Genomic DNA, 52,991 nt, shown 5'->3' on the forward strand with positions numbered 1-52,991 from the left:
AAGATTCGCACCACTTCTTTCGCTTCACCTTAACTCGTTGATTCTCAAGGAGTTTTCGGTGCATTCCGCGTTGGAAGTGGTGCGCATTATAAGGACATCTGAAAGGCCGTCAACTGTTAATTTCAAAAAACTGAAATTAAATGCTCCACACCGGTGCAGCCCCAGCAAAACCACTCCTTCTATATAGAGAAGGCCAGCACCTATAGAACACGCGCCTCACGCAGGACACTGATCTCTTCCAGGCTTTTGCCCAATACCGAGCGCAGCACCGCTTCAGTATGCTCACCCAACAGAGGAGGCGCTCGCCGATATTCCACTGGCGTCTCGGATAAGCGAATCGGGCTGGCCACCATGGGCACCTGACCTGCCAGCGCATGCGGCAAGTCGAACGCGAGGCCACGGGCTAGCACCTGAGGGTCGGCAAACACCTGTGCCAGATCGTTGATCGGCCCACAAGGCACACCCACCGCTTCCAGTTCCGCCACCCACTGAGCAGTGGTCTTGAATACGGTGGCCTGGCGGATCAGCGGAATCAGTTCGGCGCGGTTGGCCACCCGCAGCTTGTTGGTCAGGAAGCGCGGATCGTCCGCCCACTGCGGCTGCCCCGCCACTTCCGCGAACTTCCTGAACTGACCGTCGTTGCCCACGGTGAGAATGAAGTCGCCATCGGCAGTAGGAAAGTCCTGGTACGGCACGATATTGGGATGGGCATTACCCAGGCGCCGCGGCGCGACACCCGTGGTGAGGTAGTTCATCGCCTGATTGGCCAGGCACGCCACCTGCACGTCCAGCAGTGCCATATCGATGTGCTGACCGCTGCCGGTCTGCTCGCGACTCGCCAACGCAGCCAGAATGGCCGTACTGGAGTACAGCCCAGTGAGGATATCGGTAAGCGCCACGCCCACCTTCACCGGCCCGGCTCCCTCCTCGGCTTCGGAACGGCCGGTCAGGCTCATCAGTCCGCCAAGGCCCTGGATCATGAAGTCGTAGCCGGCACGCTTGGCATAGGGCCCGCTTTGACCGAACCCGGTAATGGAGCAATAGATGAGCCGTGGATTGACGGCCTTCAGTGACGAGTAGTCCAGCCCGTAGGCCGCCAGGCCACCCACCTTGAAGTTCTCGATCAACACATCGGAGCGAGCAGCCAGCTCTCGCACCAGCGCCTGACCCTCGGACTGAGTGAAGTCGATGGTCACCGATTGCTTGTTGCGGTTGGCCGCCAGGTAATAGGCCGCCTCGCTGGTGTTCTCACCTTCGGCATCCTTGAGGAAGGGCGGTCCCCAGGCGCGGGTATCGTCGCCAGCCCCCGGCCGTTCGACCTTGATGACCTCCGCGCCGAGGTCTGCAAGGATCTGCCCGGCCCAAGGACCGGCTAATACCCGGGAAAGATCCAGCACGCGAATGTGCGACAACGCGCCCATGGCCAGCCCCCCTTCTATTAATAGAACGCCTGGATGCCGGTCTGCGCACGGCCGAGGATCAGCGCATGCACGTCATGGGTGCCTTCATAGGTATTCACCACTTCCAGGTTGACCAGGTGCCGAGCCACGCCGAATTCGTCACTGATGCCGTTGCCCCCGAGCATGTCACGGGCCATACGTGCGATATCCAGGGCCTTGCCGCAAGAGTTGCGCTTCATGATCGAGGTGATTTCCACTGCCGCCGTGCCTTCATCCTTCATCCGCCCCAGGCGCAGGCAGCCTTGCAGGGCCAGGGTGATCTCGGTCTGCATGTCGGCGAGCTTCTTCTGGATCAGCTGGTTGGCGGCCAGCGGACGGCCGAACTGCTGACGATCGAGGGTGTATTGCCGGGCAGTGTGCCAGCAGAACTCGGCAGCCCCCAGGGCGCCCCAGGAAATGCCGTAGCGTGCGGAGTTCAGGCAGGTGAACGGCCCCTTCAGGCCACGCACCTCAGGAAAGCGGTTTTCCTCGGGCACGAACACGTTGTCCATGACGATCTCGCCGGTGATCGACGCACGCAGCCCGACCTTGCCGTGGATGGCCGGCGCGCTCAGCCCCTGCCAGCCCTTCTCGAGAATGAAACCACGAATCTCGTCGGCGTCATCCTTGGCCCAGACCACGAACACGTCGGCGATGGGACTGTTGGTGATCCACATCTTCGCGCCGCTGAGGCGATAGCCGCCATCGACCTTGCGGGCACGGGTGATCATGGATCCCGGATCGGAGCCATGGTTGGGCTCGGTCAGGCCAAAGCAGCCAATCCACTCGCCCGACGCCAGCTTGGGCAGGTACTTCTGCTTCTGCGCTTCGGAACCGAACTCGTTGATCGGCACCATCACCAACGACGACTGCACGCTCATCATCGAGCGGTAGCCGGAGTCGATACGCTCCACCTCTCGGGCAATCAGCCCATAGCAAACGTAGTTCAGGCCGCTGCCGCCATAAGCCTCGGGGATGGTCGCGCCCAGCAGGCCCACCTCACCCATTTCGCGAAAAATCGCCGGGTCGGTCTGCTCATGCCGAAAGGCTTCCAACACACGGGGTGCCAGCTTGTCCTGGGCGAACTGTTCGGCACTGTCGCGAACCATGCGCTCCTCTTCGGTCAACTGCTGGTCCAGCAACAGGGGGTCGATCCAGTTGAAGCTTGCCTTGCCACTCATGGTTGATGCCTCGTGCAAATGAGCCAATCTGATGCAGCAAGCCTAGACCCGCCCGCACGGCAGGACAAACGAGGATTTCGCAAGGGGTTGTGCTAGTTTCTCACTCCGAAAGACGATTAAAGCCAATAAAACCTGGAATGAGTGAGGATTCGGTACATGCGCCGCAAGATTCCCAGCACCGCTGCGCTGGTCAGCTTCGAATCGGCCGCCCGCCATGAGAGCTTCACCAAGGCTGCCAGCGAACTGTCCCTGACCCAGAGCGCGATCTGCCGGCAAATCGGCAGCCTTGAAGCATTCCTCGGCATCGAGCTGTTCAAGCGCTCGCGGCGCGGCGTGAAACTCACCGAAGCCGGCATCTCCTACAGCCGACGCATCGCCTCGCAACTGGACGCCGTGGAGCGCGACACCCTGTCGGTCATGGGCCAGCAAGGCACCAGTGTGATAGAGCTGGCCGTGGTGCCGACCTTCGGCACCCAATGGCTGCTGCCGCGCCTCAAGGACTTCCAGACCCGCCACCCGGAAATCACCGTCAACCTCACCAACCGCACCCGGCCGTTCCTGTTCGCCGATACCGACTTCGACGCCGCGATCTACTTCGGCGACGCCGACTGGCCGGGCACCCTGGCGTATCGACTGATGGGGGAAAACCCCATGCCGGTGTGCAACCCGACACTGCTGGAGGGCCAGCTCACCCTCAGCGCCGAGCGCATCGCCCAGTTGCCGCTGCTGCAGCAAACCACCCGCCCGCATGCCTGGCGGCAATGGTTCAGCGAGCGCCAGCTGCATGTGCCGCGCGACATGACCGGCCCGCGCTACGAACTGTTCTCGATGCTCGCCCAGGCAGCCATGCACGAGATGGGCATCGCCCTGATCCCGCCCTTCCTCATCCAGCGTGAACTCGAAGAACAGCGCCTGATGATCGCCAGCCCTCACGCGCTGACCAGTGCGAAGGCCTACCACCTGATGATTCCCGAACGAAAGACTTCGACTGTGACCCTGCAAGCCTTCCGCAACTGGCTGATCGAGCAGGCGCATGGCTACACCCTGCCCGAAGAACAACCCGCAGCCGGTGTCGCAAATAGGTAGTTACGACATCGAATACCTACATATGTAAGCAATTGTCGTAAATCTGAAACCTGCAAAAAGCTGTCATAAATAGCTTAAAAGCCCCGTATTTCAAGGCCTGTAGTCCGTTTCAGTCAGACTTTCATGCGCACCCCGGGCCACCACCCCACTCTTACCTGAAAACGCCCTGAATCAAGCTGTAAGCGCCACGGGACAAGGCCCTTCGCTTTCTGCTGCGACAATGGGTCACAGGATGACTTGTAGTCATACCAAAGTCTCGTTACCTATTCTTCGAGGCCACGCACCCAGGCCTCACACCCACACCGCTCGTGCCTGGGCGCACCGACAACAAGAACAAACAGGCAGGAGACTTGCCGTGCACATAGGTGTCCCCCTCGAAACACAGGCGGGTGAAACCCGGGTCGCCGCCACGCCGGAAACCGTCAGGAAGCTGGTCAGCCAGGGCCATGCAATCACGGTGCAAAGCTCGGCCGGCCTTCATGCCGGTGTGCCGGACAGCGCTTTCCTGGCCGCCGGAGCAGCCATCGGCAGTGTCGACGACGTGTTCAGCGCCCAATTGGTGCTCAAGGTCACAGCCCCCAGCGACGACGAGCTGGCACGCATGAAGCCCGGCACGCTACTGATCGGCATGCTCAACCCGTTCAACGACACGATCATTGCCAGCATGGCCCGCCAGGGCATCACCGCTTTCGCCCTGGAGGCCGCACCACGAACCTCGAGAGCCCAGAGCCTCGACGTCCTGTCGTCACAGGCCAACATCGCCGGCTACAAGGCCGTGTTGCTGGCCGCGCACTACTACCCACGCTTCATGCCGATGCTGATGACCGCCGCCGGCACCGTGAAAGCGGCCCGCGTACTGATTCTCGGCGCGGGCGTGGCGGGTCTGCAGGCCATCGCCACGGCCAAGCGCCTGGGTGCGGTGGTCGAGGCCTCGGACGTGCGCCCGGCCGTACGCGAACAGATCGAGTCCCTGGGGGCGAAATTCATCGATGTCCCGTACGAAACCGACGAAGAACGTGAATGCGCCGAAGGCGTCGGTGGCTACGCCCGCCCCATGCCAGCCAGTTGGATGCAGCGCCAGGCGGCCGCAGTGCACGAGCGGGCCCGGCAATCGGACATCGTCATCACCACGGCACTGATCCCTGGGCGCAGGGCGCCGGTGCTGCTCAGCGCCGCCACCGTGGCACAGATGAAGCCCGGCTCGGTGGTCATCGACCTGGCCGCCGCCCAAGGTGGCAACTGCCCACTGACAGTGGCGGACCAAGTGGTGGTAGAGCACGGCGTGACGCTGGTCGGGCATACCAACCTGCCGGCCCTGGTGGCGGCCGACGCCTCGGCGCTCTATGCCCGCAACCTGCTGGATTTCCTGAAGCTGCTGTTCGACAAGGACGGCGTGCTGAACCTCAACCTCGAAGACGACATCGTCGCCGCGTGCCTGATGTGCCGCGATGGCGAGATCATCCGCAAGAACAGCTGAGAACAAAGACAATGCAAGAGCTGATCTCCCCAGGCATCTATAACCTGATCATCTTCGTGCTGGCCATCTATGTCGGCTACCACGTGGTCTGGAACGTCACCCCTGCGCTGCACACACCGCTGATGGCAGTCACCAATGCCATCTCGGCCATCGTCATCGTCGGCGCCATGCTGGCGGCCGCCTTGACCGTCACACCGCTGGGCAAGGTCATGGGTACCCTGGCCGTGGCGCTGGCCGCCGTGAACGTGTTCGGCGGCTTCCTGGTCACCCGGCGCATGCTGGAAATGTTCAAGAAGAAGAGCAAGGCCAAGGACGAGGTGCAGAAATGAGCATGAACCTCGTTACCCTGCTCTATCTGATCTCGGCGGTGTGCTTCATCCAGGCCCTCAAGGGGCTTTCGCACCCGACCACTTCGCGGCGCGGCAACCTGTTCGGCATGGCCGGCATGGCATTGGCCGTACTCACCACCATCGGCCTGGTGTACAAGCTGGCCGCGCTGTCCACGGTGGAGGGCACCAGTGCCGGAGTTGGCTACATTCTGCTCGGTCTGCTCGTCGGTGGCGCGGCTGGCTCGATCATGGCCAAGCGCGTGGAAATGACCAAGATGCCCGAGCTGGTGGCCTTCATGCACAGCATGATCGGCCTGGCTGCCGTGTTCATCGCCATCGCCGCCGTGGTGGAGCCGCAATCGCTGGGGATCGTGCTGAACATCGGCGACGCCATTCCAACGGGCAATCGCCTGGAGCTGTTCCTGGGCGCGGCAATCGGTGCCATCACCTTTTCGGGGTCGGTCATCGCTTTCGGCAAACTGTCCGGCAAATACAGGTTTCGCCTGTTCCAAGGCGCCCCGGTACAGTTCGCCGGCCAGCACAAGCTCAACCTGATCCTCGGCCTGGCGACCCTGGTCTGCGGCCTGACCTACATGTTCAGCGGCAGCCTCGGCGCCTTTGCCCTCATGCTGGTCTTGGCCTTCGTGATTGGCGTGCTGCTGATCATCCCCATCGGCGGGGCCGACATGCCGGTGGTGGTCTCGATGCTCAACAGTTATTCGGGCTGGGCGGCCGCCGGGATCGGCTTTTCGTTGAACAACTCGATGCTGATCATTGCCGGTTCGCTGGTCGGCTCCAGCGGCGCGATCCTCTCGTACATCATGTGCAAGGCCATGAACCGCTCATTCTTCAATGTCATCGGCGGCGGCTTCGGCACCGCTGCAGACAGCGGGCCGAGTGGAAACAGCCAGCCACAACGGGCCGTGAAGTCCGGCTCGGCCGACGACGCGACCTTCCTGCTCGGTAATGCCGATACGGTGATCATCGTGCCTGGCTATGGCCTGGCGGTCGCCCGCGCCCAGCACGCCCTCAAGGAACTGACCGAGAAGCTGGTCCATCACGGGGTGACCGTGAAATACGCCATCCACCCGGTGGCCGGGCGCATGCCCGGGCACATGAACGTACTGCTTGCCGAGGCAGAAGTCCCGTACGACCAGGTGTTCGAGATGGACGACATCAACTCCGAGTTCGGCCAGGCCGACGTCGTGCTCGTGCTGGGCGCCAACGACGTGGTCAACCCCGCCGCGCGGAACGACCCCAAATCGCCAATCGCCGGCATGCCGATCCTCGAGGCGTACAAGGCGCGAACCGTGATCGTCAACAAGCGCTCCATGGCCAGCGGCTATGCCGGCCTGGATAACGAGCTGTTCTATCTCGACAAGACCATGATGGTGTTCGGCGACGCCAAGAAGGTCATCGAAGACATGGTCAAGGCCGTGGAAAACCTCTGACGCGGCTCTTTGCATCGCCCCGGCACACGGGGCTTTGTTACAGGCACGGTAACGGTGTTTTGCCCTGAAAGCCGCCAATTAGAGCCTTCGAATACGACCTTGGTCGGGCGACGGCGCGCGCGCCAGCCACTAGACTTGGCGCTCGCTTACAGCCCGAGACAATAAAACATGTACCGTGATCGTATCCGCATGCCTGGCCTGATGAGCAAGGTGATGAGCGCGGCAGATGCCGCTGGCCTGATTGAAGACGGCATGACCGTCGGCATGAGCGGTTTCACCCGCGCCGGCGAAGCCAAGGCGGTGCCCCACGCGCTGGCCGAGCGCGCGCGCGTGTCGCCGCTTAAGATCAGCCTGATGACTGGCGCCAGCCTGGGCAACGATCTGGACAAGCAACTCACGGAAGCCGGTGTGCTGTCGCGGCGTATGCCCTTCCAGGTCGACAGCACCCTGCGCAAGGCGATCAACGCCGGCGAAGTGATGTTCATCGACCAGCACCTCTCCGACACGGTCGAACAACTGCGCAACCGGCAGATCAAGGCCGTCGACCTGGCCGTCATCGAATGCGTGGCGATTACCGAAGAGGGCCACCTGGTACTGAGCACCTCGGTGGGCAACTCGGCAAGTTTCGCCATTCTCGCCAAGCAGGTGATCGTCGAGATCAACCTGTCGCAGCCGCTGGAACTGGAAGGCCTGCATGATGTTTATATCCCCAGCTACCGCCCGACCCGCCTGCCGATTCCGGTACTGGAAGCCGACTCGCGCATCGGCAGCCACGCGGTGAAGATTGACCCGGCAAAGATCGTCGGCATCGTCATCAGCGACCAGCCCGACTCACCGTCCACCGTGTTGCCGCCGGACGTCGAGACCCAGGCCATCGCCAATCACCTGGTGGAGTTCTTCAAGAACGAGGTGCGCCAGGGACGCCTCACCGACCGCCTGATGCCGCTGCAGGCCGGCATCGGCACCATCGCCAACGCCGTGATGCACGGCCTGCTGGCGTCACCCTTCGAAAACCTGACCATGTACTCCGAAGTGCTGCAGGACTCGACCTTCGACCTGTTCGATGCAGGCAAGCTGGATTTCGCCTCTGGCAGCTCCATGACCCTGTCGGCGCCCAAGCATGCCCAGGTATTCGCCGACTTCAACCGCTACAAGTCGAAGTTGGTGCTGCGCCCGCAGGAAATCTCCAATCACCCCGAAGTCATCCGCCGCCTGGGCATCATCGGCATCAACACCGCTCTGGAATTCGATCTGTACGGCAACGTCAATTCCACCCACGTGTGCGGTACGCGAATGATGAACGGCATCGGCGGCTCGGGCGATTTCTCGCGCAATGCCCACCTGGCCATCTTCGTCACCAAGTCGATTGCCAAGGGCGGTGCCATTTCCAGCGTGGTGCCCATGGTCAGTCACGTCGACCATACCGAGCATGATGTGGACATCCTGGTCACCGAACAGGGCCTGGCCGACCTGCGTGGCCTGGCACCTCGCGAGCGGGCCCGGGTAATCATCGACAACTGCGTGCACCCGGCGTATCGCAAGGCCCTGAATGACTATTTCAGCCGAGCCAGCGCACTGGGTGGGCACACCCCTCACCTGCTGCGTGATGCACTGAGTTGGCACCTCAACCTTGAAGAAACCGGACGCATGCTGGCGGTATGAGGTTCACAGGTTCAGGAGGTTGAGGTTTGCAACGGTACAGTCCAGACCTCAACCGTTTGAACTGACAAAAACTGTAATGCTGTACTGGTCCAAAACCGACGTTTTCCAGCCGATTCTCGTCGCACCCCAGCAAAAACGCACCAAACAGGTGCGAACCAGTACAGTTGCCCCATTTAGGAACAAAACAGCCCCTATAAACAGTTAACTGAACTCTCACAATACAGCTGAACTGTGTCTGTAGAAGATGACACGACGAGAGGAAGATAGGCACCAGTCAAGCCACTCTCTAATCCCGCCACAAGCGGAAGGAAGTCACACCATGGAACGTACAATCAGTTCCGATCTTTTTGTAGAAAGCACCGTTTCCAATGCCCAGGCCAGCCTGCCTCTGCGCGCCCTCGCTACCCTGATGCTGTGGCAGCGTCGTCTGGCCAGCCGCCGTCAACTGGCTCGCCTGGATGCCCGCCTGCTGGCGGACGCCGGTATCAGCGAATCGCAGCGTTACGAAGAGCTGAGCAAGCCATTCTGGCGTTGATACGGCGCGCACCGGCACATTGATCCCAAGGTCATCCCGCCGGTCCACCGAATTCCCACGAAGCCCGTCGCAGGCAACTGCTGACGGGCTTCGTCGTTTTCGGCGTCGGCAAATGACGAACATAACAGTTAAACAAAAACACCAAACATACCATAACAGTTCATACCTCTGGCCGAGCGCCGCGATAGCCGCCCTCTGGCGTCTGGGTTACGCTCGACGCTATCTTGGCGACCTTCCCTGCACCTGTGCCTGTAACGGAGACTTGTATGTCCACCCTGCGCATTCTCACCGCGACTCTGCTACTGAGCGCTTCCTGCGGCGCCTTCGCCAGCAGCTTCCTGGTTACCACCGACGCCATCGTGGGCGCCGTGGGTGCGTCCACTGACGCCACCTCCGACGTCACCTCGTCGCTGCGTGACAACAAACTGGTCCGTGAAGCCCGTGACGAAGCAGCGACCTTCGTAGGCAGCGCCGGTGAAATCCGCGGTGCCCGGCTGGAAGCGGCCCTGGCGCACATCCGTCAGCAGCAGCCCGCCCTGCAGGCCAGCGATGCCCAGCTGGCCGAGGCTATCCTGGCTCTTTGAGATCCGTACCGGGCGGCACTACGGGGTAGCTCTGTTTCGGGCATTAGGCTAGCCTTGCGCTTCGTTCCACGATTGCCCCGAAGATCATGCGTCTATCCAAACTGTTGTTCCTGCCTTCCCTGGCCAGCCTGATCTGGATGTCCCCCGCCCTGGCCTTCGATCCGACGACCCAGGGCGTGGTGGTCAGCGGTTACGTGACCAGCCAGATCACCAGTGCGCCATTCGACAACAAGCTGATCCAGGCCGCCCAGGACGATGCCGCCGCGTTCGTCGCCAGCGATGGTCAACTGCGCGGCGCACGCCTTGAATCGGCGTTGCACCAGCTGCGCAAGAGCCAGGCGAAACTTCATGCCAGCGACCTTGAACTGGCCGAGGCAATTCTCGTCCAATAGTCACTTTTTTGCTTCTGCTCCTGGAGACGTTACATGCGTACCCCGTTGATTGCCGCGACACTCGGCATGCTGCTGATGGCCGATCTGGCCCAGGCCCAGACCCTGGTGGCGACCAGCAACATCATCGTTCGTGCTTTCGGCCGTTCCATCGACTTCACCTCCGACACCACCACCTCCATCCGCGACTCCAAGGTCGTCATGGAAGCCAGGGACGATGCGGCCAGCTACGTGGCCAGCGGTGGTGACATCCACGGCGCCCGCCTGGATGCCGCCTTCGACACCCTGCGTGACCGGCTGCCCGAGGCGCGCAACGCCAGCGACCGGACCCTGGCCGAAGCCATCCTCGCATTGTGAGGCGCCTGGGTGGCTGGCTGCTGGTCGCTGCGCTGACCCTGGTCGCGCTGCCTGCATTCGCCGATCTGCGCCTGGTCCTGAAGGACTCCGGCCTGAACCCGGCCCAGCGCCAGGCCACCCAGACACTGCTGGATGAAGCCATGCAGGCCTTGCCGCCGCGCTTCATCCACAACCTTGACCGTGAAGTGCACATCAGTTGGTCCACCGACATGCCGGCCAACGCCTACGGGCAAGCCGTCGGCCCTTACCAGCTGTACCTCAATACCCGCCTGCTGGCCTCCCTGACCGACGGCTCCGCAGCCACCGAGCAGACCGGCCGCCCGCACGGCACGGTGCGCCGCGAGCTGCTGGCCACCGTGCTGCACGAACTGACCCACGTCTACGACCGCGCGCGCCTGTGGCCCGCGGACCAGCGCGCACTGATCGTGCGCTGCGCGCGCCAGCACGCCACCCTTGGCAAAGTCGGCCTGGCCGATGAGTGCCGGGGCCAGACCGAGCGGCGCTTTACCCTGAGCGACGATCCGCGCCTGCTCGACCTGGCCGGCTGGCAGCAGTACGTCGGGCGACGCGGTGAGCGCGAACAACACAACGGCCAGATGGTGCGCAGCCCAGACACCTACGAGCTGACCAGCCCGCTGGAGTTCGTCGCCGTCAACATGGAGTACTTCCTGCTCGACCCGGCCTATGCCTGCCGGCGCCCTGCGCTATACGCCTGGTACAAGCAGCAGTTCGGCTGGGCGCCGCCGAATCAACAGGCCTGCCCTTCCTTTTATCCGTACCTGAACGCCGGCAACGACTTTGCCCGCGAGCCACTGGGCAAGCTCGACCCAGAGCGGGTCTACGAGGTGGACTACCTGCTGGCCGAAGCCAACCAGAACCTGATGAGCCGCTGGGGGCACAGCATGCTGCGCCTGGTGATCTGCAAACCGGGGCGGCCACGCGGTCCGGATTGCCGGCTGGATCTCGATCAACATCTGGTGCTGTCTTACCGGGCGTTCGTCGGTGACGTGCAGCTGTCGAGCTGGGACGGCCTGACCGGCGCCTACCCGTCGCGGCTGTTCGTGCTGCCACTGGGCCAGGTCATCGACGAATACACCAAGACCGAACTGCGCAGCCTGGCCTCGGTGCCGCTGAAGCTCGACCGCCAGGAGATCGACGACCTGGTGCGGCACGCCGCCGAGATGCACTGGAGCTACGACGGCGACTACTACTTCCTGTCCAACAACTGCGCGGTGGAAACCCTCAAGCTGCTACGCAGCGGCACCTACAACCCGCAACTCAACGGCCTGGACAGCATCCTGCCCAACGGCCTGCTGGAAGTGCTCAAGGGGCGCGGGCTGGCCGACACCAGCGTGCTCGACGACCGCAAGCGCGCGCTGCGCCTGGGCTACCGGTTCGACTCCTACCGTGACCGCTATCAGGCGATGTTCGGGGTGCTGAAGAAGCAGCTGCCGATCCCCCAGAACACCGTGGAAGACTGGCTTCAGCAACCGGCGCAGCAGCGCCGCCAGTGGTTCGCCCAGGCCGACCTGCGCACCAGTGCCGCTCTCCTGCTGCTGGAGCAGGCCAGCCTGCGTCGTGAGTTGCTGCTGGCCCAGGACGAGGTCAAGCAGCGCTACCTGAGCGCCCGTGAGCAAAAGGACGGCCGCGTATCAAAAGCCACCGGTACGCTGCAGGCGATCCTCGCCAACAGTGGCTTCCTCAGCCGCCCGGCCGAGTTGCTGGGCAGCGACGGCTATGGCCTGCCACAGGCCGATGAATGGAAACGCCTGGAAGCGCAAAGCAGTGAACGGCAGAAACGCCTCAAGCGCCTGACCGGCGACCTGGACGGCGAAGTACGCGCCCTGCTTGAACCCGAGCGGGCTGCCGAGATCACAGCTGTGGAAGACAACCTCAAGCAGGTCAGCACCCACCTGCGCGCCTTGCACAAGGCTGCGGGAGGGCTGGAACTGCCATAGCCAATGCCTGGCCTCAGCCCTTCTTCCTGGGCTTGAGGTAACGGGTCAGGCCCTGGAACCAGATGACCAGCGCAGGGTTGCCCTTGATCTGGATGTCCTTGTTCTGGATGCCCTGCATGAAGGCCAGCTGCTTGTTGGTCGCCTGCAAGGTGGCGAATCCGTAGGCCGCGTCCTTGAAGGCGATGGCGAAGGCCGGCGCCTCTACCATCCCGGCGACACTGCGCACACGCTGTTCATGCACGATGTAATGCCGGGCGATCTTGCCATCGGCGGTCTGCAGCTGGAACGTCAGCGCCTTGTCGGCCAATTGCTGCTGGAACTCGGGATTGTTGCGGCTGGCGCGCACCATCAGCAGGCCCAGCGCCCAGAGAAGAAAACGAAATTTCATGCACGCCGCCTCGGCAGGGATCCAGTGGACAGGAGGGCGGGGAGTGTAGCCGTTCGGTGCATGATTTTCCCGCACGTCAGCGTGCCGAAGAGCACCCCGGTCGACCCATGCCCAGACCGACCGGGGCGCTACCCGATCAGCGAATGCCGTTGATCGTGCCCTTGTTGCCCATGACCTTCACGTCGACCGTCTTGAAGATGAAGTAGTCCTGCACTTTCACCTCATAGCGTGGCGCAACGATCAGGTCGGCACCGGAGGCCTTGACCGCCTTGTAGGCCGCCGCCGCCTTGGTGGTGGACACCGGATCCGGCAGGCCCAACGCCAGGCCGCCAGCGGCAGAACCGCCATAGGCCACCCCGTCGGCGTACTGATTGTCCGCGCCCAGGGTCAGGAAGTTGAACAGCACGTTGGTCGAGGACTCGCCGGAGATCGGCCCGCCCACGCTGACATCGGCTTTCAGGTCGGCCTGCACGTTACCGGACAGTGGCGCCGACGGCTGGCTGACGTTGTAGCTGACGCAGCCGCTGGTGGTGGCGATCAGGGCCGCGAGGGCGGCGGGCATCCATGGTTTTTTCATTGGTCGTCCCAGAAAAAGGCAGTTGTTGTGAAGTACAGCGGCGCGCACTTTACGGGGACAAGTTCGATAAAAAAGTCAGGAAAATCTGCGAAAGAGACCGGGGCCTTACTCTTATGCGTAGGAGTTTTCCTAAGCCGTCGTAAACCCTGCACAACGAAAAAGCCCCCTGCAAAGGGGGCTTGGGGTACGCGCCGTGCTGGCCGGGCCCAAGGGCCTGCGGGGTCAGTTCACGGAGTCTTTCAGTGCCTTGCCTGGCTTGAAGGATACGGTGTTGCTCGCCTTGATCTTCACCGGCTCACCGGTCTGCGGGTTCTTGCCGGTACGGGCGCCGCGGTGACGTTGCAGGAACGTGCCGAAGCCGACTAGGGTCACGCTGTCCTTGCGGTGCAGGGCGCCGGTAATTTCTTCGAGAATGGCGTTGAGAACGCGGGTGGACTGGTCTTTGGTGAGGTCCGCTTTTTCGGCGATGGCTGCTGCTAGATCTGGTTTGCGCATGTACTAAGCCTCTTGTACGGTTTTTTGTTTTTATGTCCCGCAGCGCTCTGTGTCGAGCGTCAGCAGGTACCGTCGCGGCTCCACGCGACGGCAGTCGAACAGCAGAATGGCATGCCAAAAACGCCCGCGCCAGTGGGAGCAAGATGAATCTGCGAAGAAAAACCGGCGCCTGTCGACAAAACGACCGTTTTATTCCGAAACCGACGTGCGGCGGGTCTATTCCGTGCCTGACAGCGGTGTTTTCATAACCTGAGGGTATGTCCTGAGACGCAACCGGGCCTGCGGGCGGCATGTTAAGCTCGGCGCCTCGAAAACTGCCGCCAATGGCTTACCGTGACCCAGCACACCCCTTCAGCTGCCGACGCCTCGTGGCTCGCCCGCGAGCAGCTCGATACCCTGCCCACCGCCCAGGTACTCGACTGGCTGTTCAACCACGACTCCCTGACCCGCCGCCTGACCCGCCTGTCGCATGACCGTTTCAGTGTCGTGCCCTCGGCCGAAGGCTGGCAGCCCCTGCGTGATGACGAGTGCAGCGCGCTGGACCTGCCGCCGGGCAGCGAAGGCTGGGTGCGCGAGGTGTATCTGCTGGGGCAGGACGAACCCTGGGTCTTCGCGCGCAGCGTGGCCGGTCGTGAGGCCCTGCGCGACAGCGGCCTGCACATGGATGCACTGGGCACCCGCTCACTGGGCGAGCTGCTGTTCAGCAACCCGGCGTTCGACCGCGGTGCCCTGCGCGTGCGCCGCTATCCGACCCAGTGGCTGCCGGTCCAGGCGCGTACCGAAGGGCTCTGGGCACGGCGCTCGCGGTTCAGCCGTGGCACGCTGGGCATTCTGGTGGCCGAGGTTTTCCTGCCTGCTTTCTGGGTCGCCCTGAACGCTGCTGATCTGAACAACGAGGAACCGAGCTGATGTACCTGTCGCTGCTCAAATCCCTGAACCGCCTCAACCCGCGTGCCTGGGACTTCATCCAGCTGACCCGGATCGACAAGCCGATCGGTGTCTACCTGCTGCTGTGGCCGACGCTCTGGGCGCTGTGGGTCGCCGGCAACGGCCATCCATCGCTGGCCAACGTGCTGATCTTCGTCGTCGGCGTGTTCCTCATGCGCGCCGCCGGCTGCGTGATCAACGACTTCGCCGACCGCAAGGTCGACGGCCACGTCAAACGCACCCAGCAGCGCCCGCTGGCCAGCGGCAAGGTCAGCAGCCGCGAGGCGCTGGTGCTGTTTGCCGTCCTGGTGGCGCTCAGCTTCCTGCTGGTGCTGCTGACCAACGCCACCACCATCTGGCTGTCGTTCGGTGGCCTGGCCCTGGCCGCCTGCTACCCGTTCATGAAGCGCTACACCTATTACCCACAGGTGGTGCTGGGAGCGGCGTTCTCCTGGGGCATGCCGATGGCCTTCACCGCCGAGACCGGCACGCTGCCTGCGGCTGCCTGGCTTCTCTATATTGCCAACCTGCTGTGGACAGTGGCCTACGACACCTACTACGCCATGGTCGACCGCGACGACGACCTGCGTATCGGCGTGAAGTCCACCGCCGTGCTGTTCGGCGATGCCGACCGCACCATCATCCTGACCCTGCAGGCCCTGGCCCTCGGCTGCCTGCTGCTGGCCGGCAGCCAGTTCAATCTGGGCCTGCCCTTTCACCTGGGGCTGCTGGCGGCGGCCGCCTGTTTCGCCTGGCAGTGGCACAGCACCCGGGAGCGTGACCGCGACGCCTGCTTCAAGGCATTCCTGCACAACCACTGGGCGGGGATGGCGATTTTCCTCGGTATCGTTGCCGACTATCTGCTGCGCTGAATCCAGGCCGGCCGGGCAAGCACCAGCCCGGCGCGATGGACAGATGTCACACGACTGCAATAATTCCGTTATCTAATGCGCCCCAAGACAGTTAAATGACAAGAGGTTCAAGCATGGTTGGCAGGAGCATTCTGATCGTTGACGACGAAGCGCCCATCCGCGAGATGATCGCCGTTGCATTGGAAATGGCCGGCTATGAATGCCTCGAAGCCGAGAACTCGCAGCAGGCGCACGCGATCATCATCGACCGCAAGCCCGACCTGATCCTGCTCGACTGGATGCTGCCCGGCACCTCGGGTATCGAACTGGCGCGCCGCCTCAAGCGCGACGAGCTGACCGGCAACATCCCGATCATCATGCTCACCGCCAAGGGCGAAGAGGACAACAAGATCCAGGGCCTGGAAGTCGGTGCCGACGACTACATCACCAAGCCCTTCTCGCCACGTGAGCTGGTCGCCCGTCTCAAGGCCGTGCTGCGCCGCACCGGCCCCACGGAGGGCGAGGCGCCCATCGAAGTCGGTGGGCTGCTGCTTGACCCGATCAGCCACCGTGTCACCATCGACGGCAAGCCGGCAGAAATGGGTCCTACCGAGTACCGCCTGCTGCAATTCTTCATGACCCATCAGGAACGCGCCTACACCCGTGGCCAGCTGCTGGACCAGGTGTGGGGCGGCAACGTGTATGTCGAAGAGCGCACCGTGGACGTGCACATCCGCCGCCTGCGCAAGGCCTTGGGCGATGCCTATGAAAACCTGGTACAGACTGTACGCGGCACCGGCTACCGCTTCTCCACCAAGAGCTGAAGCCCCACGCCCAGAATTTGCCGTACAGACAAGGATGTACCTTTAATTGAACCCGAACTGGCACGGCACCCTGATCCGCCACCTGTTGCTGCTGGTCACCGCCTGCATGCTGGTGGGGCTGGTCAGCGGCGAGTACGGCTGGAGCCTGTCGATCGGGCTGGGCCTGTACCTGGCCTGGACGCTCAAGCAACTGTTGCGCCTGCATGCCTGGCTGAGCAGCCACAAGGCCGATGAGCCGCCGCCCGACGGTTACGGCCTGTGGGGCGACGTGTTCGACAGCATCTACCACCTGCAACGCCGCGACCAGCGCGTGCGCGGCCGCCTGCAGGCGGTCATCGACCGCGTCCAGGAGTCCACCGCCGCGCTGCGCGACGCGGTGATCATGCTCGATGCCGACGGCAACCTGGAATGGTGGAACCGCGCTGCGGAAACCCTGCTGGGCCTGAAGACTCCCCAGGACGGCGGCCAGCCGGTCACCAACCTGGTGCGCCATCCGCGCTTCAAGGAATACTTCGCCCAAGGCAACTTCGCCGAGCCGCTGGAAATTCCCTCGCCCAGCAACGACCGCATCCGCATCCAGATGCTGATTACCCGCTACGGCAACAACGAGCACCTGATGCTGGTGCGCGACGTGACCCGCATCCACCAGCTGGAACAGATGCGCAAGGATTTCGTGGCCAACGTGTCCCACGAACTGCGCACGCCCCTGACGGTGATCTTCGGCTATCTGGAAACGCTGCTGGACAACAGCGAGGACGTCAATCCGCGCTGGGTGCGGGCGCTGCAGCAGATGCACCAACAGGGCAGTCGCATGCAGACCCTGCTCAACGACCTGCTGCTGCTGGCCAAGCTGGAAGCCACCGACTACCCCTCCGACAGCCAGCCGGTGCCGGTCGGCGCGCTGCTCCAGACCATCGCCAACGACGCCCAGGCGCTGTCGGCCGACAAGGCGCACAACATCCTGCTCAGCATCGACAGCGACATGGGCCTCAAAGGCAGCGAGACCGAGCTGCGCAGCGCTTTCTCCAACCTGATCTTCAACGCCGTGAAGTACACCCCGGCCGGTGGCGAGATCCGCATCCGCTGGTGGACCGACACGCGCGGCGCACACCTGAGCGTGCAGGACTCGGGCATCGGCATCGAGGCCAAGCACCTGCCGCGCCTGACCGAGCGCTTCTATCGCGTCGACACCAGCCGCGCCTCCAACACCGGCGGCACCGGCCTGGGCCTGGCGATCGTCAAGCACGTGCTGCTGCGCCACCGTGGCACCCTGGAAATCAACAGCGTGCTGGGCAAGGGCAGTGTATTCGTCTGCCATTTCTCTGCCGTGCAAATGGCCGACCCGGACGACGACTTCGACGAACTCTGACCCATGACGGCCTGTCCCTATGCAAGCTGGCGCGCAATCGTTACATTGCGTTTCTCATGGCCTTGCATTCGCTGTGGTCAATGGCCAACCCTCTTCAGATAAAACGGAAACCGTAATTCCCCATCATGGACCCTTCCCCTGGTATCGACCTGGCTTCACTGTTCGCCGATTTCGGCATGATTCTCTTCGCTTTCCTGCTGGTGCTGCTCAATGGCTTCTTCGTTGCCGCCGAGTTCGCCATGGTCAAGCTGCGCTCGACCCGGGTCGAGGCGATCGCCGACCAGCATGGCTGGCGGGGGCGCATCCTGCGCACCGTACACGGGCAACTGGACGCCTACCTCTCGGCCTGCCAGCTGGGCATTACCCTGGCTTCGCTGGGCCTGGGCTGGGTCGGTGAGCCCGCCTTCGCTCACCTGCTCGAACCGCTGCTGGGCGCCGCAGGCGTCGACAGCCCGGAAATCATCAAGGGCGTGTCGTTCTTCACCGCGTTCTTCATCATTTCCTACCTGCACATCGTGGTCGGCGAGCTGGCGCCCAAGTCCTGGGCGATCCGCAAGCCTGAGCTGCTGTCGCTGTGGACCGCCGTGCCGCTGTACCTGTTCTACTGGCTGATGTACCCGGCCATCTACCTGCTCAACGCCAGCGCCAACACCATCCTGCGCATCGCCGGGCAAGGCGAGCCGGGCCCGCACCACGAGCACAGCTACAGCCGCGACGAACTGAAACTGATCCTGCACTCCAGCCGCGGCCAGGACCCCAGCGACCAGGGCATGCGCGTGCTGGCCTCGGCGGTGGAAATGGGAGAGCTGGAAGTGGTCGACTGGGCCAACTCCCGGGAAGACATGGTCTCACTGGACTTCCATGCACCGCTCAAGGAAATCCTGGCGCAGTTCCGCCGTCACAAGTTCAGCCGCTACCCGGTGTACGACGCCGAACGTGGCGAGTTCGTCGGCCTGCTGCACATCAAGGACCTGCTGCTGGAACTGGCCGAACTCGACCACATTCCCGAGCTGTTCAACCTCGCCGACCTGATCCGCCCGCTGGAGCGCGTGTCCCGGCACATGCCGCTGGCGCGTCTGCTGGAGCAGTTCCGTCAGGGCAGCGCGCACTTCGCCCTGGTCGAAGAGGCCGACGGCAAGGTCATCGGCTACCTGACCATGGAAGACGTGCTGGAAGTGCTGGTCGGTGACATTCAGGACGAGCACCGCAAGGTCGAACGCGGCATTCTCGCCTACCAGCCCGGCAAGCTGCTGGTGCGTGGCGACACGCCACTGTTCAAGATCGAACGCCTGCTGGGCATCGACCTCGACCATATCGAAGCCGAGACCCTCGCCGGGCTGATCTATGAATCGCTCAAGCGGGTTCCCGAAGAAGAGGAACAGATGGAGTTCGAAGGCCTGCGTATCATCATCAAGAAAATGAAAGGCCCGAAGATCGTCCTGGCCAAGGTCCTCAAGCTGGACTAAACCCAGGTTCACCTGCAGGAGCGGCTCAAGCCGCTCCTGCAGGTTGAACAACCCGCCTAATTGCCGCCCACGGCGAAGTTCGGCAGGCTCTGTATCGGCTGGTTGAACTCGTACGGAATCGACACCAGTTCCTGCCCGACATTGCGCTGTACCACGAAGTGCAGGTGCGGGCCGGTGCTGTTGCCAGTATTGCCTGAACGCCCCAGGGCGCTGCCGACGCTGACTTTCTGCCCTTCCCTGACCACCACCGAACCCCGCATCAGGTGCAGGTACACGCCCATGGTGCCGTCGTCGTGAAGAATCCTCACGAAATTGCCCGAAGGGTTCGAGCCCCGGCCGCTCTGGCTGTTCTCCACCTTGATCACCGTGCCACCGCGCGCGGCGATGATCGGCGTGCCTTCGGGCATGGCGATGTCCATGGCGTAACGCCCCTTGGGGTCGGTATGGCTGTACTTGCCGCCTGGCCCCTGGGTCAGGCGGAACGGCCCGCCCACCCACGGCAGGGGGTACTTGTAGGCCAGCGCCTGGCCGACCGGTGAACCCAGCGTGGCGTTCAGCTTGGCGCTGTAGAGCATCGGCTGGCCTGGCTGGCGGGGGCTGAGTACCAGCAGCCGCTCGTGACTGCGTGCCGGCACAGTGCGACGCAGTGTCGTGGCGCTGCCCGGTACGCCCAGCACGTTCTTCAGCCCGCTCAAGCGCAGTTCGACTTCCACGGGAGCGTACAGGTCGTTGCGCACGTAAAGGCTGTGTACGCCGTCGGCCTTGCGCACATCCAGGCGCACCTGGCGTTCGATGTGCTCGACCATCCTGTCACGGAACACCACCACCGACGCCCCAGGGGTGGGCCGGTCACTGAACGACACCACGCCATCGGCATTGGTGGACTTGTAGATGGTGGTCGCCAAGGCAGCCTGGCAAGCCAGCGACAGGGCGCAAAAGATCAGCAAGCGGTCGAGCATGGGGCGCATCGGGTCAGTTGGCGATGGGCCCCAAGCCTAGCAGTGTTGCCGGGCGATGGGCATGCAAGGTTGTCAATCGACGCCCGCCACACCGTCAATAACCACACGCCACCGCCCTGCCCGCCGCGCTCAGGAAAGCGCGTAGTCCTTGAGGTAGCTGACCGAGAACAGCGCGTCAGGGAAGTCCAGCTTGAGCCGCGGTAGAACGAAACCACCGCAGGAGCGACAGGTGTCGAGCACGGTGAAGACCTTGATATGGGTCAGCGGCGTACCCGCCAGGTCTTCTTTCAAGACGGTTGCGATCAGCCGCTCTGAATCGAGCTGGCGACCGAACTCGCGGACCAGCAGACGATCGGCATCCCTGACCACCGGCAGGCTGGTGAACGACGGGTCTGGCTCACGCCCCAGCATGCGGGCCCGAGCGTCGCGAAAGATGACGTCATCGAGCACTCGCTCGGTGCTGCCCGTTACATCCAGCTGCAGCTTGAGATCGCGCGCGCGCTCGCCGCCCGACAAGGCGTAGTAGACGATGCGCTGCCCCGCTTCGGTATGCACCTGGATGAACGACAGATTGGCCCCTTTGATCTGCTTGAGAATGTTCTGCGCGGCCCTGGGTGTTTGTACCGTGTTGAGGTCCAGCACCTCCCAGCGGGCCTTGGAACCCTGCACCGGCAGCAGATGATTGAGCACCTCGACGATGTGCTGCTGCTCGGGCAGGCTGCGCTCGGCGACCCTCTTGAAGTCGGGAATGCTGCGTTTGGCCAGTTCCACGAACTGTTTCTGCATGGCCTCACCCGAGAGGATATTCGCCGCGTAGTGCAGCAACTCGTTGGGGCGTTTCTGTGCCACGCACCACGCGGCGTACTGCTCATAGCGGGTGATCGACTCGCCCCAGGCGAGGTTCCAGGCTGGCCGTTCGGACGCATCGAGCAGATCGAACAGCAGCCGGGCGATATTTTCCTGGTCCTGCAGCGCACTTGGGCGCTCGCGCACCACCCGGTACTGCTCCGACAGACGAATGAATTCGTTGATTTCATCCGCCTCGGTGACTCGCGAAAACACCAGTTCCAGGCGAGCATCGTCGGGCACCGCAGCCTTGTAGAACACACCCGTGTCGGGCTCGACGAAAATCCATGACGCCCCGGAAAATTCCAGGCGCATACCGCGCAAGGTACGCGCATCCTCGACGCCGGAGGCGATGGGCCCCAGCTCGATGACCGGCAGCGCTTCGTAGATGAACGCCGCGTCGTCGACCCGGTAGTTCTCCGGCAGGCCCAGTATTCCATCCCCGGCCAACTGGCCTGCGAGCGTCTGCCGGTACACCGGCGCATCGGGCAGCGCCAGCAGGGCGCGCTCGGCTTCGGTCAGGGCGACGACCGCCTTGCCTTGCGCAGGCGCTGCCGAGGTCGTCGCCAGCGGCGGCGCATCGGCCCACTGGCAGAACTTGCCTTCATGAACGAACACGTCCAGGTGGCGTGCCACATCACCCTCACCGACCGTCATCCTGGCCAGGCTGAACGCGCGCGCGGCCATTGCCTGGCTGGGGTACTTGCCGGTGCGTTTCGGTGACTCCGAGCCCTCGGCTATCGGGGCCGGCTCGGGCGTGGCCAGCCTGACGCCGCTGGCACAGGGCACTGGTACCAGGTCGCGGCGTACCCGGCAAAGGTTCTCGGTCTCTTGCAGCAGATCTGCCGTTGGCGAGAGCGGCGTGACCGACAACTGGCGCAGGGCCGCATCCTCTGCCGTGCTTTCCAGGTGATAGACCTCACCGTCGACCCGCAGGTCGAAGACGCCCTCTTCACGCTCAATGACGTGCACCCGGCAGCCCTCGGCAATGCGCAACTCACGCACACCTTCGGCCGTGGAAGTCACCGGCACCACCCTGGGGTAGCGTCCCACCTCGATCCCCGTTGTCGCCGAGGTCTGCACCAACTCCAGCGCCGGTGCGCGTGTCACCAGCGCCAGTGGCGGGCCAAAGGCGCGTTGCGTGGACGGATCGCGCAAACGGAAGTCCGGCACCTCGGGCGTGCCCACATCCTGCACGGCCACGCCGATCTGCCCATCCAGCTGGGCATAGCCATTCGCGCTCGTTGCCGTGCCGACGCTATCGTCCAGCAAGCGAAAGCGCCCCTGCTCCAGCAAGCCGGCCGCCGCCGGCCAGCCGCGCTCGCCCAGCAGCGTGCGCAGGGCGGGAACCCGTTCCAGCAGCCTGGCCTGGCCCAGCCGGCCCACCAGCACCGCCACCTTGCCCAGGTCACGCACGGCGAACACCGCGCTCTGCTCGGCCAGCCCCTTCACCAATTGGCCCAAGGCCTGACCGGTCAAGCGGGTGAGCGACAGCACGCTCAGTTCACCCGCCTTCATCACGATACGCACCGTCGACGCAGCGAATTGCCCGACAGGAATCAGGGCAAAGGCGACATCCAGCGCACAGCCGATGATCACCCCGGCCGAGTGCTCACCATGAGCCAGGTCCTCGATGCATCCATAGAACGGAATGATCAGCCGCGCGGCCAGCTCGGCGTACTCACGCTCTTTGGCCCACTGCAGCTCCCAGCTCGTGGCATGCTCGTGCGCAGCCTGACTCTGCTCCAGAAAACGGGCGAGCAGATGCCGGGCGGCGGCCTGGGCCAACACGGTCAGCTTCTGTGCGTCGGTGCCGTCAGGCGCGTAGACACACTCGTTGGCCGGAACCAGAGTGCCGTGCCGAGGTTGATGCCAGCTCAGCGAGGAGCGCGAAGGCGCCCCCTGCAGGTAGGCGTCGCTGTCCATGGCCAGCAAGGGCGTCACCCGCGCCTGCGCCACTCGCCTGGCGTGGCGCTCCTGCTTCTCGACGGTCTCCACGATGTTGCCGCTCAGTTGCGTCTCGGCCTCGACCTGGTAGACGAAGCGCTGTTCGACCTGGCGGATCACTCCCGCCGCAGGAATCAGCTCAATGAACACTTCATCCACCGCATGTTCATTGAAGTCGCTACGGTGGTCGCCGCGCTGACAGCGCAGGAACAACCCCTGGGCACCCTCTTCCCCGGCGAAGCTCACCCGGCTCAACTCACAGGTGGACGCCAGCAAGGTACTGCGCAAAGCCGGGCAGGCCTCGTTGAGCAAGCGCGCCACGACACGTGCCTGGGCGCTTACCAGCGACTCGCGGAAGGTCTTGAACGCTTGGGCCCAGGCTTGCGGCACAGTGGGCTCACCGGCTTGGTACGCCTCGCCCATCATGACCATCTCCAGGACGGTCGCCGCCGGCCGTCCGAATGCCAACAGTCGGTCCAGATCGTAGCTGCCGGCCAGGCTAAAACCGTGCTCCTGCAATACCGGCCAATGGTCGACCTTGATCGCCTGGGCCCAGAGCCACTGGGGAACCCCGGCGGCCGTCAGCATGCGTTGCGCCAGTTGCTGGCGATCCGGCGGCTTGCGGCCCAGCAGGTCGCTCAGCTCCTGGGCGTGCTGCGCCTGCTGGGCCTGAAGGTACTCCAGCGCCTGACGAACCTGCGTGGCACTGGCCCGCAGGAGGTCATCGGCATCCGGCCAGTCGATGGCCCCGTGTGCGGCGGCATAGCGCAAGGCCGGAACACTCAGGGTCCTGACCCACAGCGCATGCAGGGCCGGGTCTGGCGATTGGGAAAGGTCAGCGCTCAGCCTGACGACCTCGTCGAAGGCCGCACCCGCGTGACTACCCACCTGCAAGGCTTGCAGCAACACCACGCCATGGCTCAAGGCCACGCTTTGCAAGGCGCGGCCAAACGGCAAGTGCTCGGGCACGTCACTGACCAGCAGCTCCGGCAGCGCTTCGCGCAGCACCAGGTAATGCAGCAGGTCCACTGCGGCGGCCGTCACGGCGGGCTGGCGAGCGCGAATGTCATCATGGATGCGACGGCGCAATGTTGCGTGGCTGTGGTCGAGGGTCCACGCCCCGCGCAGTGTGTCGACCAAGGCGTGAGGAAAAGCCGCCGTGGCGCCAAGAAAGCCTTCGATGATGGCCCGCCCGGCCAGCGCCTGGCTCACTCGCGGTGCTGCCGGCTCATCGGCCTGGTCGCCATACCAGCCCAAGGCGCCGAGCATGGGGGCGAAGAATGCCGCGAACTGGGAGGTCAAGGCCAGGGCCTGCCAGGCCGTCTGCGCCTCCATGCCCAGCGTATTGCCTTCCCCGCCGGCCAAGCGCAGCGAGTCGAGCCCGAGCTGGCGAAACACCTCATCGACATCGCTCACGGCGCTCCAGCGGCTCCAGGGCGGGAGCAGCACATCGAAGGCCGCTGAGCCTGGCATGCCTGCCAGCGGCTCGACACTTTCGGCCAGGTCCGCCCCTGCGAGCAAGGCCGCCAGCGCCATGGCCTGGGCCGGACTCAGGTTCGCGTACCTCTGGCGCAAGACAGTCGCCAGGGACAAGGCTCGCCGACCCGGCGACCGACTGGCGGCCGCCTGCGCTTCGGCCAGCCAGGGTCGTCCACCCGGATTCAGCGTGTGCTCCGCCAGTTTGCGCAAGAACACTGCCCGCCCGGTGTCGGCCAAAGGCGTCAGCGGGTCAGGCAGCAAGCCCTGGCACGTGATGCCCTGTTGCGCCAGGGCCGTGAAGCAACGCACCAGCCATTGCCCCGTGGCCGTGCCATGCAAACGCGCATCAAGCGCCTCGGCCAAGGCCTGGTCATGGCTTTTCCCCGCCGGCAGCCAGGCGGCCTGCCCAGGCCCCAGGGTCACGAGGGTTTCCAGTGCCGGCTCATCCTCCGCCAGCCCCTGATACAGCAACTGCCCGGTTCCCAAGGTCACCCAGGCCTCCGCCGTCAGGTAGCGAGCGCCGCGCTTGAGCGGCACCATCCAGGCGCGCAGCACCTCGGGTATCGGCGTCAGCAGCTCGCCCAGCAGCGGATAGTCCTCAGCGAGGTCGGCACCGCGCCGCGCCGCCACGCCATACAGGAAGTCTTCCAGCTGCTCATGCGCAGCGGCGTCACTGGCCGGCGGCAGGTTGAGCCAGGCCAGCCGGGCCAGGAATTGATGCACCTGCCAGACCGTGACTTCGGCCTGCGCAACGCCCATGACCTCGGCATACAGCTGCCGCACCCCATCCCCTTGGTAGAGCCTGGCCAAGTACAAGGCCGGCTGGACAGGGTCGCCGGTAAAGATGTCGTCACCCAGCAGATGGCCGAGCACCAGGCGAACGATGCGAAAGTGATCCGCTGCACGTACTTGCAGCACACTGGCATAGCGCTCGGCGGGCACCGGGCGCTGTACCACACCCAAGGCGAGATCGATGGCCAGGAACAACTGGCCCGTGGGGAAGGTGCTGATATTGCGGGGTTGAAGCAAGGTAGGGTTCACGCTGGACTCCAGTCATCGGATAAGACGGAGTCCACGCAATCGAACGGTACGCGGCGAAGCTAGCAGGAATTTCCGACACCGGAGATCGGAAAAGTCAGCGCCCCGATGCTGCGCATGCACCGGGGCCGGACGGGCGCCGTCAGGCGCCGGGGACGAAGTGCTTCTGCGCAGTGCCGCGGGCGATCAGGCGCGACAGGTAGTCGAGCTTCTTGGCGTCCTGGTCGACGAAGCGGAAGGTCACCTGCAGCCACTCGCTGTCGGGCTTCTGCTCGAAGGCGACGATGGCGTGGACATAGCCGTTCAGGCGTGCGACTTCGTTGTCTTCACCCTGCTCCAGGTCCAGCACCGCACTGTCCAGGATCTGGGGCAGCACGTCGCCGCGGCGCACCACCAGCAGGCCTTCCTTGAGGGTCAGGGCCTTGATGACACACGACTGGCTGCCGTTGGGCAGGCGCAGTTGCCCCTGGCCACGGCCAGCGGGCTGCTGGCTGGGGGCCTGAGCCGCGGCACGGGCAGGCTGCGGCGCGGCAGGCGCGGGCGCGGCCGCTGGCGCCGCCGGGCGCACGACCTCGGCCTTGCCACCGGTCAGGGCACTGAGCGAGTCGTTGAGCGCCATGTTCATGCGACTCGGGGCACCGGCACTGGACATCACGGCATCGAGCTTGCCGACCTTGGCCAGGGCTTTCTTGACCTTGGTGAGCAGTTGCTCGTTGGTGAACGGTTTGCCGACGAAGTCCGACACACCCGCCTGGATCGCCTGCACGACGTTTTCCTTGTCGCCACGGCTGGTCACCATGATGAACGGTACGGTCTTGAGCGGGCCTTCCTGCTGACGGCACCAGGCCAGCAGCTCCAGGCCGGACATCTCGGGCATTTCCCAATCGCAAAGAATCAGGTCGAAGGATTCACGGGCGAGCATCACCTGCGCCTTGCGCCCGTTCACGGCTTCTTCGGTATGGATGCCGGGGAAGTAGTTGCGCAGCCCTTTTCTTACCAAGTCGCGAATGAAAGTCGCGTCATCCACAACCAATACACTGACTTTACTCATCGACGCTCCTGCGGGCGTGTTCACCTTGTCGGGTGAACCGCGTTATGCCAACACGCCCCTTTGTTTCCGCAAGCATATCGTTGACCTGTGGCCAACTGCCAGATTGTTGGGCAGCGTCTCGCTCACTTTCTGGCGGACGGCTGCATATCAGGGCCTGATGCTGGCGTCCTGTGAGCCGCGCAGCCCTGGCACTGCAACGCAAAACGCCCAGCGTGCGCTGGGCGTTTCTGGCAGGCAAACTTATTTATCGTCAGCCGCGTCCGGAACATTAGCACTTTCGTTGGTATACCCCTGAACTTCTTCACGCATGCGCTTGAGGCCCATGTGCCGCACGTCGGTGCCGCGCACCAGGTAGATGACCAGTTCCGAGATGTTGCGCGCGTGGTCACCAATGCGCTCCAGCGAGCGCAGCACCCAGATCACGTTCAGCACCCGGGAGATCGAGCGCGGGTCTTCCATCATGTAGGTCGCCAGCTCACGCAGGGCGGTCTTGTACTCGCGGTCGATGGTCTTGTCGTACTGGGCCACCGACAGCGCCAGCTCAGGATCGAAGCGGGCGAAGGAGTCCAGGGCGTCACGCACCATGTTGCGCACCTGGTCGCCGATATGGCGGACCTCGACGTAGCCGCGCGGGGCTTCGCCCTCTTCGCACAGCTGGATGGCGCGGCGGGCGATCTTGGTGGCTTCGTCACCGATGCGCTCCAGGTCGATCACCGACTTGGAGATGCTGATGATCAGACGCAGGTCGGAAGCGGCTGGCTGGCGACGCGCCAGGATGCGCAGGCACTCCTCGTCGATGTTGCGCTCCATCTGGTTGATGCGCTCGTCCACTTCGCGCACACGCTGGGCCAGACCGGAGTCGGCTTCGATCAACGCGGTGACCGCATCGTTGACCTGCTTCTCGACCAGGCCGCCCATTTCGAGCAGGTGGCTGCGCACGTCTTCGAGTTCGACGTTGAACTGTTGGGAGATATGATGCGTAAGGCTGTCTTTGTGGATCATGCTGGGTGTCCTTGGAACGTCCGGTGGATGCGAAAACGCACGCTGTTTCAAGACTGACGAAGTACCCGCTAGCCGTAACGGCCGGTGATGTAGTCTTCGGTCTGCTTCTTTGCCGGATTGGTGAACAACGTGTCCGTATCACCGAATTCGACGAGTTTGCCCATGTACATGAAAGCGGTGTAGTCGGAGACCCGCGCCGCCTGCTGCATGTTGTGAGTGACGATCACAATGGTGTATTTGGATTTCAGTTCGTAGATCAGCTCCTCGACTTTGAGGGTGGAAATCGGGTCGAGCGCCGAGCACGGCTCGTCGAGCAGCAGCACTTCGGGCTCCACGGCGATGGTGCGGGCGATCACCAGACGCTGCTGCTGACCACCGGACAAGCCAAGGGCCGACTCGTGCAGGCGGTCCTTGACCTCATCCCACAGCGCCGCACCGCGCAACGCCCACTCCACCGCTTCGTCGAGCAGGCGCTTCTTGTTGATCCCCTGGATACGCAGGCCGTAGACGACGTTCTCGTAGACGGTCTTGGGGAACGGGTTGGGCTTCTGGAACACCATGCCCACGCGGCGGCGCAACTCGGCGACTTCTTCGCCCTTGCTGTAGATGTCGTGGCCGTCGAGCTTGATGCTGCCCTCGACCCGGCAATCGTCGACCAGGTCGTTCATGCGGTTGAAGGTGCGCAGCAGGGTCGACTTGCCGCAGCCGGACGGGCCGATGAACGACGTCACCTTCTGCCGCGGAATATCCAGGCCGATGTCGAACAGCGCCTGCTTCTTGCCATAGAACAGGTTCAGGCCCGCCACTTCGAACGCCACGTGGTCGTGCGCCAGGGGCGCGGCGTCTCGGCTGCGCCGCGAAGCGTTGGAGGGGGCGCCCCGGCCCGGGCTGTCGTGTTGCATGTAGGGCTCCTGATGGAACGATAGGTTTCGTCGAACCGCGCAATGCACGGCGAACTCAGTTATCCAGCGCCTTGTACTTCTCGCGCAGGTGGTTGCGAATGGCGACGGCAGACAGGTTGAGCAAGGCGATCACCAGCACCAGCAGCAAGGCCGAGGCATAGACCAGCGGTCGCGCCGCCTCGACGTTGGGGCTCTGGAAACCGACGTCGTAGATATGGAAGCCCAGGTGCATGATCTTCTGGTCCAGATGCAGGTAAGGGTAGTTGCCGTCCAGCGGCAACGACGGCGCCATCTTCACCACGCCCACCAGCATCAGCGGCGCCACCTCGCCAGCGGCGCGCGCCACGGCGAGAATCAGGCCGGTCATGATCGCCGGGCTGGCCATCGGCAGAACGATCTTCCACAGGGTCTCGGCCTTGGTCGCGCCCAACGCCAGCGAACCTTCGCGCAGGCTCAGGGGAATGCGCGACAGGCCCTCCTCGGTGGCGACGATCACCACCGGCACGGCGAGCAGCGCCAGGGTCAAGGACGCCCACAACAGGCCCGGCGTGCCGAAGGTCGGGGCTGGCAAAGACTCGGCGAAGAACAGCCGGTCCAGCGAACCACCCAGCACGTAGACGAAGAAGCCCAGGCCGAACACGCCGTAGACGATGGCCGGCACCCCGGCCAAGTTGTTCACCGCGATGCGGATCAGCCGGGTCACCGGCCCCTGGCGGGCGTACTCGCGCAGGTACACGGCGGCCAGCACACCGAAGGGCGTGACCACGATGGCCATGATCATGGTCATCATCACCGTGCCGAAAATCGCCGGGAACACGCCGCCTTCGGTATTGGCTTCGCGAGGATCCTCGCTGAGGAACTCCCACAGCTTCTTGAAGTAGAACGCGGTCTTGGCCATGACCCCCATGGTGTTGGGCTGGTAGGCGTGCAGCACTTTGCCCAGGCTGATCTCGGTTACCCGGCCCTCGGCGTCCTTGGCAGTCAGGCTGTCGCGGTCGAGGTCCTGGCGCAACTGGGCGAGGCGCCCTTCGATACCCGAATAGCGGGCCTGCAACTCGGCACGCTCGACGGCCAGGTCGGCCTGCGCCTCGGCGTCCGGACCGCCCGCCATTTCCAGGCGGCGAGTCTTCAGGCGCAGGCGCTCCAGGCCGTGGTTGATCGATACGATGTCCTGCTTTTCCAGCTGGTGCAGTTGCCCGGCCAGCTCCCGGACCCGCTGCAGGCGTTCACGCAGTTGCGGCCAGGCTGCCTCGCCGACGGCCACCACCCGGCCGTTCTCCTTGATGTTGAGCAGGTAGCCGTAGAAGTTGCCCCACTCGCGGCGCTCCAGGGTCATCAGCTCGGCAGGCTCGCTGCGCTGGCTCAACCACTCACTGACCACCCAGGTGAAGTCACTGCGGGTCAGGTCGCGGTTGCCGACCTTGAACAGCTCGCGGCTGAGGAATTCCGAACCCTGCGCAGCCACCGGCAACCCGGCGTCGAGCAGCCGCGCGCGGGGCACCTGTTCGCTGTCCACCCGTTCGCCGATCAGCACATGGGGCGCCTGCCCCGGCACGGTGTACTGCGCGCGCACCAGGTCGGCCGGCCAGAAGTGCCCCAGGCCACGTACGGCGAGAATCGCCAGCAGGCCGATGGTCAGGATCACGGCGATCGACACCGCGCCGGCACTCATCCAGACGCCGGGGGCGCCACTCTTGATCCATCCGTTGAGGGAGTTGCGTTTCACCGGTAGCGACTCCCTAGAGCGATGAGTATTTCTTGCGCAGGCGCTGACGGATCAGCTCTGCGAGGGTATTCATGGCGAAGGTGAACACCAGCAGCACCAGCGCGGCCAGGAACAGCACGCGATAGTGGCTGCCGCCCACCTCCGATTCAGGCATCTCTACGGCGACGTTGGCCGCCAGGGTGCGCATGCCTTCGAACAGGCTCATGTCCATGATCGGCGTGTTGCCGGTGGCCATCAGCACGATCATGGTTTCGCCCACGGCCCGCCCCATGCCGATCATCAGCGCCGAGAACAGCCCCGGGCTGGCAGTCAGCAGCACCACGCGGGTCAGGGTCTGCCATGGCGTGGCGCCCAGGGCCAGCGAGCCCAGGCTCAGGCTGCGCGGTACACCGAAGATGGCATCCTCGGCGATCGAATAGATGTTGGGGATCACCGCGAAGCCCATGGCCAGACCGACCACCAGGGCGTTGCGCTGGTCATAGGTGATGCCCAGGTCGTGCTCGATCCAGGTGCGCATGTCGCCGTCGAACAGCCAGCTTTCCAGGTGCGGACTCATGCCCAGCGCCAGCCAGCCGACGCCCAGCACCACCGGCACCAGCAGTGCGGCCTCCCAGCCCTCGGGCACACGCAGCCGCAGGTTGGCGGGCAAGCGACTCCACAGGTAGCCGGCCAGCAGGATGCCGATCGGCACCAGCACCAGCAGACTGAACATACCGGGCAGGTTGGCTTCCAGGTACGGCGCCAGGAACAGTCCGGCGAAGAAGCCGAGGATCACCGTCGGCATGGCTTCCATCAGCTCGATGACCGGCTTGACCTTGCGGCGCATCACCGGAGCCATGAAGTAGGCGGTATAGATGGCGGCGGCGATGGCCAGGGGAGCGGCCAGCAGCATGGCGTAGAACGCCGCCTTGAGGGTGCCGAAGGTCAGCGGCGCCAGGCTCAGCTTGGGTTCGTAGTCGGCATTCGACGCCGTGGACTGCCACACGTACTGCGGCTCGTCGTAGCTCTCGTACCAGACCTTCTCCCACAGGGAACTCCAGGAGATCTCCGGGTGTGGATTGTCCAGGCTCAGCGCTTGCAGAGTGCCCTGGCTTTCGATCAGCAGACGGTTGGCCCGTGGCGACAGGGTCATCAGCCCCGGCCCCTGAGTGACCTGTTCGACCAGCAGGGTGCGGTGCGCCGTACTGTGGAACACCCCCAGCCGCCCTTCGGCGTCCAGCGCCACGAAGCCCTTGCGACGCTGCTCGGCGCGGATCTGCACGATGGGCGCATCGTCCAGATGGAAGTCGCGAATACGCGTGAAACGCGGCTCGCCGTCGGTGTCGCGCACCATGAACCACTGGCTGATGCCGCCCTGGGAGTCGCCGAACAACAGGGAGATACCGCCCACCAGCTGGGTGGCGAAGGTGATCTCGGCGTTGGCGTTCTCCAACAGCTTGTAGCGACCGTTGAGGGTGCGGTCCAGCAGGCTGAATACGTCGGCCTGGGCGCGCCCGTTGACCACGTAGAGCCATTGCTGGCGTGGGTCGATGAACAGCCCCTTCACTTCAGCGGAAAGTTGCGGCAGCTCGATAAGGCTCTGCTGGCGGGTCACGCTGCCGGTCTGCGGGTCTTCACCCAGCTCCACGGCCAGGACATGCAGCTGGGTACCGGTGGCGCCGGCCAGGCGCAAGTGGCTGCCACTCAGGCTCAGGGTCACTTGGTCGATGGCCCGCCCCGCTTCATCGAGGGTCAGGGGCTGCTGGCCGACCGGCCAGGCAATCGCCGGCGTGATGGTCTTGCGATTGCCCGGATAGCTCACCTCGTAGGCATGGCGGAACGCCAGGACCTGGCCGTTGGACAGGCCCACGGCAATCAGCGGCGTACCGGGCTGGTCCTTGCCGATGGCGGTGATCCGCACACCGGGCGGCAACGGCAGGTCGACACGCTTGAGTTCGTTGCCGGTGTCGATATCGAAGAAGATCGCCTGGCCTTGCTCGGAAACCCGCAGACCGACCTGGTTCTGCTCTTCGATGCTGATCATCAGCGGTCGACCAGCGTCCTTCAGCCAGGCAGGCGTCAGCGGTGCATCGGCCTTGAGGCTGGCGCCCTTGAACAACGGCGCCACCACCCAGGCCAGGTAGAAGAAGATCAGGGTAATGGCGAACAGCACCGCCATGCCGCCCACCCCGACATACCAGCGGGTCAGCCGATCCTTGAGTGCCCGGACGCGTCGCTTGCGCTGCATCGCGGGTGTATTGAAGTCAATGCCTTCGGGAGCGGAACTACGATTCATCGGATCCTGGGTCGACTCGTTCTGTGTGCAGCCGGTCGGACAACGCGCAATGCCTGAACGGCTTGCGCACCGCCATATAAAAAAGCCCGCCCCCCAACAAACCGGCGGCGGACTGTAGAAACCCTTGCATGCGCAGGCACCCGGCCAGCGGGCTGACGCCTGTCAGCGCGCCGACCGGACCGGGCCCGCAAGCCCCAGGTCGGTCAGCGCCTTCTGGATCGTCTTTTCAGGCAGCGGAACATAGCCGTCCTTCATCACGATCTCCTGCCCCTGCCGGGACAGGATCAACTTGAGAAACTCGCCTTCCAGTGGCGTCAACGGCCTGTTCGGCGCCTTGTTCACATAGACGTACAGGTAGCGCGACAGCGGGTAGCTGCCATCGAGGGTGTTGCCCTCGGTCTCGGCCACGAAGGCGTCGCCTTCATGCCGCGCCAGCGGCACGGTTCTGACGCTGGAAGTCTTGTAGCCGATACCCGAATAACCGATACCGTTGAGCGAGGTGCTGATGGCACTGACCACCGAAGCCGACCCCGGCTGTTCATTAACGTTGGCCTTGAAGTCGCCTTTGCACAACGCCTCTTCCTTGAAATAACCATAGGTGCCGGAGACCGAGTTGCGGCCGAACAGCTGGATGCGCTTGTTGGCCAGGTAACCGGTCACCCCGACATCACCCCAGGTCAACGCTTCGCTGCGTGCACCGCAGAGGCGCGTGGCAGAGAAGATCGCATCGAGCTGTTTCAGGGTCAGCCCCTTGATCGGGTTGTCCTTGTGCACGAACAGCGCCAGGGCATCCACGGCCACCGGCACGGCCGTGGGCTTGTAACCATGCTTCTGTTCGAACGCGGCGATCTCGCCGTCTTTCATCTTGCGGCTCATCGGCCCGAAGGTCGCCGTGCCCTCGGTGAGTGCCGGCGGGGCGGTGGATGAACCGGCCGCCTGGATCTGCACGTTGACGCTCGGGTACTCGCGCTTGTAGGCCTCGGCCCAGAGGGTCATGAGGTTGGCCAAGGTGTCCGAGCCGACGCTCGACAGGTTGCCCGACACGCCGCTGACCTTGGTGTAGGACGCGATCGACGGGTCGACGGCTGCCATTGCGCAGCTGCTGCAGGCGCCCACGGCCACCAGCGAGAAAGCCACCATCCAACGCTTGAGTGCCATGCCTCGTGCTCCCGGCCAATACCCTTCGATCCGTCTGCCACTGCCCGACGGATGAACACTGTATGAACTGATTGTGACAATAAGATGAAAAAAGGCTGACACCCTAGGCTTTGTACGAAAAGTCGGCGAGCGAAGGTCAGGCAAGGCGCAACGAGCGAAGCGAGTAACAGCCGCAGGCTGACCCGAAGGGCGAGCGCCAGCGAGTCAAAACAGGCGAGGAACGCTCGGAGTCGCGAGCGACTTTACTGGAGTAAATGAGCATTCCGACCGGGTGGCGATCCACCGGGCTGGCGATCCAGCCTGTTTTTAACGCAGCATGACCGAGCGCAGGCACTTTTCGTACAAAACCTAACGGATGGCAGCCTTTTTCAGAAACGTCTGACAGGGGCTCAGCGTTTGCGCGACAACAGGAACAGGCCCAGCAGAACGCCCAGCGCACTCAGGGCCGCGACATACCAGGACGGTCCCATCGGGCTCTGCTTGAGCATGAAGGTCACCACCATCGGCGTCAGGCCACCGAAGATGGCGTAGGCCAGATTGTAGGAGAACGACAGCCCGGAGAAGCGCACCACTGGCGGGAAGGCCTTGACCATCACGTAGGGCACCGCGCCGATGGTGCCGACGAAGGCACCGGTCACCGCATAGAGCGGGAACAGCCAGTCAGGGTGCGCCATCAGGCTGTGATAGAAGGTCCAGGAGCTGGCGCCCAGGCCGATGCTGCCGACCACGAACACCCAGCCCGCGCCGAATCGGTCAGCCAGCATGCCGGCGGCGATGCAGCCCAGGCTCAGGCAGACGATGGCCAGGCTGTTGGCCTTAAGGGCGGTGGCAGCAGGAAAGCCGTAGGTGGTCTGCAGGAAGGTCGGGGTCATGAGGATGACTACCACAATGCCCGCCGACAGCAGCCAGGTCAGCAGCATGGACAGCGCCACCGAACCACGATGCTCGCGCAGCACGGCCTTGAGCGGAACCTCCTCGGCCAGCGCCTTGCGCTGCTGCAGCTCGGCGAACACCGGCGTTTCATGCAGCATGCGCCGCAGGTAGACCGCCATCAGACCAAAAACGCCGCCAAGCAGGAACGGAATGCGCCAGGCATAGTCCGAGACCTCGGTCGCGCTGTAGATGCTGTTGATCAGCGTGGCGACCAGCGAGCCGAGCAGAATGCCGGCGGTCAGGCCGGCGGTCAGCGTGCCGCAGGCGTAACCCACATAGCGAGCCGGTACGTGCTCGGAGACGAACACCCAGGCGCCCGGAACCTCGCCACCGATGGCGGCACCCTGGATGACGCGCATCAGCAGCAACAGCACCGGCGCCCACAGGCCGATCTGCTCGTAGGTCGGCAGCAGACCCATGATCAGCGTCGGAATGGCCATCATGATGATGCTCAGGGTGAACATCTTCTTGCGCCCCAGCAGGTCACCGAAGTGCGCCATGACGATGCCGCCCAGCGGGCGCGCCAGATAGCCGGCGGCGAAGATGCCGAAGGTCTGCATCAGGCGCAGCCATTCGGGCATGTCGGCGGGGAAGAACAGCTTGCCGACCACCGCAGCGAAGAATACGAAAATGATGAAATCGTAGAACTCCAGCGCTCCGCCCAGGGCGGACAGCGACAGGGTCTTGTAATCGCTGCCGGTCAGGGGACGTGCAGGCGGCGCGGATTCGGAGGACACAGAGGACATGGCAAGGCTTCTCTTGAGGCGTTTCTCTTTTGAGGATGCGGCGACAGCGGCGCTGACTGCGTCGCGGTGGCGTGCAGAAGCGATTGTCCGGGGGCAACGACGCGGATAGGCATCAAAATTGCCTGTACGAGTAATCTTGTTACCGGTACGGGTGGGCCAAGATAGCAAAATGTTGCAAAAAACTCATAGGCACCGGCTGGAACTGTTACAAATGAGGCATGATCGGGGTAGCGCCAGGGTGTGACCGATTTACCCGCCGGGCGTCAAGAAGGCTGTGCCAAAGCGGTTTCTCGGGTTTCGAGCGGCTTTGCCAGAGCGTTTTTTTCAGTTATCTACGAGAGTCATGGGTCAGAGGCACCCCAGGCATGATCGAGCTTGAACAAGAAGATCCAATCCCGCAGGGCGACCTTGCCTTGCAAATCACCGCCCTGCCGCGCGAAACCAACGGTTTCGGCGACATCTACGGGGGCTGGCTGGTGTCGCAGATGGACCTGGCCGGTACCGCCATGGCCAGCAAGATCGCGGGCGGGCGGGTCGCTACCGTGGCCATCGACCGCATGGCCTTCCTGGTTCCGGTGGCGGTGGGCGAACAGCTGTCGTTCTACACCCGCACCCAGGAAGTGGGCCGCAGCTCGATCAAGATGCTGGTCGAGGTGTGGAGCGACGACCCGCTGACCAGCGAGTGGCGCAAGGTCACCGAAGCGGCCTTCGTGTTCGTGGCCATCGACGGCAGCGGCCGCACCCGCTCGGTGCCGCGTCGCTGAGCAGCCGGAGCAGGCGGCCCACAAGCGCCACTTTGGCGCTAAACTCGACGGCTTTGGCGCAGTCTATCGACTTTCGACCACGGCCCTTGAGTGAGAATCTCCCATGCCCACGCCCCAGATTGAATCCGTTACCTTCGACGAGCTCGAGTGCTGGCGCATCAGCCACGGCGATGCCGAACTGCTGATCGCCCGGCAGGGTGCGCACATCCTCAGCTACAAGGTTGCTGGCCAGGAGCCGCTGGTGTGGCTCAATGACCAGGCGATCTTCAAGAAGGGTACGCCGATTCGTGCGGGCATTCCGGTGTGCTGGCCCTGGTTCGGCAACCTGGCGCGCAATCCCGAGAGCGTCCAGGCCATGCGCCACAGCGCAGAGCCGGCCAAGGCTCACGGTGAAGTGCGGATTCTCGACTGGCAGTTGCTGGGTATCGGCGAGGACGGCGAGGCCCTGCTGGTCGAGCTGATCCTGCCCGAAGCCGAAGGCCGTCTGCCCGACTGGCCGCACAACGTGGCACTGAAGCTGAGCATCCGCCTGGACCAGGCCCTGAACCTCAGCCTGGTCTGCTACAACAGCGGCACCGAAAGCGTGACCCTCAGCCAGGCGCTGCACACCTACTTCGTGGTCAGCGACGTGCGCCAGGTGACCCTCAAGGGCGTGGACGGCCTGCGCTACATCGAAACCCTGGAAGACTGGGAAGAGCGCCAGCAGTCCGGTGACCTCACCTTCGCCGGGGAGACCGACCGCATCTACCTCGACACGCCCAACCTGATGAGTATCGAGGATCCGGGCCTGCAGCGGCGCATCCTGATCCAGACCAGCGGCTCCAGATCGGCGGTGGTGTGGAACCCCTGGGTGGACCGTGCCCGCGCCCTGCCCGACATGGCCGACGACGGCTGGCAGCGCATGCTCTGCGTGGAAACCGCCAACGTGATGAGCGACGTAGTGACCCTGGCCCCGGACCAGATGCACGTACTGGGCGTCAGCATCTGGAGCGAAGCGCTGGGCGAGTGATGCCCCGTCAAACCCGGAGCGGCTTCAGCCACCAAGCGTTTGGCGGCTGAAGCCGCTCCTGAAGGGCCAGGTCTGATCGAGCGGCCCAGGCCTCAGAGGTCCGAATCGACCACTACCCGGACCTTCGAGGCGTCCATGGCATAGGCCGCATCGGCCATGTCGTTGTTGACCTTCTCGATCTTCAGCGTTCCGACCACCCACAATGGGGTGTAGATGTCATCGAGCTTGATGCCCTTGGGGTAGCGCACCAGCACCAGCTGGTTGGGCGGCGGTGGTGGTACGTGGATGCAGGCCCCCGGATACGGCACCAGGAAGAACAGCGTGCTGCGGCCCTTGGCGTCGGTTTCCAGTGGCACCGGGTAGCCACCCAGGCGAATGTTCTTGCCGTTCATGGCCGCGACCGTCTTGGTCGAATACATCACCGCCGGCAAGCCCTTGCTCTGCTTGAGCCCGCCCTTGCTGTCGAAGGTGCCCTGGGCCTCGGGCGAGTTGTGGTCGATCTCCGGCATCGCCTCCAGGGCTTTCTGGTCGGACAGCGGCATCAGTTCCAGCCAGTCGGTTTCCGGAAGTTCGGCACAGGCCAGCGTGGAGACCAGCAGCAGAGGCAATAACAGGAAGCGGCGCATCGAAAGGCTCGGTTTGAGAAAACGGAGCGCGCATTCTAGCCCCCCGCCCGCATTAAGCGGAGGGCCGTGAGGCAATCGTCAGGATTTCTTTTTGATCATCCCGTAGATCACCAGCAGGATGATCGCGCCGACCAGCGCACCAAGGAAGCCGGCGGTTTCGCCAGCCTGGTAGATGCCCAGCGCCTGCCCGCCGTAGGTGGCCGCCAGGGAGCCGCCGATACCCAGCAGGATGGTCATGATCAAGCCCATGCTGTCGTCGCCAGGCTTGAGAAAGCGCGCCAGCAGACCGACGATCAGACCGATGAAGATGGTACCCAGGATGCCCATAGCGTTTTCCTCCGATGAACAGAAACCGCCAAGGCACGCTGTGCCTTGGCTTGTTGCCATCTGAGGAGCGGAATAGCGCAATGGTTCCGGGAAACTGTTCCCGGAACCGATCAGGCCTTGACCAGCGCCTGAACCTGAGCGACCTGACGGTCGAGGGTGGCGCGGTCGGCGCTGCGTACCGTGGCATGACCGACCTTGCGGCCGTCCTTGAACGCCTTGCCATAGTGGTGCAGATGGCAGTCGTCGACCGCCAGCACCGCCTCCACGGCGGGTACTTCACCGATGAAGTTGATCATCGCGCTCTCGCCCACCTTGGCAGTGGAACCCAGCGGCAGGCCGCTGACCGCGCGCAGGTGGTTCTCGAACTGGCTGCACTCGGCGCCTTCGATGGTCCAGTGCCCGGAGTTGTGCACACGCGGCGCAATTTCATTGGCCTTCAGGCCGCCATCCACTTCGAAGAACTCGAAAGCCAGTACGCCAACGTAGTCGAGCTGCTTGAGCACACGGCCGGCATAATCTTCGGCCAGTGCCTGCAACGGGTGCTCGGTGCTGGCGATGGACAGACGCAGGATGCCGTTGTCATGGGTGTTGTGCACCAGCGGGTAGAAGCGCGTCTCACCGTCACGGGCGCGCACGGCCACCAACGAGACTTCGCCGCTGAACGGCACGAAGCCCTCCAGCAGGCACGGCACGCTGCCCAGCTCGGCGAAGGTGCCGGCGACGTCGGCGGCGCTGCGCAGGACCTTCTGGCCCTTGCCGTCGTAGCCCAGGGTGCGGGTCTTGAGCACCGCCGGCAGGCCGATGCGCGCCACGGCGGCGTCGAGGTCCTGCTGCGACTGAATGTCGGCGAACTCCGGGGTGGGGATACCCAGGTCCTTGAACATGCTCTTCTCGAACCAGCGGTCGCGGGCGATGCGCAGCGCTTCGGCGCTGGGATACACGGGCACGAACTGCGACAGGAAGGCCACGGTCTCGGCCGGTACACTTTCGAACTCGAAGGTCACCAGGTCCACTTCATCGGCCAGCTGGCGCAGGTGGTCCAGATCGCCGTAATCGGCACGCAGGTGCTCGCCCAGCGGCGCGGCGCAGGCATCCGGCGCCGGGTCGAGAAAGGCGAAGTTCATCCCCAGCGGGGTACCCGCCAGGGCCAACATGCGGCCCAATTGGCCGCCACCGATAACACCGATCTTCATGGATAAACCTCAGGCGTTGCGCGGGTCTGGATTGTCCAGGACGTTTTCTGTCTGCTCAGTGCGGAATTGCTTGAGCACCTTGTGGAACTGCGGGTGCTTGGCGCCCAGGATGCTGGCGGCCAGCAGCGCGGCATTCACCGCACCGGCCTTGCCGATGGCCAGGGTGGCGACCGGAATGCCGGCGGGCATCTGTACGATCGACAGCAGCGAGTCCACGCCCGACAGCATCGACGACTGCACCGGAACGCCCAGCACCGGCAGGTGGGTCTTGGCGGCGCACATGCCCGGCAGGTGGGCAGCACCACCGGCACCGGCGATGATCACCTCGATACCACGGCTCTCGGCCTCTTCGGCGTACTGGAACAGCAAGTCTGGCGTGCGGTGCGCGGACACCACCTTGACCTCGTGCGGGATGCCGAGCTTGTCCAGCATTTCGGCGGTGTGGCTAAGGGTGGACCAATCGGATTTGGAACCCATGATCACGCCAACCAGTGCGCTCATCGTCGTGCCTCTTGTCGGGCGCCCGCAGGCGCATCTAAAAACAACAAGCCACGCGGGAAGACCGGCGTGGCTTGTTGTACGAAAAATGACCGGTCGATCCGGTCGAAGGCCGCGCAGTATACCCCAAAGTGCAGTGGCGCAAGCACCCCCGTCGACCATCTGTCGGCATCTGTGTCCCCAAGGTGAATCGAGACCACGGGACCCAGCCTCCCTTCTTGCACAGGGAGTAGGCGCAGCAGTCCAGCAACCTACGTTCTGACGCTGCTTTTTCAGGTTATCGCGACGAACTCCCCGACTTTCTCCCCTGCGACCGCCCCGATTAGGTGACTCCAGGCCGGCCCTCAGGGCTCGGCCTGCCCTGTTCACTCAATGGAGTCGCCAAACCATGAAACTCAAGACCCTGGCCCTGACACTGGGCCTGACCTTCAACCTGTACCCGGCAGCGCCCGCGTCGGCCGACGCCGACCACGCGCTGCAGCCCATCGTCCTGACGCTTTTCCTGCACGACCAGCTCAGCCCCCAGGAAAAAGCCAGTATCGGTCCTGACCACCTGGCCTGGCTCATTCAGGAGCTGACCCTCGTCACCGGCCGCCGCGTACAGATCATCAGCGTCACCGACAAGCCCGGCTATACCGACTTCGGCTACCGCGTCGGCGACCCGGTTAAAAGCCTTGCGCAGTGGCATGAGCGCGTCGGGCACTACATTGACGAACACAACCTGCCGGTTGCCTCGCGCAGGCACCGATATGTGCTCGTCACTCGCCACCGGCTCGACTCCATCACCCTGGGCATTGCCTATATCCGCAGCGATTCGGCCATCGCATCGATACGTTCCTACAACACGATAGGCCATGAGATCGGGCACCTGCTCGGTGCCAGCCATGAGGCGGCTCACCTCAGCTTCGCGCACGGACTGCCCTGCGGCACGGTGATGAGTGAAGCGCCGCTACCGAGCTGCTACGTGTTCAGCGACAACAACCGCCAGGCCATCCGTGATTACCTCAAGGGGCCATGATGGCGGGCGGCGCTTCAGCCTGAGCCATGCCGCTCTCCAGCTTGCGCCACAGCAGCCGCACGTTGGCCTTGCGCACCAGGGCGCAGCGGTACAGGCGGATTTCCAGCGGCACATGCCAGTGCGCACCGCCACACACCACCAGCTCGCCGCGTTCCAGCTCGGCACGCATGCTCAGACGCGGCACCCAGGCCACGCCCAGGCCCTCGACCGCCATGCATTTGAGGCTCTCGGCCATGGCCGTCTCGTACACGGTGGTGAAACGCAGGTTGCTCTGGCGCAGCAGCAGGTTCACCGACCGCCCCAGGAATGCCCCGGCACTGTAGGCCAGCAGCGGCACCGAAGCGCCGCCATCCAGGTCGTAGAGCGGCTGACCCTGCGCATCGGCGGCGCACACGGGCAGCATTTCGGTATGCGCCAGGTGCAGCGAGGGGAAGATTTCGGCGTCCATCTGCAGCGCAGCATCCGGGTCATAGAACGCCAGCATCAGGTCGCAGCCGCCTTCGCGCAGGGCATGCACGGCCTCGCCGACGTTGGTGGCCACCAGCCGCGTGGCAATGTTCAGCCCGTCGTTGCGCAGCTGGGCGATCCAGCGCGGGAAGAACCCCAGCGCCAGGGAGTGCGCCGCCGCCACCTGGATCACTTCGCCCTGCCCGCCCTCCAGGTGATGCAGGTGGCGCACCACCTCACCCAGCTGTTCGACCACGTTACGCGCCGTGACCAAAAACAGTTGCCCGGCGGCGGTCAGTTCGATGGGTGTGCGCGAACGGTTGACCAAGGTCAGCCCCAGCGCGGCCTCCAGGCTGCGGATCCGACGGCTGAACGCCGGCTGGGTGACGAACCGACGCTCGGCCGCCTGGGAGAAACTGCGGGTCGCGGCCAGTGCGCTGAAGTCCTCCAGCCATTTGCTTTCCAGGTTCATTCACGTCCTCCCGGACATTCGTTGAAGCGACATTGAGTGCGAGTCACACGACATTATGCCGTTGTTGCATGACGCATTGGGTAACAGCATTGGTCAAGAAGCGACGAGAGGCCCAATATCGCGGCGTTCCGGCGCCTTTCGCGCCCTCCTTGAGATGACTACTATCATGTCCTCGCCTGCATCATCGCGTATCGAAAAAGACCTGCTGGGTGTTCTCGAAGTACCGTCCGACGCCTATTACGGTATTCAGACCCTGCGAGCGGTGAACAATTTTCACCTGACCGGCGTTCCTCTTTCTCACTATCCGAAACTGGTCGTGGCGCTGGCCATGGTCAAGCAGGCGGCGGCCGACGCCAACCATGAACTCGGCCATCTCAGCCAGGCCAAGCACGCGGCCATCAGCGAGGCCTGCGCCCGTCTGATCCGCGGCGATTTCCACGAGCAGTTCGTGGTCGACATGATCCAGGGCGGCGCCGGCACCTCGACCAACATGAACGCCAACGAGGTGATCGCCAACATCGCGCTGGAGGCCATGGGCCACCAGAAGGGTGAGTACAAGTACCTGCACCCCAACAACGACGTGAACATGGCGCAGTCGACCAACGATGCCTACCCGACCGCCATCCGCCTGGGCCTGCTGCTCGGCCACGACGCGCTGCTGGCCAGCCTGGACAGCCTGATCAACGCCTTCACCGCCAAGAGCGAAGAATTCAGCCACGTTCTGAAGATGGGTCGTACCCAGCTGCAGGATGCGGTCCCGATGACCCTGGGCCAGGAGTTCCACGCGTTCGCCACCACTCTGACCGAAGACCTCAACCGTCTGCGCAGCCTGGCACCGGAACTGCTGACCGAAGTGAACCTGGGCGGTACCGCCATCGGCACCGGCATCAATGCCGACCCGCGCTATCAGAACCTGGCCGTACAGCGCCTGGCGACCATCAGCGGCCAGCCGCTGGTGCCCGCTGCCGACCTGATCGAAGCCACCTCCGACATGGGCGCGTTCGTGCTGTTCTCCGGCATGCTCAAGCGTACCGCGGTCAAGCTGTCGAAGATCTGTAACGACCTGCGCCTGCTGTCCAGCGGCCCGCGCACCGGCATCAACGAGATCAACCTGCCACCGCGCCAGCCTGGCAGCTCGATCATGCCTGGCAAGGTCAACCCGGTGATCCCGGAAGCCGTCAACCAGGTGGCCTTCGCCATCATGGGCAACGACCTGGCGCTGACCGTCGCGGCCGAAGGTGGCCAGCTGCAACTGAACGTAATGGAGCCGCTGATCGCCTACAAGATCTTCGACTCGATCCGCCTGCTGCAGCGTGCCATGGACATGCTCCGCGAACACTGCATCACCGGTATCACCGCCAACGAACAACGCTGCCGTGAACTGGTCGAACACTCGATCGGCCTGGTCACCGCGCTGAACCCGTACATCGGCTACGAGAACGCCACCCGTATCGCCCGCGTTGCCCTGGAAAGCGGCCGCGGCGTACTGGAACTGGTCCGCGAGGAAGGCTTGCTCGAAGAGGAAGTCCTGGCCGACATCCTGCGTCCGGAGAACATGATCGCACCGCGTCTGGTTCCCCTGAAGGCATGACCCTGCGGCTGGACGCCACATGGCTCACCAGGTTGAGGGTCTAGACACCCCTCACCTTTTGAGGGTCTGGGAATGAATCTCCAGACCCTTTTTTTATAGCTGCCGGCCACGGAAATACAGGGAGGCTCCAGGTCCAAGGCAAACGATGTCCGCACAGCCGATACAGGCGCAGACGCTCGACAGTCGTACATGAATTCTGCGTGACACAAGAAAACGGCAGAAGACGCTGCGTGAATGCATCGGTATAGTGCGCCCCCTCAAAAATTGCGAGGCAATAATAAGATGCTGGAATTTTTCAATGACCTGTCTGGAAGGGTGCTGATCGTACTCATCGTCGGCCTGGGTGGTTACTTCACCCTGCGTTCGCGTTTCGTGCAATTCCGTCACTTTGCGCACATGTTCGCGGTATTTCGCGACAGCCTGCGCAGCAGCTCCGGCCAGTTGAGTTCGTTCCAGGCATTGATGCTGAGCCTGGCCGGCCGCGTCGGTGCCGGTAACATCGCTGGTGTCGGTATCGCCGTGACCATCGGCGGTCCGGGTGCGGTGTTCTGGATGTGGGTCACAGCCCTGGTCGGGATGTCCAGCAGCTTCATTGAATGTGCCCTCGCGCAGCTCTACAAGCGCAAGGACTCCGAAGGCCAGTATCGTGGTGGCCCGTCGTATTACATCCAGCACGGCCTGGGCAATCGCGGCCTGGGCATGGTCATGGCGGTCCTGCTGCTGGTGACCTTCGGCTTCGCCTTCAACGGCCTGCAGTCCCATGCGGTGACCGACTCGCTGAACAGCGCCTTTGGCTTCGACAAGACCATCACCGGCATCTGCCTGGTCACCCTGCTGGGCCTGGCCTTCGTCGGCGGCATCAAGCGCATCGCGGCGATCTCCGACCTGCTGGTACCGGTCAAGACGCTGATCTACATCGGCGTGACCCTGTACGTGATCGCCATCCAGATCGACCATGTTCCTGGCATGCTGCTGACCATCGTCAAGAGCGCCTTCGGCCTCGACCCTGTATACGGCGGCCTGCTGGGCAGCGCCGTGGTCATGGGCGTGAAGCGCGGCGTGTTCGCCAACGAAGCCGGTCTGGGCAGTGCGCCGAACGTGGCCGCCGTCGCCGAAGTCGAGCACCCGGTCGCGCAAGGCGTGGTCCAGGCCTTCAGCGTATTCCTCGACACCTTCGTGATCTGCACCTGCACCGCGCTGCTGATCCTGCTGTCGGGCATCTACGACATCAACTACGACGGCAACGGTATCGTCCTGGCGCAGAACTCGCTGGCCGCCGTGGTCGGTGACTGGGGTCGGATCTTCATCAGCGTGGCCCTGGCGCTGTTCGTGTTCACTTCGATCCTCTACAACTACTACCTGGGCGAAAACAGCCTGCGCTTCCTGGTGGGCGAGAAGATGAAGGCCATCGTCGGCTACCGCATCTTCGTGCTGGTGCTGATCCTGTGGGGTGCGATGGTCGACCTGAACACCGTGTTCGCCTTCGCCGACATCACCATGACCTGCCTGGCCTTCGTCAACCTGATCGCCCTGGCGCTGCTGTTCAAGGTCGCCAAGCGCATCCTGCAAGACTACGATGCGCAGCGTAAGGCCGGCATCAAGACCCCAGTGTTCGACTCGGCCAAGTTCGCCGACCTGGACCTGGACCGCAGCGCCTGGCCAGCTCGGCCTGCCCAGCAGGCTCAAGGCAAGGCTGGTGATGCAGCCGAAACCGTACCCAGCGCCCGTTAACCCGCAACCCGCCAGTGATAAGGATAAGAACCATGACGCATGAACTTCACTCACCCGCTCAGCGCGTGATGGTTCTCTACACCGGCGGCACCATCGGCATGCAGGCCAGTGCCAACGGCCTGGTCCCGGCGTCAGGCTTCGAAGCGCGACTGGCCGAACAGCTGGCCGCGCAACCAGACCTGATGGTGCCGGAGTGGCGTTTCCGCGAAATGGCTCCGCTGATCGACAGCGCCAACATGAACCCCGGCTACTGGCTGCGCCTGCGCGAGGCCATCATCGAAGCGGTGGACCAGGGCTGCGACGCAGTGCTGGTTCTGCACGGCACCGACACCCTGGCCTACAGCGCAGCGGCCTTGAGTTTCCAGTTGCTGGGCCTGCCGGCACCGGTGGTATTCACCGGCTCGATGCTGCCGGCCGGCGTGCCGGACAGCGATGCCTGGGAAAACGTCAACGGCGCCCTGCAGGCGCTGGGACAAGGCCTGCCAGCGGGTGTGCACCTGTTCTTCCATGGCGAGCAACTGGACCCGACCCGTTGCGCGAAGATCCGCAGCTTCGGTCGTCATCCGTTCGCCGCGCTGCAACGTCTGCGCGGCGGCGAGCCGGTGGGTCTGCTGCCTGCGCCCCTGGATTACCGCGAGCCACGCAGCGAAGCGAAAATCGGCGTACTGCCGCTGTTTCCCGGCCTGGGCACCGTGCAGATCGACAGCCTGGTCGACAGCGGCATCCAGGGCCTGGTGCTGGAATGCTTCGGCAGCGGCACCGGCCCCAGCGATGATCCGCAGTTCCTCGCCAGCCTGGAGCGGGCACATGGCAAAGGCGTGGTGGTCGTGGCCATCACCCAGTGTCATCAGGGCGGTGTCGATCTGGACATCTACGAAGCCGGCAGCCGCCTGCGCGGTGCCGGTGTACTGTCCGGCGGTGGCATGACCCGTGAAACCGCGCTGGGCAAGTTGCAAGCCCTGCTGGGCTCCGGCCTGCCACTCGATGAGGTGCGCCGCCTGGTGGAACTCGACCTGTGCGGCGAGCTGCGCTGAGCAACACGCAACGCCCCTCCTGATCCCCTGCCCGCCGGTTCACCCGGCGGCGCAGGTGGCTCTCTCCTCCCGCATCGCTCAATGCAGCCGTGCGCCACGACCTTCCAGCAATTCCACAATGCGTGGCCAGCCGATACGCTGAGCCAGCTGCAGCGGCGTGCGTCCGTTGCTGTCGGTCGCCAGAGGATCGGCACCATGGCGCAGCAATGCAGCCGCGAACCCATGATTGCCGGCCAGCGCTTCACGATGCAGGTAGGAGCTTTCGGTGTCGTCGTATTGATTGACCAGACTCGGATCCTGGGCCAGCCCGGCGTCGATATCGGCCTGTGTATTGACCGCCATCGGGTGCTCGCAGCGTTCCAGGTCGGCCAACGCCGCACGCTCGGCCACGCCCTCCAGATGCCTGGCCAGCCGCAGGGGAGCCCCATCGGCTTCCGGCATCGCCAGCACAACGAACCCCGGCTCGCCGAACGCCAGACCCCAGGCCGCATCATGCTCGGCACGCGCCGGGTCATCCATGCCACTGCGCATCACATCGACGGTGAAGCCGCCATACACCTGGCCGGCGCACACGTACATCCAGTCGACGAGGTCCGTGAAGGGCACGCTTACCGGGTCCCCGGCCTGCAGCGAGTGGACCCAGTGCGGCTCGTTGAGCAGCACGCCACGCAGGGTCTGCCCGTCGAACTCGATGTCCGAGACCCACATGTTCTCCACACTCGGCTCGTCCGGACCCGCCTGCTCGACCGGAAACGCGACCTTCACCGCCGCCATGTCCAGCGCCGGTATGATCCGCCGGTACTCCCAGGACAGCTCGCGATAGAAAAACTTGAAGGTCGACCGGGCGGCAGCGACCGCCCGTTGCAGTTCCGGATCTTCGCTTTCCACGCTGTAAACAGGCTGGCCCGTCATGGCTGGCTCCTGATTCATCCCATGCGCATCTGATCGGCCCGCCTGCCAGGGGTTCAACGCCGACACCAGGCCTGCACGGTCAGCGGATGCGACGCTCGATTTCGGTGAAGCGCAGCATCGAATCCAGGTTGCGTTCAATGTTCTCGCACAGCGCCTTCATCTGGATTTCATGCTCGCTGGTGCGGAACGGACTCTGCAGGTCGGTGCCGATCTTCTCGATGGCCAGCAGCATGAAGCCCACGACCGTGGACGCCAGCGGCGTGAACCAGCCAAGGGTTTCCACCAGGCCGATGGGCACGATCAGGCAGAACAGCGTGATGAACAGCCGCGGGAAGGCCACGTAGGGATAGGGCAACGGCGTGTTGGCGATACGCTCCATGCCGCCCTGGCAGTTGGAGATATCCACCAGGGTCGACTCGATCCGCGCCAGGCGGATGCTGTCCAGGCGGCCGGCCTCGTATTCCTGGGCCACCAGCAACGCCGAGATGCTCAGCAGGTCGTTGGGAAAATTGTTGGTCTGGTGGCGACGCTCGAATTCATCGGCCGAGATCAGTTCCTGTACCTCGGCGCCGCAGGTGTCGCCCTTGAGGTGCGCCGACAGGCATTTGACGTAGGCCACATGGCGACGCAGCAGGGTCGCCTTGACCGGATTGCTGTCGCCGTCGCCGTCGATGAGGGTCAGCACCTGGCGGGCGAAACTGCGCGAGTTGTTGACCAGCGCGCCCCACAAGGTGCGCGCCTCCCACCAGCGGTTGTAGGCACTGGAATTCCGGAAGCTGGTGAGCACCACCAGCGCCGAGCCCAGCAGGGTCAGCGGCATGGCCGGGAAGGAGTATTTGTAGTCGAGGAACAGCATGAAATCGACGGTGACGATGACGTCCCAGATCAACAGCCAGAACAGCGACCAGCCAACGTAACCAAAGGTCTTGCTCAGGAACCTGAGCTTGGAAAGGATCGTTTTCTGCACAGGGCCACCTCGTCTGTTAAGGAGCGAAGTGGCCGTGCCAACCACTTCGCGACAGCAAGGGGTTTGATCCTCGTGTCGCGAATGGTTCAACGGCTGTTACGTTTCAGCAGCCGCTCAGCACCGTCTGGCGGCGCTCGCCGGGAAAGAATACCGGGCGCAGTGCCACGCCGATGCAATTGCCCAGATAGGCCGCGACCAGCCACAGCCAGCCATGCAGGCTGCCCGAGGCGATGCCGCTGAAGTACGCGCCGATGTTGCAGCCATAGGCCAGCCGCGAGCCGTAGCCCAGCAACAGGCCGCCGATCACCGCCGCCACCAGCGAGCGGGTGGGGATATCCAGGTTCGGCGCAAAACGTCCGGCCAACCCGGCGGCCAGCAGGGCACCGAGCATGATGCCGATGTCCATGACGCTGGTGATGTCCTGCCATACCGGCGCGGCGAGGGCCTTGGCGTTACCGGCGCTCTGCCAGAACGGCCAGCTGGCGACATCCACCCCCATGCCAGTGGCCAGTTTCGCCCCCCACAGGGCAAACGCCGAGGTGATGCCCCACGGGCGACCGGCCAAGGCCAGGGTCAGGTAGTTCAGCAGCGCCAGGGCCACGGCCCCCCAGACCAGGATCCACGGCCCCCGCAGCACACGCCGCCAGCCGCGATGCTCACTGCTGACCGGCGCTTCGAGCTGGCCGTGGCGGCGCTTTTCCAGGCGCACGCTGACCCAGGCGATCAGGCCGAAGATCGCCAGGTTGAGCACCAGCGCCGGCAGCAAGCCGAGGCTCTTGACCATGGAGGTGGCCGGCAGCGAAGGCAGGGCGAACCACCAGTGCACGTGGTGCGTGGCGATCAGCGAGCCAAGGATGAAGAACGCCAGGGTCACCAGCATGCGGGCATTGCCGCCGCCGGCGGTGAACAGCGTGCCGGAGGCACAGCCGCCACCCAGCTGCATGCCGATGCCGAAGATGAACGCGCCGACGATCACCGACACGCCGGCTGGTGCCACCAGCCCGTTGACCGGCTGGCCGAACAGTGTGCCGGAAGCCAGGGTCGGGAAGAACAGCAGCACGGCGATGGCCAGCATCACCATCTGCGCCCGCAGCCCGGCGCCGCGGCGTTCGAGAATGAACACTCGCCAGGCCGAGGTGAAGCCGAAAGCCGCGTGATACAGGGTCACACCCAGGGCCGCGCCGACCAGCAACAGCATGACCTGGCGCATGCCGACACTGAGCAGCAGGAACTGGGTACCCATCAACAACAGAAACAAGGCAGCCAGGGGTGCGCCAAGGCGCCGCCCGGAACTGGCTGCAAGAGGATTACTCATGATCGATTACCCAACCGGAGACAGAAGACCGCCGAGTATAAAGCGCCAGGCCGGTCAATCGCACTGCCAGGCCTGGCGCAGGCGCTGCAGGGCAGCAGTGATATCGGGCTCGGCCACCCCGGCGAATCCCAGCACCAACCCGGCGCGCTCATCCACGGGCAGCGGCGAGTCCGGCAGCCAATAGCTGCTCAACGGCGTGACTTCCACGCCCACGGCCGCCGCCTGGCTCACCAGCGCCTGTTCGCGCGCATGGCTGTCGACCTTGAGCGCGACATGCAGGCCGGCCACCACGCGCGGCATCGGCGCACAGCCGGGCAGGTCCTGCGGCCAGCCGGCCAGCAATGCATCGCGGCGGCTCAGGGCGGCCCGGCGCATGCGGCGGATGTGCCGCTGGAAATGTCCCTGGGCCATGAACTGGGCCATCACCACCTGCGATACGACCTCCGAATGACGCATGTCCAGTGCCCGACGCTGGCTGAACGGCTCGACCAGCGCCGGCGGCAACACCAGGTAACCCAGGCGCAAGGCCGGAAACGCCACCTTGCCGAAGGTGCCGATATACAAAACCCGCGCCTCGGCATCCAGGGCCGCCAATGGGGCCAGCGGCGCGCCGCTGTACCGGTACTCGCCGTCGTAGTCGTCCTCGATCACCCAGCCCCCCGTGCGCCGCGCCCAGTCGAGCAGTTCCAGGCGTCGGGCCAGGCTCATTACCACGCCTGTGGGGTACTGATGCGAGGGCGTGACATAGGCCAGCCGACAGCCCGCCGCCTCCAGCCGCGTGCAGGCCATGCCCTCGTCGTCCAACGGCATGCCCTGCAGCCGTGCACCGGCAATCGCGAAGGCATGTGCTGCCGCCCGATAGCCGGGGTTTTCCACAGCCACGGCATCACCGGGGTCGAGGAGCAATTGTGCACAAAGGCTGATGGCCTGCTGCGCACCGTTGGTGATCACAATTTGCTCAGCGGTGCATGTAAGGCCCCGTGAGGTGCGCAGATACACCGCAATGAGCTCGCGCAGGCGACTGTCCCCGGCCGGATCGGCATAACCCAGCCGAGACAGATCGGGTTTTCGCCAAAAAGCCCCGTACAGCTTGCCCCATGTGGCGAAGGGAAACAGATCGAAGGCCGGAATTCCGACCCGGAATGCACGTGGCGCGCCCTCGAGTGGCCCCTGGAGGCCGTAGCGCCGAACCCGCGTCAAGGCTTCGCTGTGGATAACTTTGTCGTCCTGAAAAAGCGGTTTTTTGACGCAATTTGTGGATAAACCTGTCGATAACCCTGTTGGCAACCCTGTGGACACTTTTGTGGGTAACTTGCCCTGCGAAGCGTTTGCTGAGGTCTGCTCCGGCAATTGGGCCACATAGGTACCGGCCCCGACCCGGCCTTCGGTGAAGCCCTCCGCATACAACTGGTCGTAGGCACGCATCACCGTATTGCGCGAAATCCCCAGTGCCTCCGCCAGATCGCGGCTGGCCGGCAGACGCGTGCCCCCGACCAGGCGGCCATCGAGAATCCGAGCGCGCAAGGCCTGGTACAGCTGGCGGCTCAGGCCCTGGCGACGGTCGAGCTGGATACCGGCCGGGTCGAAAGGAAACAGGGGCACGCCGGTCATTGAATTGGCTCCTTCGAATGACTCTTAAGTGGTTCTTACAAAGAACCAATAGCCTGCCTAGGATGCTCGCAGACGCCAAGGGGATCGTTCATGTATACACCCACCGCTTTTCGCGACACCGACCAGAACAGCCAGTGGCAACTGATCGAACGCTGCCGCCTGGCGCTGCTGGTCACCCAGGGCAGCCAGGGTCTGCAGGCCACCCACCTGCCGCTGCTGCTGCGCCGCGACGAAGGTCCCTGCGGCACGCTTTACGGGCATCTGGCCAAAGGCAACCCGCAATGGCGCGACCTGAACGCCGAGGCCGAGGTGCTGGTGGTGTTCGCTGGCGAAGACGCCTACGTCAGCCCGTCGTTCTATCCCTCCAAGGCCGAGCACGGCAAGGTCGTGCCGACCTGGAACTACCTCGCCGTGCACGCTTACGGTCGGCCTCGACTGATCGATGACAGCAGCGGGCTGCGTGAGCTGCTGGGCGCCCTGACCGAACGGCACGAGGCCGGACGTGCGCAGCCCTGGTCCATCGACGACGCTGCGGATGAATACATCGACAAGATGCTCGGCGCCATCGTCGGCTTCGCCCTGCCCATCGATCGCCTGCAGGGCAAGCGCAAGCTCAGCCAGAACCGCGATGCAGCAGATATCGCCGGCGTGCGCGCAGGCCTGGCCGCCAGTCACGACCCACAGGACCAACGACTCGCTCAACTGATGAGCCCCCAGGAGCCCGTATGAACACTGTCCAGATCCGCCCTGTCAGCGCCGCCGACCACGCCCAGTGGCTGGCCTTGTGGCAGGCCTACCTGCATTTCTACGAAACCCGGCTGGCCGACGAGGTGACGGCCAGCACCTGGCAGCGGATGCTCGATGAACACGAACCGACCCATGCCGCTCTGGCCTGGGTCGACGGCCAGGCGGTGGGCATGGTCAACTTCATCTTCCATCGCTCCAACTGGAGCATCGAGGATTCCTGCTACCTGCAGGACCTGTTCGTCGCCCCTGGCCAGCGTGGCAACGGTGTAGGTCGGCAACTGATCGAGTACGTGTATGCCCGCGCCGCCGAGCACGGCAGCCACAAGGTCCACTGGCTGACCCACGAAACCAACGCCACGGCGATCCGCCTCTACGAACAGGTTGCCGAGCGCGGCGGTTTCATTCAATTTCGCAAGACGTTCTGAACAGGAAAGCCCCCATGTCCGACTCGCTGCTGCATTGGCAACCCGCCACCCTGCCCTCCTCGCGGCCACTGGCCGGCCGCTTCATCCGCCTGGAAAAGCTCGACCCGGCCGCCCATGCCGATGACCTGTGGGGCGTCCTGCAAGGGCCGGGGGCGGATGAAAAACTCTGGGACTACCTGCCATATGGACCTTTCGAGGCCCGTGACGAGTTCGACACTTGGCTGGCACGCCACGCCACCAGCACCGACCCGTGGTTCTACACGGTGCTAGACGCTGTCACGGGCAAGGCAGAAGGCATGATCAGCCTGATGTCCATCGTGCCGGCCCAGGGGCGTATCGAAATCGGCCACGTGACCTTCGGCGCCGCCATGCAGCGCACCCCCAAGGGCACCGAGGCCATCTACCTGCTGGCACGGGAAGCCTTCGACCTCGGCAATCGCCGCCTGGAATGGAAGTGCAATGCCCACAACACCCGCTCGCTGCGCGCCGCCGAGCGCTTCGGCTTCCGCTTCGAGGGCACTTTCCGCCAGCACATGGTGGTCAAGGGTCAGAACCGCGACACCGCCTGGTTTTCGATCCTCGACAGTGAATGGCCAGCGCTGCGCCAGGCCTTCGAACGCTGGCTGGCCGCCGACAACTTCGTCGATGGCCGGCAGGTACAGACACTGGAAGCCTGTCGCCAGTCCTTGTAAGCAGCCAGAAGCAAGTCGGGTGGAAGCGGCTTTGGCCGCGAAACCCTCCTGTTCATAGAAGACGCCAACACTGTTCACTTAGACCGGGTAATTGGATGGACTCGCCCCCGCCGAGGCGTCTATGCGCCACGGTGGCATCCTATAGATGTCAGCGACAGCGAGGGCGAGACCATGAGCAAGAATACTTCCAAAAAGACCGCTTTGC

The 52,991-nt window shown here is 64.0% G+C and carries 47 protein-coding genes; 24 read left to right on the forward strand and 23 right to left on the reverse strand.

Going from position 1 to position 52,991, the window contains the following annotated elements:
- Positions 1–200 precede the first annotated feature (200 nt).
- Positions 201–1,421: a CaiB/BaiF CoA-transferase family protein gene (locus QZ497_RS16000; RefSeq protein ID WP_295476708.1), complete on the reverse strand. Its 1,221-nt coding sequence runs from the start codon at positions 1,419–1,421 to the stop codon at positions 201–203.
- Between the two features lie 17 nt (positions 1,422–1,438).
- Positions 1,439–2,620, reverse strand: coding sequence for an acyl-CoA dehydrogenase (locus QZ497_RS16005; RefSeq protein ID WP_295476709.1), 1,182 nt, complete (start codon positions 2,618–2,620; stop codon positions 1,439–1,441).
- Between the two features lie 156 nt (positions 2,621–2,776).
- On the opposite strand from QZ497_RS16005, the gene QZ497_RS16010 reads away from it, so the two are divergent.
- From QZ497_RS16010 to QZ497_RS16055, 10 genes are all read left to right on the forward strand, one after another.
- Entirely contained in the window at positions 2,777–3,706 is a 930-nt protein-coding gene (locus QZ497_RS16010; protein ID WP_295476710.1) for a LysR family transcriptional regulator, read from the forward strand.
- Positions 3,707–4,061: 355 nt separating this feature from the next.
- Positions 4,062–5,183: a Re/Si-specific NAD(P)(+) transhydrogenase subunit alpha gene (locus QZ497_RS16015; RefSeq protein WP_295476711.1), complete on the forward strand. Its 1,122-nt coding sequence runs from the start codon at positions 4,062–4,064 to the stop codon at positions 5,181–5,183.
- Positions 5,184–5,194: 11 nt separating this feature from the next.
- Positions 5,195–5,512, forward strand: a complete 318-nt coding sequence (locus QZ497_RS16020) for an NAD(P) transhydrogenase subunit alpha (protein WP_295476712.1) — start codon at positions 5,195–5,197, stop codon at positions 5,510–5,512.
- A complete protein-coding gene (locus QZ497_RS16025) occupies positions 5,509–6,963 on the forward strand; it encodes an NAD(P)(+) transhydrogenase (Re/Si-specific) subunit beta (protein WP_295476713.1) in 1,455 nt (484 codons plus the stop codon). The genes QZ497_RS16020 and QZ497_RS16025 overlap by 4 nt, the downstream gene beginning before the upstream one ends.
- Before the next feature lie 168 nt (positions 6,964–7,131).
- Positions 7,132–8,625, forward strand: a complete 1,494-nt coding sequence (locus QZ497_RS16030; RefSeq protein ID WP_295476714.1) for an acetyl-CoA hydrolase/transferase family protein — start codon at positions 7,132–7,134, stop codon at positions 8,623–8,625.
- A 319-nt stretch (positions 8,626–8,944) separates the two neighbouring features.
- Positions 8,945–9,160 carry a DUF1127 domain-containing protein gene (locus QZ497_RS16035; protein WP_295476715.1) on the forward strand — a complete coding sequence of 72 codons (216 nt, stop codon included), beginning with the start codon at positions 8,945–8,947 and terminating at the stop codon, positions 9,158–9,160.
- A 266-nt stretch (positions 9,161–9,426) separates the two neighbouring features.
- Entirely contained in the window at positions 9,427–9,744 is a 318-nt protein-coding gene (locus tag QZ497_RS16040; protein ID WP_295476716.1) for a DUF2388 domain-containing protein, read from the forward strand.
- Positions 9,745–9,830: 86 nt separating this feature from the next.
- Positions 9,831–10,136: a DUF2388 domain-containing protein gene (locus QZ497_RS16045; protein WP_295476717.1), complete on the forward strand. Its 306-nt coding sequence runs from the start codon at positions 9,831–9,833 to the stop codon at positions 10,134–10,136.
- Positions 10,137–10,169: 33 nt separating this feature from the next.
- Positions 10,170–10,490: a DUF2388 domain-containing protein gene (locus tag QZ497_RS16050; RefSeq protein ID WP_295476718.1), complete on the forward strand. Its 321-nt coding sequence runs from the start codon at positions 10,170–10,172 to the stop codon at positions 10,488–10,490.
- Positions 10,487–12,448, forward strand: coding sequence for a DUF4105 domain-containing protein (locus QZ497_RS16055; protein ID WP_295476719.1), 1,962 nt, complete (start codon positions 10,487–10,489; stop codon positions 12,446–12,448). The genes QZ497_RS16050 and QZ497_RS16055 overlap by 4 nt, the downstream gene beginning before the upstream one ends.
- 13 nt (positions 12,449–12,461) lie before the next feature.
- On the opposite strand, the gene QZ497_RS16060 is transcribed toward QZ497_RS16055, so the two are convergent.
- The 3 genes from QZ497_RS16060 to QZ497_RS16070 all read right to left on the reverse strand — a co-directional run bounded on the left by QZ497_RS16060 (position 12,462) and on the right by QZ497_RS16070 (position 13,908).
- Positions 12,462–12,836 (reverse strand): helicase, encoded by a 375-nt coding sequence (locus QZ497_RS16060; protein ID WP_295476720.1) that lies wholly within the window; start codon positions 12,834–12,836, stop codon positions 12,462–12,464.
- A gap of 136 nt (positions 12,837–12,972) precedes the next feature.
- A complete protein-coding gene (locus tag QZ497_RS16065; protein WP_295476721.1) occupies positions 12,973–13,413 on the reverse strand; it encodes a hypothetical protein in 441 nt (146 codons plus the stop codon).
- Between the two features lie 222 nt (positions 13,414–13,635).
- Entirely contained in the window at positions 13,636–13,908 is a 273-nt protein-coding gene (locus QZ497_RS16070; protein WP_295476722.1) for an HU family DNA-binding protein, read from the reverse strand.
- A 333-nt stretch (positions 13,909–14,241) separates the two neighbouring features.
- On the opposite strand from QZ497_RS16070, the gene QZ497_RS16075 reads away from it, so the two are divergent.
- The 5 genes from QZ497_RS16075 (at position 14,242) to QZ497_RS16095 (ending at position 19,345) form a co-directional block, all read left to right on the forward strand.
- Positions 14,242–14,817, forward strand: a complete 576-nt coding sequence (locus QZ497_RS16075; RefSeq protein ID WP_295476723.1) for a chorismate lyase — start codon at positions 14,242–14,244, stop codon at positions 14,815–14,817.
- A complete protein-coding gene (gene ubiA, locus QZ497_RS16080; protein WP_295476724.1) occupies positions 14,817–15,707 on the forward strand; it encodes a 4-hydroxybenzoate octaprenyltransferase in 891 nt (296 codons plus the stop codon). Before QZ497_RS16075 ends, ubiA begins: the two co-directional genes overlap by 1 nt.
- A 113-nt stretch (positions 15,708–15,820) precedes the next feature.
- A complete protein-coding gene (phoB, locus tag QZ497_RS16085) occupies positions 15,821–16,510 on the forward strand; it encodes a phosphate regulon transcriptional regulator PhoB (protein WP_295476725.1) in 690 nt (229 codons plus the stop codon).
- 46 nt (positions 16,511–16,556) lie between these two features.
- On the forward strand, positions 16,557–17,879 hold the full coding sequence (phoR, locus tag QZ497_RS16090) for a phosphate regulon sensor histidine kinase PhoR (RefSeq protein WP_295476726.1): 1,323 nt from the start codon (positions 16,557–16,559) through the stop codon (positions 17,877–17,879).
- Positions 17,880–18,004: 125 nt separating this feature from the next.
- Positions 18,005–19,345, forward strand: a complete 1,341-nt coding sequence (locus tag QZ497_RS16095) for a hemolysin family protein (protein WP_295476727.1) — start codon at positions 18,005–18,007, stop codon at positions 19,343–19,345.
- A gap of 56 nt (positions 19,346–19,401) precedes the next feature.
- On the opposite strand, the gene QZ497_RS16100 is transcribed toward QZ497_RS16095, so the two are convergent.
- The 9 genes from QZ497_RS16100 to QZ497_RS16140 all read right to left on the reverse strand — a co-directional run bounded on the left by QZ497_RS16100 (position 19,402) and on the right by QZ497_RS16140 (position 35,407).
- Positions 19,402–20,304 (reverse strand): M23 family metallopeptidase, encoded by a 903-nt coding sequence (locus QZ497_RS16100; protein ID WP_295476728.1) that lies wholly within the window; start codon positions 20,302–20,304, stop codon positions 19,402–19,404.
- Positions 20,305–20,433: 129 nt separating this feature from the next.
- Positions 20,434–25,617: a deaminase domain-containing protein gene (locus tag QZ497_RS16105; RefSeq protein WP_295476729.1), complete on the reverse strand. Its 5,184-nt coding sequence runs from the start codon at positions 25,615–25,617 to the stop codon at positions 20,434–20,436.
- A 139-nt stretch (positions 25,618–25,756) separates the two neighbouring features.
- Positions 25,757–26,665: a response regulator gene (locus QZ497_RS16110; protein WP_295476730.1), complete on the reverse strand. Its 909-nt coding sequence runs from the start codon at positions 26,663–26,665 to the stop codon at positions 25,757–25,759.
- A gap of 240 nt (positions 26,666–26,905) precedes the next feature.
- Positions 26,906–27,667: a phosphate signaling complex protein PhoU gene (phoU, locus tag QZ497_RS16115; protein ID WP_295476731.1), complete on the reverse strand. Its 762-nt coding sequence runs from the start codon at positions 27,665–27,667 to the stop codon at positions 26,906–26,908.
- A 68-nt stretch (positions 27,668–27,735) separates the two neighbouring features.
- The gene (pstB, locus tag QZ497_RS16120; protein WP_295476732.1) at positions 27,736–28,569 is read right to left on the reverse strand and encodes a phosphate ABC transporter ATP-binding protein PstB; all 834 of its coding nucleotides are present in this window, start codon (positions 28,567–28,569) and stop codon (positions 27,736–27,738) included.
- A 55-nt stretch (positions 28,570–28,624) separates the two neighbouring features.
- Positions 28,625–30,295 carry a phosphate ABC transporter permease PstA gene (gene pstA / locus QZ497_RS16125; RefSeq protein WP_295476733.1) on the reverse strand — a complete coding sequence of 557 codons (1,671 nt, stop codon included), beginning with the start codon at positions 30,293–30,295 and terminating at the stop codon, positions 28,625–28,627.
- Between the two features lie 13 nt (positions 30,296–30,308).
- A complete protein-coding gene (locus QZ497_RS16130) occupies positions 30,309–32,570 on the reverse strand; it encodes an ABC transporter permease subunit (RefSeq protein ID WP_295476734.1) in 2,262 nt (753 codons plus the stop codon).
- Positions 32,571–32,732: 162 nt separating this feature from the next.
- Positions 32,733–33,728, reverse strand: a complete 996-nt coding sequence (locus QZ497_RS16135) for a phosphate ABC transporter substrate-binding protein PstS family protein (protein WP_295476735.1) — start codon at positions 33,726–33,728, stop codon at positions 32,733–32,735.
- 389 nt (positions 33,729–34,117) lie between these two features.
- Entirely contained in the window at positions 34,118–35,407 is a 1,290-nt protein-coding gene (locus QZ497_RS16140) for an MFS transporter (RefSeq protein WP_295476736.1), read from the reverse strand.
- 365 nt (positions 35,408–35,772) lie between these two features.
- Between QZ497_RS16140 and QZ497_RS16145 the strand changes: the two genes are divergently transcribed.
- Positions 35,773–36,171, forward strand: a complete 399-nt coding sequence (locus QZ497_RS16145; RefSeq protein WP_295476737.1) for an acyl-CoA thioesterase — start codon at positions 35,773–35,775, stop codon at positions 36,169–36,171.
- A 103-nt stretch (positions 36,172–36,274) separates the two neighbouring features.
- Positions 36,275–37,180, forward strand: a complete 906-nt coding sequence (locus tag QZ497_RS16150) for a D-hexose-6-phosphate mutarotase (RefSeq protein WP_295476738.1) — start codon at positions 36,275–36,277, stop codon at positions 37,178–37,180.
- Positions 37,181–37,272: 92 nt separating this feature from the next.
- Here the strand turns inward: QZ497_RS16150 and QZ497_RS16155 are convergent, their stop codons facing one another.
- The 4 genes from QZ497_RS16155 to purE all read right to left on the reverse strand — a co-directional run bounded on the left by QZ497_RS16155 (position 37,273) and on the right by purE (position 39,827).
- Positions 37,273–37,806, reverse strand: coding sequence for a DUF3299 domain-containing protein (locus QZ497_RS16155; protein ID WP_295476739.1), 534 nt, complete (start codon positions 37,804–37,806; stop codon positions 37,273–37,275).
- 78 nt (positions 37,807–37,884) lie between these two features.
- Positions 37,885–38,133, reverse strand: coding sequence for a GlsB/YeaQ/YmgE family stress response membrane protein (locus tag QZ497_RS16160; protein ID WP_295476740.1), 249 nt, complete (start codon positions 38,131–38,133; stop codon positions 37,885–37,887).
- Positions 38,134–38,243: 110 nt separating this feature from the next.
- Positions 38,244–39,326, reverse strand: a complete 1,083-nt coding sequence (locus QZ497_RS16165; protein ID WP_295476741.1) for a 5-(carboxyamino)imidazole ribonucleotide synthase — start codon at positions 39,324–39,326, stop codon at positions 38,244–38,246.
- Positions 39,327–39,335: 9 nt separating this feature from the next.
- Positions 39,336–39,827, reverse strand: a complete 492-nt coding sequence (gene purE / locus QZ497_RS16170; RefSeq protein WP_295476743.1) for a 5-(carboxyamino)imidazole ribonucleotide mutase — start codon at positions 39,825–39,827, stop codon at positions 39,336–39,338.
- Positions 39,828–40,212: 385 nt separating this feature from the next.
- On the opposite strand from purE, the gene QZ497_RS16175 reads away from it, so the two are divergent.
- Positions 40,213–40,842, forward strand: a complete 630-nt coding sequence (locus tag QZ497_RS16175; protein WP_295476745.1) for a hypothetical protein — start codon at positions 40,213–40,215, stop codon at positions 40,840–40,842.
- Here QZ497_RS16175 and QZ497_RS16180 read toward each other — a convergent pair.
- Positions 40,829–41,761 carry a LysR substrate-binding domain-containing protein gene (locus QZ497_RS16180; protein WP_295476747.1) on the reverse strand — a complete coding sequence of 311 codons (933 nt, stop codon included), beginning with the start codon at positions 41,759–41,761 and terminating at the stop codon, positions 40,829–40,831. The genes QZ497_RS16175 and QZ497_RS16180 overlap by 14 nt on opposite strands.
- A 166-nt stretch (positions 41,762–41,927) precedes the next feature.
- On the opposite strand from QZ497_RS16180, the gene aspA reads away from it, so the two are divergent.
- From aspA to QZ497_RS16195, 3 genes are all read left to right on the forward strand, one after another.
- Positions 41,928–43,352, forward strand: a complete 1,425-nt coding sequence (gene aspA, locus QZ497_RS16185; RefSeq protein WP_295476749.1) for an aspartate ammonia-lyase — start codon at positions 41,928–41,930, stop codon at positions 43,350–43,352.
- Positions 43,353–43,634: 282 nt separating this feature from the next.
- Complete coding sequence (locus tag QZ497_RS16190) at positions 43,635–45,083, forward strand: sodium:alanine symporter family protein (protein ID WP_295476751.1); 1,449 nt, start codon at positions 43,635–43,637, stop codon at positions 45,081–45,083.
- 32 nt (positions 45,084–45,115) lie between these two features.
- The gene (locus QZ497_RS16195; RefSeq protein WP_295476753.1) at positions 45,116–46,117 is read left to right on the forward strand and encodes an asparaginase; all 1,002 of its coding nucleotides are present in this window, start codon (positions 45,116–45,118) and stop codon (positions 46,115–46,117) included.
- A 78-nt stretch (positions 46,118–46,195) separates the two neighbouring features.
- On the opposite strand, the gene QZ497_RS16200 is transcribed toward QZ497_RS16195, so the two are convergent.
- The 4 genes from QZ497_RS16200 to QZ497_RS16215 form a co-directional block, all read right to left on the reverse strand.
- A complete protein-coding gene (locus QZ497_RS16200) occupies positions 46,196–47,029 on the reverse strand; it encodes a DUF2314 domain-containing protein (protein ID WP_295476755.1) in 834 nt (277 codons plus the stop codon).
- Between the two features lie 79 nt (positions 47,030–47,108).
- Positions 47,109–47,996: a bestrophin family protein gene (locus QZ497_RS16205; RefSeq protein WP_295476757.1), complete on the reverse strand. Its 888-nt coding sequence runs from the start codon at positions 47,994–47,996 to the stop codon at positions 47,109–47,111.
- Positions 47,997–48,099: 103 nt separating this feature from the next.
- Entirely contained in the window at positions 48,100–49,311 is a 1,212-nt protein-coding gene (locus QZ497_RS16210; RefSeq protein ID WP_295476759.1) for a YeeE/YedE family protein, read from the reverse strand.
- Positions 49,312–49,365: 54 nt separating this feature from the next.
- Positions 49,366–50,922 (reverse strand): PLP-dependent aminotransferase family protein, encoded by a 1,557-nt coding sequence (locus QZ497_RS16215; protein ID WP_295476761.1) that lies wholly within the window; start codon positions 50,920–50,922, stop codon positions 49,366–49,368.
- A gap of 90 nt (positions 50,923–51,012) precedes the next feature.
- Between QZ497_RS16215 and QZ497_RS16220 the strand changes: the two genes are divergently transcribed.
- The 3 genes from QZ497_RS16220 to QZ497_RS16230 are packed head-to-tail and all read left to right on the forward strand — an operon-like array spanning position 51,013 to position 52,786.
- Positions 51,013–51,651 carry an FMN-binding negative transcriptional regulator gene (locus tag QZ497_RS16220; protein WP_295476763.1) on the forward strand — a complete coding sequence of 213 codons (639 nt, stop codon included), beginning with the start codon at positions 51,013–51,015 and terminating at the stop codon, positions 51,649–51,651.
- Complete coding sequence (locus QZ497_RS16225) at positions 51,648–52,094, forward strand: GNAT family N-acetyltransferase (RefSeq protein WP_295476765.1); 447 nt, start codon at positions 51,648–51,650, stop codon at positions 52,092–52,094. Before QZ497_RS16220 ends, QZ497_RS16225 begins: the two co-directional genes overlap by 4 nt.
- A gap of 14 nt (positions 52,095–52,108) precedes the next feature.
- Entirely contained in the window at positions 52,109–52,786 is a 678-nt protein-coding gene (locus tag QZ497_RS16230) for a GNAT family protein (protein WP_295476767.1), read from the forward strand.
- Positions 52,787–52,991 lie beyond the last annotated feature (205 nt).

The organism is uncultured Pseudomonas sp. (genome assembly GCF_913777995.1).
Classification (GTDB): domain Bacteria; phylum Pseudomonadota; class Gammaproteobacteria; order Pseudomonadales; family Pseudomonadaceae; genus Aquipseudomonas.

Bases quoted from the DNA above. Each gene is read 5' to 3' on its own strand.
- QZ497_RS16110 (WP_295476730.1), bottom strand. From the start codon at position 26,665: ATGAGTAAAGTCAGTGTATTGGTTGTGGATGACGCGACTTTCATTCGC.
- QZ497_RS16165 (WP_295476741.1), bottom strand. From the start codon at position 39,326: ATGAAGATCGGTGTTATCGGTGGCGGCCAATTGGGCCGCATGTTGGCC.
- QZ497_RS16030 (WP_295476714.1), top strand. From the start codon at position 7,132: ATGTACCGTGATCGTATCCGCATGCCTGGCCTGATGAGCAAGGTGATG.
- QZ497_RS16045 (WP_295476717.1), top strand. From the start codon at position 9,831: ATGCGTCTATCCAAACTGTTGTTCCTGCCTTCCCTGGCCAGCCTGATC.
- QZ497_RS16040 (WP_295476716.1), top strand. From the start codon at position 9,427: ATGTCCACCCTGCGCATTCTCACCGCGACTCTGCTACTGAGCGCTTCC.
- QZ497_RS16050 (WP_295476718.1), top strand. From the start codon at position 10,170: ATGCGTACCCCGTTGATTGCCGCGACACTCGGCATGCTGCTGATGGCC.
- QZ497_RS16190 (WP_295476751.1), top strand. From the start codon at position 43,635: ATGCTGGAATTTTTCAATGACCTGTCTGGAAGGGTGCTGATCGTACTC.
- phoU (WP_295476731.1), bottom strand. From the start codon at position 27,667: ATGATCCACAAAGACAGCCTTACGCATCATATCTCCCAACAGTTCAAC.
- QZ497_RS16160 (WP_295476740.1), bottom strand. From the start codon at position 38,133: ATGGGCATCCTGGGTACCATCTTCATCGGTCTGATCGTCGGTCTGCTG.
- QZ497_RS16145 (WP_295476737.1), top strand. From the start codon at position 35,773: ATGATCGAGCTTGAACAAGAAGATCCAATCCCGCAGGGCGACCTTGCC.
- QZ497_RS16005 (WP_295476709.1), bottom strand. From the start codon at position 2,620: ATGAGTGGCAAGGCAAGCTTCAACTGGATCGACCCCCTGTTGCTGGAC.
- phoB (WP_295476725.1), top strand. From the start codon at position 15,821: ATGGTTGGCAGGAGCATTCTGATCGTTGACGACGAAGCGCCCATCCGC.
- purE (WP_295476743.1), bottom strand. From the start codon at position 39,827: ATGAGCGCACTGGTTGGCGTGATCATGGGTTCCAAATCCGATTGGTCC.
- QZ497_RS16060 (WP_295476720.1), bottom strand. From the start codon at position 12,836: ATGAAATTTCGTTTTCTTCTCTGGGCGCTGGGCCTGCTGATGGTGCGC.
- QZ497_RS16010 (WP_295476710.1), top strand. From the start codon at position 2,777: ATGCGCCGCAAGATTCCCAGCACCGCTGCGCTGGTCAGCTTCGAATCG.
- QZ497_RS16210 (WP_295476759.1), bottom strand. From the start codon at position 49,311: ATGAGTAATCCTCTTGCAGCCAGTTCCGGGCGGCGCCTTGGCGCACCC.
- QZ497_RS16140 (WP_295476736.1), bottom strand. From the start codon at position 35,407: ATGTCCTCTGTGTCCTCCGAATCCGCGCCGCCTGCACGTCCCCTGACC.
- QZ497_RS16130 (WP_295476734.1), bottom strand. From the start codon at position 32,570: ATGAATCGTAGTTCCGCTCCCGAAGGCATTGACTTCAATACACCCGCG.
- QZ497_RS16215 (WP_295476761.1), bottom strand. From the start codon at position 50,922: ATGACCGGCGTGCCCCTGTTTCCTTTCGACCCGGCCGGTATCCAGCTC.
- QZ497_RS16025 (WP_295476713.1), top strand. From the start codon at position 5,509: ATGAGCATGAACCTCGTTACCCTGCTCTATCTGATCTCGGCGGTGTGC.
- ubiA (WP_295476724.1), top strand. From the start codon at position 14,817: ATGTACCTGTCGCTGCTCAAATCCCTGAACCGCCTCAACCCGCGTGCC.
- QZ497_RS16195 (WP_295476753.1), top strand. From the start codon at position 45,116: ATGACGCATGAACTTCACTCACCCGCTCAGCGCGTGATGGTTCTCTAC.
- QZ497_RS16175 (WP_295476745.1), top strand. From the start codon at position 40,213: ATGAAACTCAAGACCCTGGCCCTGACACTGGGCCTGACCTTCAACCTG.
- aspA (WP_295476749.1), top strand. From the start codon at position 41,928: ATGTCCTCGCCTGCATCATCGCGTATCGAAAAAGACCTGCTGGGTGTT.
- QZ497_RS16230 (WP_295476767.1), top strand. From the start codon at position 52,109: ATGTCCGACTCGCTGCTGCATTGGCAACCCGCCACCCTGCCCTCCTCG.
- QZ497_RS16225 (WP_295476765.1), top strand. From the start codon at position 51,648: ATGAACACTGTCCAGATCCGCCCTGTCAGCGCCGCCGACCACGCCCAG.
- QZ497_RS16065 (WP_295476721.1), bottom strand. From the start codon at position 13,413: ATGAAAAAACCATGGATGCCCGCCGCCCTCGCGGCCCTGATCGCCACC.
- QZ497_RS16035 (WP_295476715.1), top strand. From the start codon at position 8,945: ATGGAACGTACAATCAGTTCCGATCTTTTTGTAGAAAGCACCGTTTCC.
- QZ497_RS16180 (WP_295476747.1), bottom strand. From the start codon at position 41,761: ATGAACCTGGAAAGCAAATGGCTGGAGGACTTCAGCGCACTGGCCGCG.
- QZ497_RS16100 (WP_295476728.1), bottom strand. From the start codon at position 20,304: ATGCTCGACCGCTTGCTGATCTTTTGCGCCCTGTCGCTGGCTTGCCAG.
- QZ497_RS16095 (WP_295476727.1), top strand. From the start codon at position 18,005: ATGGACCCTTCCCCTGGTATCGACCTGGCTTCACTGTTCGCCGATTTC.
- QZ497_RS16020 (WP_295476712.1), top strand. From the start codon at position 5,195: ATGCAAGAGCTGATCTCCCCAGGCATCTATAACCTGATCATCTTCGTG.
- QZ497_RS16220 (WP_295476763.1), top strand. From the start codon at position 51,013: ATGTATACACCCACCGCTTTTCGCGACACCGACCAGAACAGCCAGTGG.
- QZ497_RS16200 (WP_295476755.1), bottom strand. From the start codon at position 47,029: ATGACGGGCCAGCCTGTTTACAGCGTGGAAAGCGAAGATCCGGAACTG.
- QZ497_RS16155 (WP_295476739.1), bottom strand. From the start codon at position 37,806: ATGCGCCGCTTCCTGTTATTGCCTCTGCTGCTGGTCTCCACGCTGGCC.
- QZ497_RS16150 (WP_295476738.1), top strand. From the start codon at position 36,275: ATGCCCACGCCCCAGATTGAATCCGTTACCTTCGACGAGCTCGAGTGC.
- QZ497_RS16000 (WP_295476708.1), bottom strand. From the start codon at position 1,421: ATGGGCGCGTTGTCGCACATTCGCGTGCTGGATCTTTCCCGGGTATTA.
- QZ497_RS16070 (WP_295476722.1), bottom strand. From the start codon at position 13,908: ATGCGCAAACCAGATCTAGCAGCAGCCATCGCCGAAAAAGCGGACCTC.
- QZ497_RS16135 (WP_295476735.1), bottom strand. From the start codon at position 33,728: ATGGCACTCAAGCGTTGGATGGTGGCTTTCTCGCTGGTGGCCGTGGGC.
- pstB (WP_295476732.1), bottom strand. From the start codon at position 28,569: ATGCAACACGACAGCCCGGGCCGGGGCGCCCCCTCCAACGCTTCGCGG.